The organism is Castellaniella sp. MT123 (assembly GCF_039614765.1).
Classification (GTDB): domain Bacteria; phylum Pseudomonadota; class Gammaproteobacteria; order Burkholderiales; family Burkholderiaceae_B; genus Castellaniella.
On the sequence record NZ_CP154879.1, the window covers coordinates 226,597 to 283,501 of the forward strand.

Below are 56,905 nucleotides of genomic sequence, written 5' to 3' on the forward strand. Positions count from 1 at the left end.
CAGGCCCCACAGGCGCAGGGCGATGTGCACGTCCAGGACCCGGGGATGGTGGCGCCAGTCCGGCAGTAGTGCGTCCACGGTCGCCAGTCTTTGATGCACGGTATTGGGATGGATGCCCAATGTTCGAGCGGTGGCCGCCGGACGGCGGGCTGAATCCAGCCAAGTCAGGGCTGTGCGCGCGAGGCGGCATTTCCGGCGGTCCCTTGGGCTGTAAAGGGTACCCAGCGTGGCGCGCAAATAGGTGTCCAGGTCCAGTTCCCGGTCCAGCAACAGGGCATACAGCGCAAGCTCCGCTTCCTGGAACAGCCGTTGTGGGTAGTTGAGTGCCTGAACAATGCGCAGGCACTGCAGCACCCTGTGGTATGCCGCATTGACCTGACTGAAAGCGGGCACTGGATCCGAGATCACGCCTGTCAGGGCCTGATGCCAGGTATTCCCCAGAAACCCCGGTAGCTGGCGCACGATGCCGGGTACGTGCCTGGAATTGGCGAGAATCACCAGAGAGCCTCGGACCACGCCGAAAATGGCATGTGCCAGCCCCGCCGTGGTTCTGGGTGTCCATTCCGTCGGTAGCCCTGCGCCGGCGTCGGTGCCTGCCAGCAGGATGAGCTGGATCGGCAGAGCCGGATCCAGCCCGTGGCGCATCGCCAGCCGCCCGGACTTGATCATGAGATCCTGCGGCAATCCGATCAGTTCATGCACCAGGGCCGATAGGGCCTGTCGCCCGGCCGATTCCCGCTGCTCGCGCGACAGCAGGACGACGCTGGCCAACACGGCAGTACGCTCGAACGTCCGGATATCCGCATCGCGCAACGGAGCGGCCGTCCGAATGGTCAGTCCGCCTAGCAGGCTCGAGCCGCTGGTGGCTGCCGCGACCCGGTATCGGATCCGGCCATCCGGCCGCACCTCGATCGATCGGCCCGCAATCCGGCTTTCGTGCAGCGCCCGATGCAACGCGCCTTCGTCCGGGTCGATTGCCTCGGTATCGGTGGTGGGATTTTGCGGTGGCTCTCCAGCGCAGGCGATTTCTCGTTCCCCGCCGTCATAGGCCGTCACCCGGCCGCCCAGCATGGAGGCCGCCATGTCGCAAATATCGGACAGATTGCCCCCGCGCGCGGCCAGTGCCGTCAGCCGTTCGTGTGCCTGGGCCGCGCGGTCGGCGTCCGCGGTGCGCCGGGCCAGTTCCAGGTTGGTGTCGCTGGCCTGGCGCAGCGCGGTTTGCGTCTGCTCGAATAAGCGGGCGTTGTTCAACGCGACGGATGCATGGGCTGCCAGGATCGACAGGATGTGCTTTTCCCAGGGGGTGTAACTGCGCACATAGCGGTCGCCGACGAACAGGACGCCGATGACGGATGCCCCGGCCAGCAGCGGTACGCCCAGGATGGAGACGATGTGTTCCTCGACGACAGCGGAGTCGATGCCGATGTCATGCGGGAAGCGGCCATCGACACCGTAATCGGATGAGGCATAGGGCATCCGGTGCCGGGCGACAAAGTTGCAGATGCCGACATCCCGTGGCACCCGGATGTGGATGAAATTCTCCGAGAAGGCCCCATCGGTGGCGCGGACGTAGAAATCGTTCCGCTCCGTGTCGTGAATCGACAGGTATCCGACGTCGCTGCCCAGCAGTTTGCGGGCGCGTTGGACGATGGCCTCCAGGATATGGTCAGGGTCGGTGATGGCGGTCAGATCCTGGGCGGTTTCCAGGACGGCAAGCAAGCCGCGCTCGCGCTCTTGATGCAGTTCGATCCGTTCCTTGACGGTCAGGGCAAGCTCGATACAGTGGATCAGGTCCTCGCGATCGGAAACCTTGGCGGGGAGCTTGCGGGCGTGTTCCAGCAGCCGCGCGAATTCCTCCTTGCCCGCATCCACATGGAGCAGGCCTACGATACGCCGCCAGAGCATCCGGGCGGCGCGGGCAGGCGGCCGGCCCGCGGTACTTCCGAGGTCGTCGACACCAAAAAAGTGATTTTTATCCATAAATCTAATCAAAATTTGTGGGGTCACTACATATCATCGCATCGTATGCCATTTCTATACTGAGGGCACTCCAACCATTTCGCGGGACGTGTTCGGCACGATCCCATACCGACATCACCATGACGATTGATTCCACACTGCCCGGTTTCCGCTCCTTCGCTCCGTCGGAACGGCTCGCCTGTCTGGCCCGGAAAGCCGGGCTGAGCGATGACGAGCAGGCCTTGCTGGGAGACGGCACAGCCTTGCCGCTGGCGGTTGCCGACGGCATGATCGAGAACGTTCTGGGCCGTTTTGAGTTGCCCTACGGCGTGGCCGGATACTTCAAGATCAACGGGCGCGACGTGCTGGTGCCCATGGCGGTCGAGGAACCCTCGGTGGTGGCGGCTGCTTCGTTCATGGCCAAGCTGGCTCGCCAGGCGGGCGGCTTTCAGACGTCCAGCACGGGGCCGATCATGCGGGCGCAGATCCAGATCCTGGGGGTCACGGATCCCTACGGCGCCCGGCTGGCCATCCTGCGGCAGCGCCAGGACATTATCGATTTGGCCAATAGCCGCGATCAGCTGCTGGTGCAGCTGGGGGGCGGCTGCCGGGATGTCGAGGTGCATGTGTTTCCGGATACCCGGCGTGGTGCCATGGTGGTCGTGCATTTGATCGTCGATGTCCGGGACGCCATGGGGGCCAATACAGTCAATACGATGGCGGAGTTCGTGGCTGGGCGTCTGGAACAGATCACGGGCGGCAAGGTGCGGCTGCGCATACTGTCCAATCTGGCGGACTTGCGCTTGGCCCGGGCCCGCGTCCAGATCCCCGCCGACGCGCTGGCAACCGGAGAGCATGCCGGGGCCGACGTGGTCTCGGGCATCGTCGATGCTTGCGAGTTTGCCGCCATCGACCCGTATCGGGCTGCAACTCACAACAAGGGCATCATGAACGGGATCGATCCGGTCATTGTGGCCACCGGCAACGACTGGCGGGCCATCGAGGCCGGCGCCCATGCGTATGCTTGTCGCGGCGGGCGCTATACGTCGTTGAGTACCTGGGAAACCTCGGTATCGGGGGATCTGGTCGGGACCCTGGAGATGCCGATGGCGGTGGGTCTGGTGGGCGGGGCGACCAAAACCCATCCGCTGGCGCGTTTGTCGTTGAAAATCCTGGGGGTGACAACCGCCCAGGAGCTGGCGGAAATCGCGGTGGCGGTCGGGCTCGCGCAAAACCTGGGGGCGCTGCGCGCCTTGGCGACCGAGGGTATTCAACGGGGCCATATGGCACTGCATGCGCGCAATATTGCCATCAATGCGGGGGCCACCGGAGCGGAGATCGACTGGCTTGCCCACGAACTCGCGGCCGCGCATGACGTGCGCATCGATTTTGCCAGGTCGCTGCTGCAGGAACGGCGGCGTTCGCAACAGGCCTGACGGCCCCGGGGGCTTCCAGGACACAACAACAGGACCGTTCAGGTCCCTTCATCCCAAGGAGACAATCCGTGAAATTTCGTATCTCGCGACTGGCGATTGCCGTGCTGGCGGCAACCGCATGCGTCGGGACCGCTTCCGCGGCCGACGATGTGATCCGTATCGGCTTCATTACCGACATGTCGGGGCCCTATGCGGATACGGATGGCCCGGGCGGGCTGGAAGCCATCCGGATGGCGGTGGCTGACGCCGGCGGTCAGGTGCTGGGCAAGAAAATCGAGGTGTTGTCGGCGGACCATCAGAACAAGGCCGATATCGCCGCCACGCAGGTCCGGTCGTGGATCGACCAGGACCATATCAAGTTGCTGATCGGGGGCGTGAATTCCGCCACGGCTCTGGCCATGAACAACATTGTGGCCGAGAAAAAGGTCCCCTATATCAATATCGCTGCGGCGACCGCCCGCCTGACCAACGAAAACTGCACGCCTTACACGGTCAGTTACGAGTACGACACGGTGGCGCTGGCGCGTGGCACCGGCTCGGCCGTGGTTGCGCAGGGCGGGAAATCCTGGTTCTTCCTGGTCGCCGATTATGCCTTCGGTCACTCGCTGTTCCAGGACACGTCGGCGGTGGTCAAGCAATACGGGGGCTCTGTTGTGGGGTCGGTCAAGCATCCGCCCAATTCGTCGGACATGTCGTCCTACATTCTGCAGGCCATGTCCTCGGGCGCGCAGATTCTCGGGCTTGCCAATGCGGGAGCGGACACCACCAATTCGATCAAAGCTGCCCACCAATTCGGCTTGACCGACAAGATGAAGCTCGTGGGGTTGCTCATGACCATCAACGATATTCATGGTCTTGGCTTGGGCACGGCGAAGAATCTGCTCATGACCGACAGCTGGTATTGGGATCTGACGGATGCTTCGCGCGCCTTTGCCAAGCGCTTCTACGTAAAGATGCATCAGATGCCCAGTACGCATCAGGCTGCGGACTATTCGGCTGCATCGACCTACCTGAAGGCCGTCAAGGCTGTCGGCACCACCGATGCCGACAAGGTCATGGCGCAGCTCAAGACCATGAAGATCGATGACTTCTACAACAGCGGCCGGATCCGTCAGGATGGCCGCTACGTGCATGACATGTATCTGTTCCAGGTCAAGACGCCGGCTGAATCCAAGGAACCCTGGGACTATCTGAAGAAGGTCGCCACGATTCCGGGCGACGTTGCCTTCAACAGTTTGGCCGAGTCCACCTGCCCGTTGGTGAAGAAATAATCCGACTGGGCGGTTGACGAACGGGATGCCGCGAACGGCGCGTGCGGCTATTCGGGCTTCAGTGTCGACAGGAACGCGGCGATGTTGGCGATGTCCGAGTCGGTGAGGCCTTGCGCCATGGGCTGCATGATGTCGTTTTTGCGGGTCCCGTCGCGGAAGGCCTTTATCTGGGCGGTTAGATACTGATCTTTCTGGCCCGCCACATTGGGATAAATCGGTGCGATGGAGATGCCCTTGGCACCGTGGCACGCCATGCAGGTCGCCTCGTATCGGATCTTGCCGGCGGCTGGGTCGGCCGCGCTGGCTGTGACGCTTGACAGGGTCGCAGCCAGCGCGACGTTCAGGATGAGCAGGGTCTTGATCATGATCTTGGTCTCCGGCAATGGGCTTTCACGGTGTTTTCAGCGTGGCGGAGCGTCAGGAGGAGGGTGCCGGTTTGTAGATCGCGGCCCACAGTGCGATGGTCGGCACCAGGACACCGATCCACAAGCCGCTCCAGAATGTGAGTTCCGGCAGCGTCGGCAAGGGCAGCAGCGACAGCACGCCCAGTGCGATGGCCAGCACGACGTTGACGTTGCTGAACCAGGGGTGGCTGTCGCTGCGCCGGGCCCAGAGCGCCATGAGCAGCATCAGGATGGCGAAGGCCGCCAGCGGAAAATAGGGCTGTTCCACCCAGGTCGGATGCAACACCGTCGCGTAGACCAGCGCCAGCCCCAGGATCGTGTTGATGAGATTCGGAATCATGGCTCCAGCTCCTCGTGGGTATGCAGGCGTTCCAGATAGCGCCAGGTGAGTGGGGGGATCACCGCGTAGGCAATCGCGCTGGCCAGGATCAGCAGCTTCCATTCGATGTCCAGCGGTGTCATCGTGCCCACCGCGACCGCGCACAGAAAAGCGGCCGCATAGCACAGCCGTCCGATCCGGACCCAGCCGGGTCGCGCGCGCAGGCGCCCGATGCTGTAGAGACCGGCATAGGCCCCGCCTGCCAGGACGAACAGCCCCAGCAGCAGCGCCGTTTCAATGAGCGAGGCCGCCGTCATGCCGTCTGGACCTGGGCGTCTGGCTGGACCAGGTGCCTGGGTGCCGTGAGCAGGTTGTAGACCAGGACGACATAGCCCAGCGCGAAGATGACGCCAAAGCCCAGTCTGGCGTACATGCCGGAGATGAACCAGGGATTTTCCGAGGCCACGGTGAAGGCCATGAGCGTGGACCCGCCTTCGGCGCGGCCGACCAATGCCTGCGTCATGCCGGACACCAGAAGCGCCATGACCATGCCCACCATGCCGAAGTTCAGCAGCCCGTAGCCCCATTTCCAGGCGGGACCGTCCATGAAGGCGATGCCGGAGACCTTCTGTTTGACGACGTAGAGCACGGCGATGATGCCGCAGACATAGGCGCCATAGAACGCGAAATGTCCGTGGGACACCGTCCATTGGGTGCCGTGCGAGTACAGGTTGATCTGTGGCAGCGTCATCATGAAGCCCCAGATGCCGGCGCCGATGAAATTCAGGAAGGCTTCGGTCGTGATCCAGTAGAAAGCCGGCCGGTTGGCTGTCTTCAGGCGGTGCATCCCGGCGTCATAGACGGCGTGCACGACCATGCCGAGCAGGGGCAGGGGTTCGAGCGCGGAGAAGAATCCCCCGATGCCGAGCCAGTACTTCGGGGTCCCGATCCAGAAGTAATGGTGTCCGAGCCCGAGGATGCCGGCCCCCAGCACCAGCATGACTTCGATGTACAGCCAGGTCTCGACGATGCGGCGCGAGGTGCCCATCACGTCCATCAGCACCAGCGCCATCACGCAGCCGATGAGCACTTCCCAGGTGCTTTCCACCCACATGTGCACGAGCCACCACCACCAGTACAGATCCCGGGACATGTTCGGGTCAGACGGGAAGGCGTCGAGATAGACCAGCAGCAAGGGAATCAGGTCGAGCACCAGCACCCACATGATGCCCGTCATGCGGTGGGCCTTCATGCAGGTGGCGATCACGTTGTAGGCGAACACGCCCATGACGGCCACCACGCCGATCGACGCCCACCGGGGAGCCTCGACGTATTTGCGCCCCTGGTTGATGAGCCAGAGGGTGGATTCCGTGGCGGGTCCGTACTGCACGAAGATGAAGACGAGGGCGACGATGGCGACGACCGCGCAGAACACCCAGAAGGTGAGTTCGGCCAGCCATATGCCTTCGACTTCGCGGCCGAGTTCCTTGGGCAGATACCAGTACACCGCGCCCAGGAAGCCCATGAGCAGCCAGATCACCAGCACGTCGATGTGCAGGATCTTCGAGTTGTTGAAGTTGAAGACGTTGTAGAGCAGCGATGGCTGGATGTAATAGGCCGCCGTCAGCAGTCCGAAGACGATCATCACGCCAAAGAGCGTGACAGCCGCGATCAGGTATCGGACGGCCAGTTTCTGCGAGCGGGACAGTGCGGAATAGTCCATGAGCGTGTCCTTTCGTCAGTTCTTGGTGATCTTCCCGAAATTCGCAGGGAACCCGTTGGTGTTGATGGACGCCAGCCACTTCAGGTAGGCGACTGTGGCTGTGGCCTCGTCCTGGGTGATCTGCAGATTGGGCATGCGGCGCGCCCAGGTCGGGTAGCGATCCGGGTGCATGAGGAACATGACCATCGCGTCCTCGCGGGTCTTGGCGCCGGTCATGGGAACCCAGATCTGATCCCAGGCCGGGTCGAGCCATGCCTTTGTCAGGTCGGGGCCGTAGTAGGCGCCGTTGCCGAAGATCGTGTGGCAGTCCATGCAGGCTCGGCTCTGGATGACGAGCTTGCCTTTGACGATCAGGGATTCCGCCTCGGCGGGGGTGACCTGTTTGCCAAAGAGAGGCTCGGGCCCACCGATGACGGGAACGTCCATGCCTTGCGACCAGTCGCGTTGGTAGCCGATGTGCTGGTTGATGACATCGTATGAGGGGACGTTTTTGCCGCCTGCGGTGATGACCTGCAGGCTGTCGGCCGACAGAAAGGCAAGCACGACGAGCATCACGAGCGTGGTGCTGATCGCCCCGGCTCGCCAGAAGATGGGGTCTTGTATGTCCAAACTGCCTTTTACCGACCTGACACCTGAGTTCCTGGTCTTCATCGTCCGTTCCTTTCCGGTTTGAAGGCGGCGGCTGCGTCTGGAGACCCTACGCTAATCCTGTGCGATTGTGGTTGTATTTGATTTGCATCAAGGATTTTGATATTTATCAATCCATCTGCCCGCAATCGGGGGATTTCCCCTACCCGATGTGCTCATGAACCTGCAGCAGCGGGGGCCGTGTGTGGCCTGATATGCCGGGCGATGACCAGCGCGAGCAGCAGCAGGCCGCCGCCCGCGCTGGCGAAGATCAGGGTGTCGGACAGGTGGTCCGCAGTCCATGCAGCCGCCATGATGCCGACTGACTGACCCAGAAACAGGCTGCAGGCGAATAGCGACATGGATGCCCCGCGCATTGCGGGCGCCATCTGGGTGGCGTTCGTCTGCAGGGTGTTGTGCAGGCAATAGAACCCGAAACCCGCCAGTGTGCAGGCTGCCGGGGTCCATATCAGCATCGGTGCGTACGCGAAGGACACCAGGCCCACGCACAGCGACAAGCCGCCCAAAAGGGCCAGGCCCGGTTCCCCGATCCGGGGCAGCAAGTGTGCGGCCATGCGCGTGTAGATGAACCCGCCGACCGCATAGAATGCGGCGATTCCCCCCGCTGTCGCCAGCGATACCTCGTGATGTGCCTGCAGAAGGCTGGGGATGAAGGCAAGAGGGCCCGCTGAGAGCGCGCCTTCGATGGCGGTTACGGTCAGGATCCAGCGGGCCCTGGGCAGGGTCAGGATATCCAGCAGCGCTCGTATGCCGCGGTGGGTTGCAGGGAGTTGCGGCGGCTGGCTTAGCGCGGTGCGCAGCAGCAAGGTCCCGGATACCAGGAAAGCGGCTGCCAGCAAGGCAAAGACTGGCCGCCAGCCGATCCATTGGGCAATCATCCCGCTGATCCATTGCCCGACCAGCATGCCGGTAACACCCGCGCTGACCAGTCTGGCCAGCGAGACCTGTCGGGCCGTGTAAGGCACGTTATCGCCGATCCAGGCCATCGCCAGCGGGAAGATCCCGGCAGCGGCGGCGCCCGACACGATCCGGGCCGTCACGAGCCAATCCAGGTCTGGCGCCATCATGGCGATGCTGTTCCCGATGACACAGGCCAGAGTGCACAGGGCAATGATCCGCAGTTTGCCGTAACGGTCGCCCAGCGGGCCGAAACACAGCTGGCAGACACCGTAGGCGATGGCAAAGACGAAAATCACCCGGGCGGCGTGACCGACCGTGACCGAGAACTCGTCGGACAGCAGCGGCAGGAGCGTGTCGCATGCCCGCATCGAGGCGAGGCTGGCAAAGCAGCACGCATTCAGCAGCCAGGCGACCTGGGCGCGGGACGGGGGGCTGGCGGTGGAAATGATATGACCTCCTGGAACAGTTCAATCGACTGAGCGAGGTGTCAAGGGTACCGCCTAGTCCGTTGGCACGTCAGCCGGCGTGCCGCTGGTTCAGCGCCACCCAGCGCTGCACCGACGGGCGGCCCCACTGGTGGCGGACGTAATCGGCCAGGCGGGGCGGCACGGCATCGCCGACCGCCACCAGGCGGTTCAGCATCAGGGCCAGTTCGAAGTCTGCGATGCTCCAGGCGCCGAACAGTTCCAGGGATTCCTGAGGCAATAGATGTTCGGCGGCAGCGACGAGTTTGCCCACCGCCTCGCGCGCTGTGGCGCTGAGCGCGGGCAGCGGCGCGGCGGGCTTGGCGAACAGATTGTCCGTGGAACGTTCCTGGCGGATCGTAGCCAGGTCCGTGCGCAGCCAGGCCTGGATCTGGCGGGCCCGCGCGCGCTGCCGCGCATCGCGGGGATAGAGCGCGGTCCCCGGGAACGTGTCCTCGATATATTCCGTGATGGCGGAAGACTCGGTCAGGGCGAATCCGTCGTGTACCAGCATGGGGACCTTGCCCGTCAGCGACTGGCTCAGGTAGTCGGGGCGGCGCTGTTCACCCTGCGCCAGATCGACCGGCACCAGTTCGAAGTCCGCGCCCTTTTCCGTCAGTGCCACATAGGCCGACATCGCATAGGGGCTGTGAAAGCCGCTGTCCGTATAGAGTATTGTTTTGCTCGACATGCTGGAATCTCCGGAATGAGCCATGAAGCGTCCTGTCAGGCCATGACCGCTCAGTGCAGGATCTTGGTCAGGAATTCCCGCGCCCGTGCGGATCTGGGCGCCTCGAAGAATTCGTCCTTGGACGTGTCCTCCACGATAGCGCCGGTATCCATGAAAATCACGCGGCCGGCGACTTTTTTCGCGAATCCCATTTCGGGCGTCACGCAGACCCGATCCGGGTTCGGATTCCTACAGGTGCGCGAAGCCCGCCTTCAGGTCGGTGATCGGACCGCCAGGGTGCGCAGGCCGCGCTGAGCCAGGTAGACGTCGTCCGGCCCGGCGTTCAGCCCGTGTGCGTAGACGTGACTGCGGATTTCCTGCCAGGCGTCCTTCGTTGTCGTGACCGAACCCAGCAGGGCGTCCGAGTGTCCTGTGACGTATTTCGTGCAGGCCTGGACCGAGACGTCCACGCCGTGTTCGAACGGCTTGAAGTACAGCGGCGAGGCCCAGGTGTTGTCCATCACCACGCGTGCGCCATGGCGGTGGGCGCATTCGGCGATGGCCGGAATGTCCTGCACCTCGAAGGTCTGCGAACCGGGTGACTCCACATAGATGGCGCGTGTGTTCGGCTGGATCAGGCGTTCGATGCCGGCGCCGATCTGGGGATCGTAGAACGTCGTGGCGATGCCATAGCGCGCCAGGATCACCTTCGCGTAATGGCGCGTGGGACCGTAGACGCTGTCGCTCATCAGGATGTGGTCGTCAGCCTTGACGAAGGCCGACAGGGCGGCGATGCAGGCCGCAAGGCCCGAAGACGCCAGCAGCGTGCGGTAGCCGCCTTCCAGAAACGGATCCTGGAAATCCTGCAAAAAGATGCTTCCATTGGGTTGGCGGAACTGGTGGACGTCAGCTCCGGGTTCGTGATGGAGGTCGTGCGCCACACGACGGCGCTGCCCCTGGACCACGTCGGCAAGTCCGGGAAATCCGGCGGCGCCTAGATGCGTCGCGCAGCGCGCGTGATTTCGGTTTCTTCGTGATGCCCGGCCTGGCGCGCACGCAGTCCTATAATGGTTCCCTTCGTGCCAGTTTCTCAGGCCTTCCTCGGATGCCCGGAACGCAAAGGCGCGCCAAACGATTCCGCCGCTTCCGTGTCCTCCTCCTCTTCTGACGATCATGATCGCCCCAGCCGGTTGCTGATGTTGACCCTGGCCTTGGTGGGGGTATTCGCGTTCATCCAGGTCTATTCGGTCCAGTCCATCCTGCCCCAGTTGCAACAGGATCTACAGGCTTCCGTGGTGCAGATCGGCAATTCCGTCGGTGTCACCGTGCTGGCGGTGGCCCTGATGTCCCCGTTTGTCGGCATGCTCTCGGACGCCATCGGGCGCAAATGGCTGATCGTGGCTTCGGTGTTTGCTCTGGCAATTCCCACAGCGCTGATGCCGACGGTGCAGTCGGTGCACGGCATGCTGGTCCTGCGTTTTCTGCAGGGGCTGGCGGTGCCGGGGGTCTCCGTGGTGGCGGTTGCCTATATCGGCGAGGAATTTCGCGGTACGACCATGGTCCGGATGGTGACCTGGTATGTGGCGGGTAGCGTGCTGGGCGGGTTTTCCGGGCGCTTCCTGCTGGGACATCTGACCGAGCTCATGTCCTGGCGCGCGTCTTTCGGGGTCATGGCGGTGCTGAATCTGGCGGGGGCATTCATCGTGTGGCGCGGCTTGCCCGACTCGCGTCATTTCGTGGCCAATGACCGGATCGCATCCAGCTTGTCGACGTTGGGTCAGCTGCTGCGCAACCCGTCGCTTCAGACTGCCTGCGCACTGGGTTTCACGGTGCTTTTTGCGTTGATCGGGCTGTTCACCTTCGTCAACCTGCATCTGGCCGCTGCGCCGTATTATTTCAGTTCCGGTGAACTTGCCAACATCTTCGCCGTCTATCTGTTGGGCGTGGTGGTCACGCCGCTGGGCGGGCGCCTGATTCCGCGTATCGGCATCCGGCGGACAATCCTGGCGGCGCTGGCGATCTCAGCATCTGGGGTCGTGCTGACCCTGGCGCAGCCGCCATGGGCCATTGTCGTGGCGCTGGCAGTGGCGGCCTGCGGCGTATTCATCACCCAATCGGCCGTGATGAGCTTTATCGCCTATCGCATCACCCACGGACGTTCGTTGGCCAGCGGCCTGTATTACGCGGCTTACTATTGTGGCGGATTCACAGGGGCCTGGGTCTGCGGCATCGCCTATACCTGGGGGGCCTGGCCCGGGACGGTGGCTGCCCTGCTGATTTCCCAGGCGCTGGGCTGGCTGATCGCCTGGCGTTTCATGCCAAGGCTGGTGGCTGCGTCGGCCAGCTGAGGGCTGGTCCTCTCAGCGGATGCGCATCTCGTAGCGGAAGTTCTGCGGTTGCCCGTGGGATATCCGGTATTCGATGGGGCGCCCCTCGATGTTGTAGGCGATCCGTTCGATCCTGACCAGCAGATCGCTGTCCTGTGTGCCCAGATCGGCATCGGCGCGGCCACTGGTGAAGGACAGGGTTTCATCCGCCGAGAACACGAATTGTCCGCAGACCTCGTCGTAGAAAGGGTAGAGCAGGTTGCCGAAGCGTTCGGGGGCCATCGTGGCCAGAGGGGCGAACAGGGTTCTGGGCAGCCAGATCGATTCGCTGAGCACGATGGTTTCGTCCACCAGACGGACCCGCGTCAGCCGGATCAGTTCGGCATCCGGTGCCAGATCCAGGCGGGCATTGATGTCCGCATCGGCGGGGACCACCACGACGGCCTTGACCACGCCGGTGGGTACCACCTGCTGTCCCGACGCGTTGCGATAGCGAAAGAATCGCAGCAGCGATCCCCCGAAATCGGGGCGTTTGATGAACGTGCCCTTGCCCTGAACCTTGGCGAGCAGGCCGTCCTTGACCAGGCGTTCGACCGCCTTGCGGATCGTGCCGATCGAGACCTCGTATTCTTGCGCCAGGGCCTGCTCTGTCGGGATCGGTTCGGACGGATCCCAGACGTGTCCGGCCAGCCGTGCCTGGATCCCCAGCCGCACACGCTCGTACAGTGGCACGTTCAAGCCGTCCAGGGATGTGGGTGCGAGGGTGGTGGGGCGGGTCATGGCGGTGGAGTGGGTCAGGGTGCGAAACCGAACAGCGTCCGTGCGTTAGCCCCCAAAATCTGTTCGCGCAAGCCTGCGTCGGGCAGCAGCGAGTCGAGGAACCCGGCGGAGTCGTCGTAGTGTACGCGATCCGTGTATTGCGTATGAGGCCAGTCGCTACCCCACACCAGGTGGTCCCGTAGTCCCCGATCCAACAGCAGGCGCAGGGCCTGATGCGCGTGCCGGCGCCCCCGGTCGCCGTCGCCCAGGCGGTAGTAGCCGGACACCTTCACCCAGTGGCGGGCGGGATCCAGCATGTCGAGGACGGCCCGATAATCGGGGTCATCGGTCCCTTTGTCGGGATCGACGCGACCGAAGTGGTCGATGACGACGGGGGCCGCATAGCCGCGCAGGGCCGGCAGCAGCGTGCGCAGGTACGCGGGCGGGCAATGCAGTTCCAGCTGCCAGCCCTGCTCATCCAGACGGCTCAGGAATTGCCGCCATTGCGGCAGCCGTAGATCGGGTGCCGTCTGTCCGAACAGGTTCAGCCGTGCGCCGACGATACCCTGCTTGCCCAAGGTACGCAGCGTCGCCGTGTCGATGTCCACTGGAACCACGGCCACGCCCTTGAGGCGATGCGGATGCGTGGCGATGGCTGCGAGCATCTGGCTGTTGTCGTAGCCCAGAAAGCTGGGCTGGATCAGCACGCCATGGTCCAGGCCGTGGCGGTTCAGGTGGGACAGATAGGTCTCGACGTCGGCGCCATCCGTTGGCTGGTAGCGGGCCCCCGCCACGACGGGGCCGCCGGCGGCGAAGATATGGGCGTGGGTATCGACGGTTTTCATCACAGCGCTCCCTGGACAGCCAGGGCCGCCAGCAGGGCGGCGCCAAAGCCCAGCGGCACGGCACGGAACAGCAGATCGTTGAAGAGCGAGGACTGGTCCATCTGATGAGGGGCCGAACCCAGAATCAGGCTGCCACCCGAGGAAAATGGCGAGATTGCCGAGGACTGCGCGCCGACCACGATGCAGACGAACAGCAGCATGGAGTCGTACCCCGTCGCCGCCGCGATGGCGGGCACCACCGGGAACAAGGCCGGCGTCACGACCCCCAGCGTGCTGGAAAACAGGGACATGAAGGCGCCGATGATGCACATGACCAGCGGAATGAGGGCCAGCGGAATGGTGGTCGAGACCCAGTCCGACAGGATGGCGATCACGCCCGCCTTGATGGCGACCTCGATCAGCATGCCGACGCCGCAGATCATGATGAGTGTTCCCCAGGGAACGTAAGCCACCACCTTTTTCTCATCCGCCAGTTTCAGGAACAGGCTGATGACCGAGAAGATGATGGCCATGAAGCCGATGTCGATTCTGGAGTTCAGGAAGGCGATCCCAGTGCTGTTCGGCAGCAGGATGGCGAGGATGGGGACGATCAGCAGGATGCTCATCAGGATGATGATCAGGATCAGGGATTGTTTCTGCTTGGGCTCGAAGGGGGCCGGGCGTTCGGCCTTGATCTCGATCTGCAGCTTGCCCCGGTTCAGGATCAGGTAGGCGCCGATGACGACGACGGGAATGATCAGGGTTGTGACGAAGGTTGCCGTCGCGTTGGTGAAGGCGGTCGAGGCATCCACCCCGGCGCCCTCCATCAGGCCGCGAAAGATCACCCCGCTTTGCGAGGTCATGAAATTGGCGCCCGCCAGCGCGCCGTAATTCACTGCCATCCCGCCGATGACCTTGCTCATGCCCGTCTTTTGGCACAGTAGCAGCGTCATTGGGGCCATGAAGGCCAGCACGGTGTAGAAGCCGGCACCCAGGGCGGCGATGAGGGTCGCCGATGCGAAGATCGCCAGCGGCAGCAGGGTCGGGGAATGCCGACAGGCGTACAGCAGGTGATTGGCCAGCTTTTCCAGGGCTCCGTTAGCCATGGCGAAGTTGTAGAACAGGGTGACCGCCAGGATGATGAAGAAGATCTTGATCGGCCAGAACTGGACGATCTGGGAGGATTTCAGGCCCAGGCCGAACGCGCCGATCAGGTAGGCGAAGATAATGGCAAAAAAGCCGATGTTGATCTTGGTCTTGTAGCCGATGGCAATCGACAGCAGGATTGCGGCAATGATGACGTACGTCATGAACACTCCTTGAACAGGCTTCAGAGTTTATCATCTAGTCATATATATGATTATATGAATTACTAGGTATTAACCCTGATTTTGCTTAGGCGTCCGCAGGATCCTCTGCGACGCGGGGACTATGGCTTCATGAGGTGTCGGGATGCCGGTATGGGATGATGGCACGAGGGCTGGGTGATGTGGCTGGGGTGTGCGGCTGAATGGGCTGGAAAGAGTCTGGCGGCACATTGCGGAAGCAATTTTCCTCTATAATCCCAGAATCGAGGGGAGTAGCTCATTTTCCGCCGCATCGTCATCACGGTGTCCGTCTGGTACGGATGCCCGGTGCCCGGGTAGCCTGTGAATGGTTGCGAGCAAGACCTTGCCACTTAGGGCAAGGCACGTCTCTTTCTTTTGAAATGGCCTGGCCCTGTTGTGGGGTTACAGGCCATTTTCACGAGGAACGGCGATGATCGAATTTTTTCAGACACTCAGCTGGGCGGCGGTATTTCAGATCATTCTGATCGATATCCTGCTGGGCGGCGACAACGCCGTGGTGATTGCCTTGGCGTGTCGCAACCTGCACGAAAAACGGCGGTTGCAGGGCATCCTGTGGGGGACTGCCGGGGCGATCGTCTTGCGGGTGTTGTTGATCGCCTTTGCGATGACCTTGCTGAACATCCCGTTCCTGAAGGTCGTGGGGGCTGTGCTGCTGCTCTGGATCGGTGTCAAGCTCTTGCTGCCCGAGTCCGATCATCACGACAAGGTGGCGGGTGGCGCCTCGGTGTTTGCGGCGGTCAAGACCATCATCGTCGCCGACCTGGTCATGAGCATCGACAACGTCATCGCCATTGCCGGGGCTGCGCAGGGGGCGCATGTGGATCATCAGCTCGGGCTTGTGATCTTCGGCCTGCTGGTCAGTGTTCCCATCATCGTCTGGGGCAGCACGCTGGTGCTGAAGCTCATCGACCGATTCCCGATCGTGGTCACTTTCGGCGCCGGCCTGCTGGGCTGGATTGCGGGCGGCATGCTGGTCACTGACGTGATCATCGTTGGCTGGATCGGGCAGCCGACCGCCATCGTGAAGCTCACGGCGGAAATCGTGGGCGCCCTGTTCGTCGTGGGGGTCGGTTTGCCGCTGGCCCGGCGCAAGATCGCTGCCCGGTCCGCCTCGAAGCCGTCGCAAGCGGCATGAGGCGTGTGCCGGATCGACCGTCCATCAGGTGACCTGGGGCCCTGTATTCGTCAGTCGGGCAAGCCGGTGCGGCCATATTCCACGGGAATCTTCACGTAAAACACGGTTTCGCCGGCGGATTCTATGTTCGACAGCAGGCGTGCGCAGGTGTCTTCGTCCACCGCGACCATGACGCCGATGGGTTGTTCGGCCAGTTCGAAGAAGCGGGCGGCATGCAGCCGGCCGTGATGGCCGAAGCTTTCATCCGCCTTGAACAGGGTGGCGCCCAGCGCCCCCTGGGCCTTGGCCAGATTCATCAGCCATTCGGCCAGGGGCGTGCCGCCATGATGGCGGCCTTCCTGCGTATAGAAAGTCAGCTGATAGCCTTGCATGGTGCGCTCCTTGGGTGGCGATCGAGGCGGCGCTACGCGGTCGTCGCCATGCGTACCACGGCTATGGTGCCGATGCCAAGCAGGGTCATGACCAGCGAACCGCCCACATGGATGACGATCGAGGCGGTCAACCAGCCCAGCCGCCCTTCCTGCAGCAGCGTCACCAGCTCGGCGGAAAAGGTCGAGAAAGTCGTCAGCCCGCCGCAAAAACCGGTGATGATGAATAGCCGCATCTGGGGAGACAGGCCCGGATGGGCGCCGAACCAGGCGATCGCGAGCCCGATGATGTAGCCGCCCAGCAGATTGGCCGCCAGGGTGCCGGGTGGCAGGACAGGGAAGAGGGCGTTGAACGTGCGCCCCAGCCACCAGCGCAGGATCGCACCGATCGAGGCGCCAGCGGCGATGGCAATCAAAGGGTTATAGAAGATGGGCATGATGTGTCTGCATGTTAACAGTGGCCAGGCCTGCCCCACAAGGCAGTGTTCAGGTCCCCGCGTTACACTGAACCGAGTTCTTTTCCGAACCCTTTCAGAAGGAGTTGTCCCATGCTTAAAGGAAAAAAAGCAGTCGTGACCGGCTCGACCAGCGGTATCGGCCTGGCGATTGCGCAGGAACTGGCCCGTCAGGGTGCCGACCTCGTCATCAATGGATTCGGGGATGCCGCAGCCATCGAACGTGAACGCGCGGGCATCGAGAAAGAATTCGGCGTCAAGGCCATCTACCTGAATGCCGATCTGATGAACGCCCAGGCGGCCCGTGATTTCATCGCGCAGTCCATCAAGGCGCTCGGCGGTATCGACATCCTGGTCAACAATGCCGGCATCCAGCACACGGATCTGATCGAGGACTTTCCGGTCGACAACTGGAACGCCATCATCGCGCTGAACCTGTCGGCCGTCTTCCACTGCACGGCGGCGGTCCTGCCGACCCTGAAGAAACAAAAATTCGGGCGGATCATCAACATCGCATCGGCCCATGGTCTGGTTGCCTCGGTCAACAAATCCGCCTACGTGGCGGCAAAACATGGCGTGGTCGGGCTGACCAAGGTCACCGCGTTGGAAAATGCCGGCACCGGGGTGACGTGCAATGCCATCTGTCCGGGCTGGGTGCGCACACCGCTGGTGGAAACGCAGATCCAGGCGCTGGCCAAACAGAAAGGGCTCAGCATCGAAGACGCCGCGCGCGATCTGCTGGCCGAAAAGCAACCGTCGCTGGAATTCGTCACGCCGCAGCAGCTGGGCCAGGCGGCCGTCTTCATCGCGTCGGATGCGGCCGCGCAGATGACCGGCACCACGCTGTCCATCGACGGCGGCTGGACGGCGCGCTAAAAAATCGCACTGCACTACCGCACGGCCCGGCCACACCCCGGTCCGTGCGGAGACCATTGCTTGAGGAGTCATCGATGTTGATGGTGTTGTCACCGGCGAAGAAGCTGGACTACGACTCGCCGGTGCGCACCACGCAGCAGTCGCTGCCGGTATTCCCCACCGAGACGCGTGAACTGGTCGGTGTCATGCAGGCCTTGAAACCGGCCGATCTGGCCGATTTGATGGATCTGTCAGACGCGCTGGCGCGCCTGAATGCGCAGCGGTATGCGGCCTGGGTCGATGCGCCCGATACGCGGCATGCCCGCCAGGCCGCTCTGGCCTTCAATGGGGATGTCTATGAAGGGTTGCGCGCGGCGGAACTGTCCGACGCGCAACTGGTCTGGTTGCAGGATCATCTGGCCATCCTCAGCGGTTTGTATGGCGTGCTGCGGCCGCTGGATCTGATCCAGCCCTATCGCCTGGAAATGGGTACGCGGCTGCGCACGGCGCACGGCCGGACACTGTATGAATTCTGGGGCGGCCGGATCGCGCAGGAACTGAACCGCCGCCTGGATGCGTTGGGCCACGAACGGATCGTGCTGAATCTGGCGTCCCAGGAATACTTCAAATCCGTGGATCTGAAGACCTTGCGCGCACGGGTGGTCGAATGCGTATTCCAGGACGAAAAGAACGGTATCTGGAAGGTCGTCAGTTTTCACGCCAAGCGGGCTCGCGGTCTCATGGCCCGTCATGTGGCCGATCACAAGATCGACCGGGTGGCCGATCTGCGGGGTTTTTCCGCAGGCGGCTACGCCTTTGCCCCAGAGGCCTCGACCGAGGACCGCCTGGTTTTCCGGCGGCCGGCCTGACAGCCCATCAGGGATAACCTGAGTTGTGCTGCTCGATCACGACTTTTACGCTACCCATAATTATGAATTATTAATTTCCAGATTCCGCACAGGAGACCCCGATGGCGGCCAGGATTATCCAGAAGATCCTCTATCAGGAAGTGGCCGACCGCTTGCGGGGCATGATCCAATCGGGGGAACTGCAGGCGGGGGAATGGGTCGACGAGGCCGCGCTGACGGCGGTGCTCGGCATTTCGCGCACACCGCTGCGGGAAGCGCTGAAGGTCCTGGTGGCCGAAGGGCTGCTACGGCTGGAACCGCGTCGCGGCTGTTTCGTCAACGAACTGTCCACGCGCGACCTGGAGAACATCTTTCCCTTGATGGCGCTGCTGGAAGGGCGTTGCGCCTACGAGGCCGCCAGCAAGGTGACGCAGGAGGACCTGAGACGCCTGGAAGTCCTGCACCGGGATCTGCGTCATTTCGCGGAATTGGGGTCGATCGATGACTACTACGCGGCCAATGCCAGGATCCATGTCGCCATCCAGGAACTGGCGGACAATCGCTGGCTGTCGGACCTGATCGACAACCTGCGTCAGGTGCTCAGCCTGTCGCGCCACCGCAGCCTCAGTTTCCCCGGACGGATCCGCGAGTCCTGCGCCGAACACCTCGCCATCTTCGCCGCGCTGAAGGCCCATGATTCGGAAGGCGCCGATGCCATCACGCGCAAGCATCTGATGCGCCAGCTCGATGCCCTGCGGGCGCTGGCCCGGCAGGACGAGCGTGCCGCGATTCCGGATCCGTGGGTGCCGGATTCCGCCATATCGGGAGAACGATCATGACAGGATCGATCCTTGGGACCCAGGTCGCCGCGCCTGCGGGGGACGGGCGGTCGGATCATGCCGCCCCCGGGGCTTCCGCCCCTATCCCCGATGTGGCCCAGCCTGCGCCGGAATCCACGCCCCGCGCCGCCGGATTGCTGGGTCGGCTCAGCCGTTGGCTGGATCGCGACCACCTCCCTGACCCGTCCGCGTTGCGTTCGCTCTACGAGGCTTCGCCGACCGATGGCGCGGCGAACCGTCTGGCCCGGCAATGGGCCGACCGCTACCTGGCGGCCGATGCGGACGATCGGCGTTCCCTGCTCGCGGGGCTGGTCCACGCGGGTGTGGGGCTCGAGCCCCACGCCAGAGGCGCCAACGGGCTGTTTCGCCGTCTGTATGCCGAGAGCGACCGGTTGGCCCTGATGGTCGAACTGCGGGCTGACATGTTGCGCTGGCGCAATCAGGTCGCCGGTCTGTCGGCCCTCGAACAGGAACTGGCGGCGCTGTTGTCGAACTGGTTCGACGTCGGCATGCTGGAACTGCGTCACATCAACTGGGATTCGCCGGCTTCCTTGCTGGAAAAACTCATCCAGTACGAAGCGGTGCACGAAATCCGCTCCTGGGACGACATGCGCCGCCGGGTGGCCGCCGACCGCCGCTGCTACGCTTTCTTCCACCCGCGGATGACCGATGTGCCGCTGATTTTCGTCGAGGTGGCGTTCGCCGAACAGATGGCGGCTGACGTACAGGCGCTGATCGACCCGGACCGCCCTGTTGCCGATCTGGGCAAGGCACGGTGGGCGATCTTCTACTCGATCTCCAATACTCAGCGTGGGCTGCGCGGGATCAGTTTTGGCAACTTCCTGCTCAAGCGCGTGATCGAGGAGTTGCTCGCCGAGCTGCCGAAACTGAAGTCGTTTGCCACCCTGTCCCCCATCCCGGGCTTTGCGGATTGGCTCGGCAAGCGCGATGGCGCGGAAATCCAGGAATACCTGGCGGACAAGGGCGAGCGCCAGACGGTGACGCAGGAACCGGGCGCAGGTGTGCGCTGGGTCGAACGCCTGCGCGCCGCGGCGATCGAACCCGGTCCCGAGTCTGTGCGGAAAACGGGACTGCGGTTGGCTGCGCACTATCTGCGGCAGTTGCGCGGCACCGACCCGCTGGATGCCGTGGCACGTTTCCACCTGGGCAATGGCGCGCGCATCGAGCGGCTGAACTGGGCAGCCGACCGCTCCGCCAAGGGGCTGGAGCAGTCCTGCGGCCTGATGGTGAATTATCTGTACGAACCGGATCAGCTGGACGAGAACCGCGCGCGCCTGGCGGCGGGCAAGCCTCGGGTTTCGCGGGGGGTGCAATGGTTGTAGAGACGGTGCCCCCCGGTTTTCAAAGGAGAATGAACGTGGAACGCAACGCCAACCTCTACACGGTCCTGCAGTCCGGTTTTCCAGCGGATCGTCAGGCTGTGGCCATCGAAACCCCGGCGTGCGCCTACAGCTGGCAGGATATCGATGCCATCAGCAGCCGGATCGCCAATCTGCTGCGTTCCCTGGCGGTGCCCGCCGGTTCCCGGGTGGCCGTCCAGGTGGATAAGTCTCCGGAAGCGTTGATGCTCTATCTGGCCACGCTGCGTGCGGGATTGGTCTATCTGCCGTTGAACACCGCCTATCACGAGGCCGAGGTGGCGTATTTTCTGGAGGATGCCGAACCGGCTGTGGTGATTTGCCCGGACAATGCCATCGGCTGGTGCGAACCGCTCGCGCGTAGCAAGGGAGCCGCCCACGTCCTGACCCTGAACGCCGATGGCCAGGGCAGCCTGATGCGGGCCGCCGCCGGACAGGATCCGGATTTCGTCACGGCGCATAATGCCCCCGACGATCTGGCCGCCATCCTGTATACATCCGGCACGACCGGGCGCAGCAAGGGCGCCATGCTCACCCACGCCAATCTGTCATCCAACGCCCTGACGCTGAAGTCGTACTGGGGCTGGCGATCCGACGATGTGTTGCTGCACATGCTGCCGATCTTTCATGTGCACGGGTTGTTCGTCGCATCCCACGGCGCGCTGCTGGCGGGGGCACGGATGATCTGGCTGCCGAAACTCGACGTGGACCAGGCGCTGCACTACCTGCCGCGATGCACCCTGATGATGGGGGTGCCGACCTATTACGTGCGGTTGCTGGCCGATGCCCGGTTCGACCGCGAGACCTGCCGTCACATGCGGCTCTTCATTTCAGGGTCCGCGCCGTTGCTGGTCGATACCTTCCGCGAATTTCAGGCGCGTAGCGGCATGACCATCCTGGAACGCTATGGCATGAGCGAAACCGGCATGATCACATCCAACCCTTATGACTCCGCGCGCGGCGAGCGCCTGCCCGGAACGGTCGGGCCGGCGCTGCCGGGAATCACGGTGCGCGTCGTCGACGATGTCGATCAGCCCCTGGCGGCGGGTGAGCCCGGCCATGTCCAGGTGCGTGGGCCCAACGTGTTCGCGGGCTATTGGCGCATGCCGGAAAAGACCCGCCAGGAATTCACGCTGGACGGGTGGTTTCGCACCGGTGACATCGGCGTGCTGGGCGGTGCGGATGTCCCCGGCGACTACCTGAGCATCGTCGGGCGCAGCAAGGACCTGATCATCACGGGCGGCTATAACGTCTACCCCAAGGAAATCGAGATGGTCATCGACGCGATGCCCGGCGTCCAGGAGTCCGCCGTCATCGGCGTACCTCACCCAGATTTCGGCGAGGCCGTCGTTGCGGTGCTGGTGCCACGCGCTGGCGAGACGGTGGACGCCGGCGCGGTGCTGGCTGGATTGAAAGTGGGTCTGGCGAACTTCAAGGTGCCCAAAAAAATTCATGTGATCGATGCGCTGCCGCGCAATGCCATGGGCAAGGTCCAGAAGAACGTGCTGCGGCAGCGGTACGCGAGCTTGCCATGAACAGAACGGAGGCATGACACAGAAAGGAACGCAGATTTCGTCCCGCCAAGGGGCAGGCCGGATCCGGGAAGGGGCGGCAGGATTCACAACGATGATAACTAGGAGACAACATGATGAAGCGACACATTCTTTGCGCCGCACTGGGGCTGGCTCTGGCGGCTGGCACCGGTTCCGCTCTGGCGGACACCACATTGCGGGCCTCGCACCAGTTCCCCGGCGGGCAGGGAGACCCGCGGGACGAAATGGTGCAGATCATCGCCCGCGAGGTCCAGGCTGCCAATGTCGGACTGAAGATCCAGGTTTTCCCGTCCTCCTCGCTGTACAAGCCCAACGAACAATGGGGGGCGCTGACTCGTGGTCAGCTGGACATGGCGGCCTTTCCGCTGGACTATGCCTCGGGGCGGGTTCCGCAATTTTCCGCAACCCTCATGCCCGGTCTGGTGCGCAACTACGACCATGCCCAGCGCCTGAATCAGTCCAACTTCATGAAGGACATCAAGGCGCTGGTGGAAAAGCAGGGCGCTGTCGTGATTGCCGATGCCTGGCTGGCGGGCGGTTTTGCGTCGAAGAAACACTGCGTCACCGGGCCCGAAACGATCAAGGGCCAAGTCATCCGGGCGGCGGGTCCGGCCTTCGAGCAGATGCTGGCGGCGGCGGGCGCGTCGATCTCGTCCATGCCGTCGTCCGAGGTCTATTCGGCCATGCAAACGGGCGTGCTCGATGCGGCCAACACGTCCAACGACAGCTTCGTGTCGTACCGGCTCTACGAACAGGCCAAGTGCCTGACCGCACCCGGGGAAAACGCCTTGTGGTTCATGTACGAACCCGTGCTGATGTCCAAGAAGGTCTTCGACCGGCTGGAGCCAAAGCAGCGTGAGGCGATCCTCGCGGCAGCGAAAAAGGCGGAAACCTACTTTACGGAAGAAGCCAGAAAGGGCGAGCAGAAGATGCGAGACATCTATACCAAGGCGGGGGTCGAGGTCGTCACGATGACCCCTGAGCAGTATCGGGCCTGGATGAGCATCGCCAAGCATTCGTCCTATCGGCAGTTCGCCGAGAAGGTCCCGGGTGGGGATGCGCTGCTGAAGAAGGCGCTGGCTGTTCAGTGAGGGTGGGCTGGTGCCGGGCATGATCCGGCGCCGGTCTTTCTGCCGAAGCGACACCGGGAGGTCGCATGAATCGAGTTTTCATCCGCGGGGTCGAGGCCCTGTCGCGGGCCTGCGGCGTCGCATCTGTGCTGCTGCTGGTCTTTGCCATGCTCGTGGTGTGTCAGATGATCCTGATGCGCTACGTGTTCCGGGCGGCCACCATCTGGCAGACCGAGGCGGTCGTGTTTGGCGCCACCGCTGCGATCTTCCTGGGCGCCCCCTACGTTCTGATGACCAAGGGTCACGTCGGCGTGGATTTCATCCAGATGCTGGTGCGTCCGCGCACGCGTCTCTGGATGGATCGGGTCGGTGCGTTGCTGGGGTTCATCTTCTGCTGCGTCATGACGGTTGCGACGGGTCTGCATCTGGCTGAAGCCCTGGAAGGCGGCTGGACGACCCCGAGCGTGGCCGCCGTGCCGCTGTGGATGCCCTTGTCGCCCGTCGTGTTCGGTTTCGGGCTGCTCAGCCTGCAGTACGGTGTCGAGATCATCAAGCTGATGGAGAAGCCGTCATGACGCCGACCCTTGCCGGAATCAGTATTGTCCTGGGCCTGTGTCTGATGCTGGCGACAGGCATGCCGATCGCTTTCGCCCTGGGCCTGGCGGCATTGGGTGGCCTGTTCCTGGACATGGGGCCCGACGTGATCTACGTGCTGGCCGAGACCATGTTCGCGGGCATCGCCAATCTGGGTTACGTGGCGATCCCCATGTTCGTCCTGATGGGGGCGATCGTGGCCGGCACGCCCGCAGGGGGTGACTTGTACAAGGCCCTGGACCGCTGGTTGTACAAAGTGCCGGGCGGTCTGATCCTGTCCAATATCGGTGCGTGCGCGATCTTTTCCGGCATGACCGGATCGAGCCCCGCCACCTGCGCCGCCATTGGCAAGATGGGCATTCCCGAGATGCTGGGACGAGGCTATCCGGCATCGGTCGCCACGGGTTCCATTGCGGCGGGGGGCACGCTCGGGATCCTGATCCCGCCCTCGGTCACCATGATCGTGTACGGCATCTCGACCCAGACCTCGATCGGCCGCCTGTTCCTGGCCGGGGTGGTGCCCGGTGTGCTGCTGACGGTCATGTTCATGGCCTGGGCATTATTCGATGCGCGGCGCAAGGGCTTCCGGTTTGGCCTGAGTACTTTGCAGTATTCCTGGCGCGACAAACTCGAGGCACTCCCGCGTGTCCTGCCGCTTTTGCTGATCATCCTGGGCATGCTGTTCGTGTTGTATGGCGGGGTGGCGACGCCCTCGGAGGCCGCCGGCGCGGGAGCACTCCTGACGCTGGTTGTGGTGGCCGTGGTGTATCGCCTGTTCCGGATCCGGACCTATACGGGCGTATTCGGTTCGGCCATGCGCGAAAGCGTCATGATCATGATGATCATGGCCTCGGCGGAACTGTTCGCCTTTGCGCTGTCGTCTCTGTTCATCACACAGTCGCTGGCGGCCGCGATCGCCGCGCTGGAGATCAACCGCTGGTTGCTGATGGGGCTGATCAACGTGTTCCTGCTGGTGGCCGGCATGTTCCTGCCGCCAGTGGCGATCATCGTCATGGCCGCGCCCCTGCTGCTGCCCATCATCACGCAGGCGGGCTTCGACCCCTATTGGTTCGCGGTGGTCCTGACCGTGAATATGGAGATCGGCCTGATCACACCGCCCGTGGGGCTCAACCTGTTCGTCCTGAACGCCATCGCGCCCGATGTCCCGACCAAGGACATTCTGATGGGGGCGTTGCCGTATGTGCTGGTGATGATGGTGGCGATCGTGCTGCTGTGCATCTTCCCGCAGGTCGTGACCTGGCTGCCCGACCTGATCATGGGTGCGCCCATCTGACGCAGGCCGTCGCATCCATCGTGGCAGGGGTTCAGCCATGCGACGGTTGGCTTGTCGCTGCTGGATCAGGCGGATGCCGCCTGAGGTTTGCGGTGATTCGCCGGGGTGGCGCCCGGTTCCAGCGCACGCATGTTCTCGTCGATGCGCTGGGCGGCCTTGATCATCTGGCGTAGCGGGTAGGCCATCGCGGCATGGTCGCCATCCGTTTCGATGACATTGGGCGGCGCACCCGTGCGCCCGGCCAGGAAATCGGTCGTGGCGGCCAGCGCCTGGCGGATACCGGCGGGTTCCTGGTCCAGGCGCGCCAGTTGCGGGATGACGGCGGCGATCTGCGAGGCCAGCGCGTGATGCTGGATCATCAGGCGGTTCAGTTCGGGGACATGGCGCTGTCGGCGCACAGGCTCATCCATCATTCGGTAGAAGGCCGAGGCGAAGTTGCTGAAGGCGATGTGCACGTTGTTGCGGCTCAGCTTCCACTGCGTTTCGGCTTCGTTCCGGTCGGAACTGTCGGGGTAGCCTGCCTGGCGCGCCTTCCGGGATGCCTGCACGTAGGCAAGGCCTTTTTGCAGGAATGCTTGGTTCGCGGTGCGCAAGGTGCGGGCCAGCGTGTCGATGGCGGTGCGTTCCCAGGATGGCAGGATGTAGCTGCAGCTCAGGGCCAGGACGCTGCCGATGACGGTATCGACCAGCCGTTCGCCCACCACGGTGTTCGATCCGGGCACCAGGAAGTGGAAGATCAGCAGCACGAACAGGGTGTTGAACACAGCGGACAGGATGAAGTTCACCTGGACCAGGCTGTAGCCCAGGATGCTGCTGGCCACCAGGATCAGCAGGTACAGCGTCGGGTTCAGGTCTAGGAAGAACAACACCACCGCCAGTCCGCAGCCGATCAGGGTGCCCATCAGTCGCCAGCCGTTGCGCTGGCGGGTCAGGGCGAAGCCGGGTTTCATGATGATGAGGACCGTCAGGATGATCCAGTAGCTGTGGCCGGCCATCCCCGGGTCCAGCGTGCGCACCATCGGGGTGTAGGCCATCAGGGTGCCCACCACCATCGACAGCAGGGCGGCGACCGCGACCCGCAGTCCGTAGCGGAAATGTGCCGATTGCATGTGCAGGTTGTCGGTCAGCAGACCCAGACGCCATTTCTGGCGTGTGAGGAACCGGTTCAGCGACCGGTTGGCCTTGGACAGGTCCGAGTCCTGGGGCAGGGGATTGACCGAATGGTCCGCCATGCGGTCCACCTGGCGGGTCATGTTGCGCAGGCGGCGCAGGACCTGGACCAGCAGGGCGTACAGTTCCGGGTCGGACTGGAGCATGCCCTGTTCGCGCAGCTGCTGCAGTTCGAATTCTATTGCCCTCAGCTCGGCCTTGACACTGTTGCGCACCCGCGCGTGGCGATTGCGCGCCACGTTCAGGGCCAGGCCCGAGACGTTGGCCGCCAGCTTGCGCATGGCATCGCGCACGAACAGCAGGATGTCGCTGTCGGGCAGCGCCTGGCGCAGGGTTGTGTAGTCGGTGTGCGTGGCGACCATGCTGTCGAGCAGGCTCACCATGTCGACAAACAGGTTCAGCAGGCCTTGGCGCAGGCGGTCTCCCCGCGATGTGGCGCCGCGCGGCAGTTCGCGCAGGACCATGTCGCGCGCGGCCTGATGCGCATCGGTCATGGCCGCCTGGCTGCGGATCAGTTGCCGATAGCTTTTTTCCAGATCCACATGGATGTCGTAGAACTGCGACCGTGTGGCGACGTAGTCCGCGGTGGCGAACAGGGCGACGGACAGGACCTGTTGTTCCTCGCGGTGCCACAGCAGGCGATGCGCGATGGCGCTGTAGATCAGGTAGAACGCGCCGCCCAGAAAGGACGTCAGCGTGTGCTGCAGCACGTCGGCCTGGGTCAGGGGCGTGCGCAGGGTCAGCGTCATGATCAGCAGGCACGCGAAGCCCAGCAGACCGCCGTGTTTGCCGTAGACCGTCAGCATCGAAAAGCCGAAGCACAGCGTCGGGACCACCAGCCAGATGGCCAGGGTGTTGCTGGCGGCCAATCCGGTCACGGCCGTGGTCAGCGAACCCAGACACAGGGCGGCGAACATGCCGTTGATGCCATAGCGCCGCGGGCCGCCAGGTTGGTCCAGGAGCGCCACGCAGGCGGCGCCCACAGCGGCGACGAATCCGGCGGCGACCCAGCCGAACAGGCCCGTGAGGACCAGCGCCGGCAGCAGCACCCCTGTGGCCTGCCGCAAGCCGCCGAAGAAGTAGTGGCTATAGAAGAATCTCTGCAGCTGGGGCGTAGGCGAGGTCATGCAGCCGGGATCCGGAAGGCCATGTTGGACAACAATGGGGGAAGTATAGGAAATCCCGGGGTGCACGTGTGGGCGAACCAGGGTTTTCCTGGCGAAGGGATCTAGCGGCCGATCCTCCTGGCCAGTCGTCGCGCGCTCATCGCTTGCAGCCCATGTTGCAACGCGGTAAATTAGCCGCTTGGTCATCCCGCATCGGGGTTGGCTGATGTGGCGAACACCCGGGTCACACGCCCGGGTTTTTTCGTCTTCCATTATTTATGCTCCAGGATGCGCCACAAGCGTGGTCCGGGGCGTCCGTTTCCACCACGTTGCGCCTGACGGCGCGAGTGTCCTGTACCAAGGGGTGCGGGCTGGTTCCACGAGGTGTCCGGGCACAGCGATTCCGTGAATCGCCTAGCGTCGGATCATGTCGCGGATCACCGGTGCCGGCCCGGGCCGGATGGCCGCTTGGCGCATGGCACAGGTTAGAAAGGAATCCATCATGGAACTCAATGGCGCCGACATCGTCGTGCGTTGTCTGATCGAGGAAGGCGTAGACCATGTGTTTGGCTACCCCGGCGGCGCGGTCCTCTACATCTACGACGCGATCTACAACCAAGACAAATTCCAGCACGTCCTCGTGCGACACGAGCAGGCTGCGGTTCACGCAGCCGATGCCTATTCCCGATCCTCCGATAAAGTCGGCGTCTGCCTGGTCACCAGCGGCCCGGGCGTGACCAATGCCGTGACCGGCATCGCGACGGCCTATATGGACTCGATCCCGATGGTCATCATCAGCGGTCAGGTGCCTACGAACGCCATCGGCCAGGATGCCTTCCAGGAATGCGACACCGTCGGCATCACGCGGCCCTGCGTCAAGCACAATTTCCTGGTGCGCGACGTCAAGGACCTGGCCGAAACCCTGCGCCGGGCCTTCTACATCGCGCGCTCCGGCCGTCCCGGGCCGGTGCTGGTCGACATCCCGAAGGACGTCTCCGTCGCGATCTGCAAATACACGCCCAAGCGCGGGCCGACCCAGCTGCGTTCCTACGCGCCGGTCACCAAGGGGCACCAGGGCCAGATCAAGAAGGCCGTGCAGATGCTGCTGGCCGCCGAACGGCCCATGATCTACGCCGGGGGCGGGGTCGTACTCTCGAATGCGTCAGATGAACTGCGCAAGCTGGTCCGCATGACCGGGGCGCCGTGCACCACGACGCTCATGGGCCTGGGGGCGTTCCCCGGCACCGACCTGCAATTCGTGGGCATGCCCGGTATGCATGGCACCTACGAAGCCAATATGGCCATGCAGAATTGCGACGTTCTGCTGGCCGTCGGCGCGCGTTTCGACGATCGCGTCATCGGCAATCCGAAGCATTTTGCCCAGGTGCCGCGCAAGATCATCCATGTGGACATCGATCCGTCCTCGATCTCCAAGCGGGTGCGGGTGGATGTGCCCATCGTGGGCGATGTCCGCGAAGTACTCCAGGATCTGATCGGTCTGTATGCGCAGTCGCTGGCCGAACAGGGCAGCGCCGAACATCAGCTGGATGCCTGGTGGAAGCAGATCGACACCTGGCGGGGCCGCAAATGCCTGGACTATGAACACTCGGACACGGTGATCAAGCCGCAGTTCGTGGTGCAGAAACTCTGGGAAGTCACCCGCGGCCAGGCGTTCGTGACGTCCGACGTGGGGCAGCACCAGATGTGGGCCGCCCAGTATTACCCCTTCCCGGAGCCTCGCCGCTGGATCAATTCCGGGGGGCTGGGCACCATGGGTGTCGGCCTGCCGTTCGCCATGGGGGTGCAGATGGCCAATCCGGATCGGGACGTCGCCGTGATTACCGGCGAAGGTTCCATCCAGATGAACATCCAGGAACTGTCCACCTGCAGCCAGTATCGCCTGACACCCAAGATCCTGTGCCTGAACAACCGGTACCTGGGCATGGTGCGCCAGTGGCAGCAGATCGAATACGGTTCGCGGTATTCCGAATCCTACGTGGATGCCCTGCCGGACTTCGTGAAACTCGTCGAGAGCTACGGCCATGTCGGCATGCGCATCGAAAAACCGGCCGACGTCGAGCCCGCGCTGCGCGAGGCGTTCACGAAATACAAGGACCGTCTCGTGTTCATGGACTTCATCACGGATCAGACCGAGAACGTCTGGCCCATGGTCAAAGCCGGTCGCGGCCTGACCGAAATGCTGCTGGGTTCCGAGGATCTGTGAGGGGATAACCATGAAACACGTCATTTCCGTTTTGCTGGAAAACGAACCGGGTGCCCTGTCGCGGGTCGTGGGGCTGTTTTCCGCTCGCGGCTACAACATCGAAACTCTGACCGTGGCGCCCACCGAAGACGTCACGCTGTCGCGCATGACCATCGTCACGGTGGGGTCCGATGAAATCATCGAACAGATCACCAAGCACCTGAACCGGCTGGTGGATGTCGTCAAGGTTGTGGACCTGTCCGAAGGCCCGCACGTCGAACGCGAGCTCATGCTCATCAAGGTGCGCGCGGTGGGCAAGGAACGCGATGAAATGAAGCGCATGGCGGAGATCTTCCGGGGGCGGATCATCGATGTCACCGACAAGACCTACACCATCGAACTCACCGGCGTGCAGGATAAAATCGCCGCCTTCATCGGCGCGCTGGACCGCAGCGCCATCCTGGAGACCGTCCGCACGGGGGTCTCCGGCGTGGGCCGCGGCGAACGCGTTCTCAAACTATAGAAGTGCCCAGAATCAAATAATCTCACGGAGTATCCGACATGAAAGTTTTCTACGACAAAGACTGTGACCTGTCCCTGATCAAGGGCAAGCAAGTGGCCATCATCGGTTATGGCTCGCAGGGGCATGCCCATGCCCAGAACCTGCATGATTCCGGTGTCAAGGTCACCGTGGGTCTGCGCAAGGGCGGCGCCTCCTGGAAAAAGGCGGAAGGTGCCGGTCTGTCCGTCAAGGAAGTGGCCGAGGCCGTCAAGGGTGCCGACGTGGTCATGATGCTGCTGCCCGACGAGCACATCGCCGAGGTCTACCGGACCCAGATCGCCGCCAACCTGAAGTCCGGCGCCGCTCTGGCGTTCGCTCACGGCTTCAATGTGCATTACGGCCAGGTCGTGCCGCGCGCCGACATCGACGTCATCATGATCGCCCCGAAGGCTCCTGGCCACACCGTGCGCAGTACCTATAAGCAGGGCGGCGGCGTGCCGCATCTGGTCGCCGTGCACCAGGACGTCTCCGGCAAGGCCCGTGATCTGGCCCTGTCGTACGCCATGGGCAATGGCGGCGGGCGCGCCGGCATCATCGAAACGAATTTCCGTGAGGAAACCGAAACCGACCTGTTCGGTGAGCAGGCCGTGCTGTGCGGTGGCACCGTCGAACTCATCAAGGCGGGCTTCCAGACGCTGGTCGAGGCCGGCTACGCCCCCGAAATGGCGTATTTCGAGTGCCTGCACGAACTGAAGCTGATCGTGGATCTGATCTACGAAGGCGGCATCGCCAACATGAACTACTCGATCTCCAACAATGCGGAATACGGCGAATACGTCACCGGCCCGCGCATCGTCACCGACGAGACGCGTGCGGCGATGCGTCAGTGCCTGACCGACATCCAGACGGGTGTCTACGCGAAGAACTTCATTCTGGAAAACGCCGCTGGCGCACCGGAACTGACCTCGCGCCGCCGTCTGAACGCCGAATCGCAGATCGAGCAGGTGGGTGGCAAACTGCGCGCCATGATGCCCTGGATCGCAGCCAACAAGCTGGTGGATCAGTCGAAGAACTAAGCGTCGCCCACCACGCATGGGGGCCGGGCTTCCGGAAGGAAGGCCGGCCCTTCATTCTTTGGGCGCCGGTTGGTTCGATTCCACACCCTGAATTGGGTTATTCTTGCGCCTACCATGAAAATCCCTCCTTACCCACATCCCGTCATCGCCCGCGAGGGCTGGCTCATTCTGATCGGTGCCGTCATTGTGGTCGTGCTGGTCAGTGCCTGGTCGGCCTGGGCATCCATTCCGTTCTGGATCTTCGCGCTGTTTGCGCTGCAGTTCTTCCGCGATCCCGCCCGCGAGGCGCCGGAAGGGCAGGGGCTGGTGTTGTGTCCGGCCGATGGGCGCATCGTTTGCGTCGAAGACGCAGCGGATCCCTATGCCGGTGGTCGTCAGGCCTTGAAGATCAGCGTTTTCATGAATGTGTTCAACGTGCACTCGAATCGGGTGCCGGTCGATGGTGCCGTCCAGTCGATCGAATATTTTCCGGGCAAGTTCTTCAACGCTGCGCTGGACAAGGCCTCGCTGGAAAACGAGCGCAACGCCATGGTTCTGGAAACCACTGACGGACAGACGGTGACCGCCGTGCAGGTCGCGGGTCTGGTCGCCAAGCGCATCCTGTGCCACGCCCGGATCGGGCAGTCTCTGTATGCCGGGCAGCGCTACGGTTTCATCCGGTTCGGCTCGCGGGTGGACGTATACTTGCCCCCAGGAAGCCGGCCCCGGGTCGCCATCGGCGACAAGGTCAAGGCCACCAGCACCGTGCTGGCCGAGCTCCCTGTTCGCTCCCGTGACAACGATTCCACACCCTGAGCCCATGCCTGACGAAAGACAGCGCCGCCGCAGCATTTATCTGCTGCCGAACGCGTTCACCACCGCCAACCTGTTCGCGGGCTTCTATGCCGTCGTACAGGCCATGAACCAGCACTTCGAAGTCGCCGCCATCGCGGTGTTCCTGGCCATGGTCTTCGACAGCATGGACGGGCGGGTGGCGCGGCTGACGAACACCCAGTCCGCTTTTGGCGAACAGTACGATTCGCTGGCGGACATGATTTCCTTCGGTATGGCGCCCGCACTGGTCATGTATGAATGGTCGCTTCAGGGGCTGGGCCGCTGGGGCTGGCTGGCCGCTTTCGTTTATGTGGTCGGGGCGGCGCTGCGCCTGGCGCGGTTCAACGCCAACATCGGCAAGGTCGACAAGCAGTACTTTCAGGGGCTGCCCAGCCCGGCCGCCGCCGCATTGGTCGCCGGTTTTGTCTGGCTGTCGGTGGACAACAAACTGTCGCTGTCCGATGGCGTGATCCCCTGGGCCGCCTTTGCCGTGACTGTCTATGCCGGGATTGCGATGGTGTCCAACGCGCCGTTCTTCAGCGGCAAGTCTTTTGCGCTGGGCCGCAGCGTGCCGTTCTGGGTCATGCTGCTCGTCGTCGCTGTGTTCGTCTTCGTGTCCAGCGACCCACCCGTGGTGCTGTTCCTGCTGTTCGTGCTCTACAGCCTGTCAGGCTGGCTTGTCTGGCTGTGGCGGGTACGCCGGGCCCGTCGGTTGGGGGCCCGGATGCGCGGTACGGACGACCTTTGATCAGAACGGCCTCAGGTCGCGACATCCTTCCCGGGGTTTCAGCCCCGCATACGGGGCAGAGTCGAATCCGCTATAATCCCGGATGCGCCACGGATTGCGTGGCGTTTTTTTTCATTTCACGGCAGCGCGCCTCGGTGCTGCCGCCTGTCCCTGAGGTTTAAAAGCATGTCTGTTGCTGATATCGTCAAATCCGACATCGTGTCGCAATTCCAGCGCGCCGCTGGCGACACCGGGTCCCCCGAAGTCCAGGTCGCCTTGCTGACCGCCCGCATCAATGAGCTGACCGGCCACTTCAAAGCCCACACGAAAGACCACCATTCGCGTCGTGGCCTGCTGCGCATGGTCAGCCGTCGCCGCAAGCTGCTCGACTACCTGAAGGGCCGCAACCCGGATTCCTACCGTGCACTGATCGAAAAACTCGGTCTGCGCAAGTAATGCCCCGGGGCCTGGCTCCCCGTGTACGAACCGTGTACGCCGCGATCCGATGCGCGGAGTGCACGGTTTTTTGTTAGAAGGATAATGTGATGTTCAATAAAGTGAGCAAGTCGTTCCAGTACGGTGAGCACACCGTGGTTCTGGAAACCGGCGAGATCGCCCGCCAGGCGTCCGGTGCCGTACTGGTTTCCGTCGATGACACGGTTGTTCTGGCCACTGTCGTCGCGGCCCGTACTGCCAAGCCCGGCCAGGATTTTTTCCCGCTGACCGTCGATTACGTTGAAAAGACCTATGCCGCTGGCAAGATCCCGGGCGGCTTCTTCAAACGCGAGGGCAAGCCCTCGGAAAAAGAAACCCTGACGTCGCGTCTGATCGACCGTCCGCTGCGGCCTTTGTTCCCAGAGGGCTTCTACAACGACGTCCAGGTCATCATCCATACCCTGTCGGTCAATCCCGAGATCGACCCCGACATCCCCGCGATGATCGGCGCATCGGCGGCGCTGGCCATCTCCGGCATTCCCTTCAATGGGCCGGTGGGTGCGGTGCGTGTCGGTTACATCGACGGTCAGTATGTCCTGAACCCCAGCACCACGCAGGTGCGCGAGCAATCCCAACTGGACCTGGTGGTCGCCGGCACCGAAGCGGCCGTGCTGATGGTCGAATCCGAGGCCAAGCAGCTGCCGGAAGACGTCATGCTGGGTGCCGTGGTGTTTGGGCATGAACAGATGCAGGCCTGCATCAACGCCATTCATGAACTGGTGGCCGAAGCCGGCAAGCCCGAATGGGACTGGCAGCCCGCCCCGCGCAACGAAGCGCTGGCCACGGCCGTGCGTGCCGCTGCCTTCGAACCGCTGCAGGCTGTCTATCAGCTGCGTAACAAGCAGGAACGCACTACCCGGCTGCGTCAGGTGTATGCCGATGTCAAGGCCAAGCTCGCCGAACACGCTGCGGCGCGTGGCGATGCGGCGCCGGACAATGTCGAAGTCGAGAACATGCTGTTCGCACTGGAATCCGAGATCGTGCGTGGTCAGGTCCTGAACGGCGAACCGCGTATCGACGGGCGCGACACGCGTACGGTGCGTCCGATCAGCATCCGCCTGGGCGTGCTGCCGCGCGCCCACGGTTCGGCCCTGTTCACCCGGGGTGAAACCCAGGCGCTGGTGGTCACCACGCTGGGCACCAAGCAGGACGAACAGATCATCGATTCGATCATGGGCGAATACCGTGACCGTTTCATGCTGCACTACAACATGCCGCCGTTCGCCACGGGCGAAACGGGTCGTTTCGGGGTGCCCAAGCGCCGCGAGATCGGTCATGGCCGCCTGGCCAAGCGCGCCCTGCTGCCGCTGTTGCCCGCCGCCGATGAATTCCAGTACACCCTGCGTCTGGTGTCCGAAATCACGGAATCGAATGGTTCCTCCTCCATGGCGTCCGTCTGCGGCGGCAGCCTGTCGATGATGGACGCGGGCGTGCCGATCAAGGACCACGTGGCCGGTGTGGCCATGGGCCTGATCAAGGAAGGCGGCAAGTTCGCCGTGCTGACCGACATCCTGGGCGACGAGGATCACCTGGGCGACATGGACTTCAAGGTCACCGGCACGGTTACCGGCGTGACCGCCCTGCAGATGGACATCAAGATTCAGGGCATCACCAAGGAAATCATGCAGGTGGCGCTGGCCCAGGCTCGTGAAGGCCGCCTGCACATTCTGGGCAAGATGCGTGAAGCCATCGACGGCTCCCGCACCGAATTGTCCGACTTCGCGCCGCGTATGCTGCGGCTCAAGATCAACCCGGAAAAGATCCGCGACGTGATCGGCAAGGGTGGCGCCACCATCCGTGCCCTGACCGAGGAAACCGGCTGCCAGATCGACATCAGCGACGATGGCAGCATCACCATCGCCAGTGCCGACCTGGATCGTGCGCATGAAGCCGAGCGCCGCATCAAGGAACTGACCGCTGATGTGGAAGTCGGTCAGGAATACCAGGGCACCGTGCAGCGTCTGCTGGACTTCGGCGCCATCGTTCAGGTGCTGCCGGGCCGCGACGGCCTGCTGCACATTTCCGAGATCGCCAACTACCGCATCAACGACATCAATGATGTCTTGAAGGTCGGCCAGTCGGTCCGCGTCAAGGTCATCGAGGCCGATGATCGCGGCCGCCTGCGCCTGTCGGTGAAGGCCATCGGCGGCATCGAAGCCCAGGGCGGCCCCGCCGCCCCGACGCCCGCCGAATAAGCGGTTCCGTCGCACTGGGCGGTCTGGCCCGCCCAGTTGGCAAAAAGGCGCTCTTCGGGGCGCCTTTTTGCTTGAAGCCGGACCCCCGATCGGGATGCCGCCAGCCCGGCCCTGGTCGCATCCCGCTTTGTCATACCGCCAAGATGGCAATATCGCTCATCGGGTCAGCAGAACGATTTTCCCGATTTGCTCGCCGGCATCCATCATCGAGTGGGCAAGGGCCGCATCGGCCAGTGGAAAAGTGGCGTGGATCCGTGGCCGGATGACGCCGGCTTCCAGCAGCGGCCAGACGCGTTCACGCAGTGCCCGTGCGATGGATGCCTTGACGGCGACAGGGCGGGCGCGCAGCGTCGAGCCCGTCACCGTCAGCCGGCGGCGCATGACTTCCCGACAGTCCAGGGTGCCACGCCTGCCCCCTAGCTGCGCGATGATCACCAGCCGCCCATCGTCCGCCAGAGTTTCGATGTTGCGCGGCAAATAGTCGCCCGCCACCATGTCCAGGATCACGTCCACGCCGCGTCCGTCCGTCAGCGTCCGGATCTCCTCGACGAAATCCTGGGTGCGGTAATTGATGCCGTGCGTGCAGCCCAGCGCTTCGATGGCCTGGACCCGTTCGTCGCTGCCCGCCGTGGCGTAGACCGCGTGGCCGAACGCCCGCGCCAGGGTGATGGCTGTCGTGCCGATGCCGCTGGCTCCGCCATGGACCAGCAGCGTTTCGCCGGATGCCAGCGCTGCGCGATCGAAAACGTTGCTCCAGACGGTGAAATAGGTTTCGGGCAGCGCCGCCGCCTCGGTCATCGAAAGGCCGGACGGGACGGGCAGGCACTGGCCGGCCGGTGCCACGCAGTACTGCGCATAGCCACCGCCCGCGATCAGGGCACAGACATCGTCGCCGATCTTCAGACCAGCCGATTCCGGGTCGCCGCTGACGATGCGGCCGGCCACTTCCAGCCCCGGCAGGTCGGACGCTCCATCGGGAGGCGGGTAGCTGCCCTGGCGCTGAAAAACATCGGGCCGGTTGACCCCGGCGGCTTCGACCTCGATCAGGACTTCTCCGGTGCCTGGAACAGGGGTCGGGCGATCCACCAGACGCAGGACGTCCGGGCCGCCGGGCTTGGTGATTTCAATGGCTTTCATGGGGGTTCCTGTCGGTATCCAGCCTGGATTATGCGCTACACTTGCGGTCTTCATCCGGGAAGCGTGGCAGAGTGGTCGATTGCACTGGTCTTGAAAACCAGCAACGGGAAACCGTTCGTGAGTTCGAATCTCACCGCTTCCGCCAAGGCTCGGACAGTTTTTGCACACTTCGTCTGACGCGGCACCGGAGCGGTCAGGGGACGATGACAGCGGCCCCATCGAGCCTGCCGGCGCGCAGGTCCGCAAGTGCCCGATTTGCGTCTTCGAGTCCGTAGATCGTGGTCCGCGTCCGTATGCCGGCGGCGCTGGCCGTCGGGAAAAATTCATGCGCATCCTGGCGAGTCAGGTTTGCCACCGATGCCAGTTTCCGTTCTTCCCACAAGACTGCGTACGGCATGGCGGGAATGTCGCTCATGTGGATGCCGCCGCACACCACCCGTCCGCCTTTGCGCACGGCTCTCAGTGCGCAGGGCACCAGAGCGCCAACCGGCGCGAAAATGATGGCCGCGTCGAGCGGCTCCGGCGGCATCTCGTCCGATGCTCCGGCCCAGACAGCACCCAGGTCCATGGCGAATCGCTGTGCCTGGGCGTCGCCGCGGCGCGTGAAAGCAAAGACCCGCCTGCCTTGCCAGGCGCATATCTGCGCGAGGATATGCGCGGCGGCGCCAAAGCCGTAGAGACCGATGCGTTCCCCATCGCCCGCCTTCTTCAGCGATCGCCAGCCTATGAGCCCGGCGCAAAGCAGGGGCGCCAGCGATGCGGGCGCGGCGTCCTCGTCCAGGGGGAAGGCGAAATCCGCATCGGCCACCGTGTGGGTGGCGAAGCCACCATCGCGGGTATAACCGGTGAAGATCGGCGTGTCGCAGAGATTTTCCGCACCGGTGCTGCAATAGCGGCAGGTGCCGCACGTGTGCCCAAGCCATGGCACGCCGACGCGGTGGCCCAGCCGGGCGCGATCGACCCCCGGCCCGACGGCATCGACGATGCCGACTACCTCGTGACCGAGTATGAGGGGCAGCTTCGGATGAGGAAGATCTCCGTCCACGATGTGCAGATCGGTGCGGCAGACCGCACAAGCCTCCACCCGCAGCCTGATTTCGCCAGGGCCCGGCAGCGGATCCGGCCGCTCGACCGGCGAGAGTGGCATTCCTGATTTCTCGAAGATCATTGCCTTCATGATGGGCCTTTGGTGGTGCGTGTCCGCTGGCACAAAATTCGTCGGATTCCGCTGCGATCGATAGGATCGGAAGTCCGCTGAAGGATAATATATCCGCTGCCGCAGGCTGGCTCCATAGGATTGAGGGGTCGGTCTTCGATCCCGCATCGTGCGACTTGCAGGCGGGCTGACGGCCGCTCGAAGGCAGAGCGATGTGACTTTCGGGAGACGCGCATGGCATGGGCAGATCTGGATGCGGTCGGCAACGGCACGGATGCCTATTGGTCTAAGCCGGCGAAGGATCTGTTCGAAGCGCTCGCTTCCCGGCCGGCGGGGCTTTCATCCGCCGAGGCGGCCGACAGGCTTCTGCGCGCCGGTCCGAATGGCCTCGGGAAGAAGGGGGGCGTCAATGCGCTGGGCACCTTCGCCCGCCAGTTCCGCAGCCCGCTCGTGCTGATCCTGGTCTTTGCCGCCATCGCGTCCGCCTTCGTCGGCGAGGGCAGCGAGGCGGCGATCATCGCGCTGATCGTGATGGCAAGCTGCTTGCTGAGTTTCACGCAGGAGTATGGGGCTTCCAAGGCGATGCAGGCCTTGACCGCGCGTATCTCGCGCAAGGCGCTGGTGGTGCGTGACGGTGTCGAACAACTGGTCCCCGCCGAGTCGATCGTTCCGGGCGATGTGATCAGGCTCTCGGCCGGCAATCTGATCCCGGCGGATGGCGTATTGGTCGAAGCGTGTGACCTCTGCGTCAGCGAGGCGGCCCTGACGGGCGAGACCTATCCGGTGGAGAAACTCCCCGGGCAGTCGCCGGCGCAGGCGCAGATCGGGCAGCGCGGCAATGCCGTGTTCATGGGCACCTCGGTGCGCAGCGGCACGGCGACCGTTCTGGTGGTGCATACCGGCGCACGCACCGAATACGCGGCAATCGCGGCCACCATTGCGCACAATGCGCCCGAAACCGAGTTTGCCAGGGGCATTCGCCACTTCGGCTACCTGATGACAGAAATCATGCTGGTCATCGTTCTTGTGGTGTTTGCGGCCAACCTGCTGCTGCATCGTCCGCTGATCGACTCGTTGCTTTTTTCCCTGGCGCTGGCGGTGGGGCTGACGCCCGAGCTGCTGCCGGCCATCATCTCGGTGACGCTGGCGCGGGGCGCGCGCACCCTGGCTGCGGGGGGCGTCATCGTGCGCAGGCTCGACGCCATTGAAAATCTGGGCAGCATGGATCTGCTGTGCACGGACAAGACCGGAACCTTGACCGAGGGTGTCGTTCGGCTTGACGCCTGCAGCGATGTGGCCGGTTCCGATTCGGCGGACGTTCGCCTGTGGGCCGTTCTCAATGCCACGCTGCAGTCCGGCATGGTCAACCCGCTCGATGAGGCTATCGCCTCCGCCGGCCACGGCGCGGACCTTGCGGCCGGTTGGGAAAAGGTGGATGAGATTCCCTACGATTTCGTGCGCAAGCGCCTGACCGTCGTCGTGCGCCGGAAAGACGCAGCCGATGATCTGATGATCTGCAAGGGCGCCGTGAGCAACATCCTGGAAGTGTGCTCTTCGGTACTCGACGGGGCTGAGGTCAGGCCTCTGGAATCCAGCCATTCCACGGCGATCGAGGCGAAGATCCGGGACTGGAGCAATCAAGGTTACCGGGTGCTCGGTTTGGCGATCCGGCATTTCCAGGGCGCCGGGCCGTATGGTCGGCGGGATGAAGCGGATCTGTGCTTCGCGGGTTTCCTGCTTTTCCTGGATCCACCCAAGGCCGGCGTGGCCGATACGCTGAAGGCGATGCACGACAGCGGAATCGCTGTCAAAGTCATCACGGGGGACAACCGCTATGTGGCGGCGCACCTCGCGCAAACCGTCGGCCTCGGCCACCGCAGCATCCTCACTGGCGAGGAACTGGCCGGCATGACCAAGGAGGCGCTGTTCGGGCGCGCGCTGCGCACGGACTTGTTCGTGGAGATCGATCCAAACCAGAAGGAGCGCATCATACAGGCCCTGCGGCGACATGGCCGCGTCGTCGGGTATCTGGGCGATGGCATCAACGATGCCCCCGCATTGCACGAAGCCGACATCGGCATTTCCGTCGACAGTGCGGTCGACGTGGCGCGCGAGGCTGCGGACATGATCCTGCTCAAACGCGACCTCGGCGTGCTGTTGCAGGGTGTCGACGATGGCCGGCGGACCTTCGCGAATACGATGAAATATATCTCTATCACTACCAGCGCCAATTTCGGCAACATGTTCTCGATGGCGTTCGCTTCGCTTGCCTTGCCCTTCCTGCCGCTCCTTGCTCCGCAGATCCTGCTCAACAATCTGCTGTCGTCGCTGCCTTCGCTGGCCATTGCGCGCGACCGGGTGGATGCGGAGCAGATCCGGGTGCCGCGCCGCTGGGATATCGGCTCGATCCGTCGCTTCATGATCTATTTCGGTCTGATCAGTTCCTTGTTCGATTTCCTGACGTTCGGCTTTCTGCTGGTGGCGATGCATGCGGTTGCCGATGTCTTCCGCACGGGGTGGTTCGTGGAATCGCTGCTGACACAGCTGGCGGTCGTGCTTGTGGTGCGCACCCACAAATCTTTCTGGCACAGCCGGCCAGGTACGCTGCTGGCCTGGCTGACGCTGGCCGTGGCTGTGCTGGCATTGCTGATTCCTGACCTGCCGGGCGCCGACTGGTTCGGCTTCACTCCGCTGCCCGCCGCCGTGATGGCAGGCCTGTTGACGATCACGCTGCTTTATCTGGCAGTCTCCGAGACGTCAAAACGCCTGTTTTTCAGGCGTGAGGACCGCAGGCCGGCACGCAGTCGCAGGGTTCCGCACCTAGCTACCTCGCATAGCGCACGTCGGGACGCGGCATGATGCCGCAGTACTGTGCGACGGGCCGGCCGCTCCATGCTGGCAGTCCTCCCAAAGGCGGATATGATTCCGTCTAAAAATGCATGATTCTTGAGGTCATAACGACTATCGGGCCTGGAAGGCTGGTAGCGTCATGGAATGACCATCCATCTGGAGGGAACGAATCATGAAGGCAATGCGCAGGCTGGCGGTCTTGGGTGTTCTGGCGTGGTGTTTCGGAACCGCCCAGGCCCAGGATGACGACTTGTTGGTGCGTGGCGATTATCTGATGAACGGGGTGGTGGCCTGCGTCAACTGCCATGCGGCTCGCGACGAAAAGGGCAAGGTTCTAAAGAATCTGGGGCTGTCCGGGGGCATGGTCTTCGAGGCGCCCGTGTTCACTGCCTATGCGGCGAACATTACCCCGGACCGCAAGACCGGAATCGGAGGCTGGACCGACGCCCAGCTGGCCAATGCCATCCGCAATGGCGTCCGGCCTGATGGATCCCTGATTGGCCCGCCAATGCCCACGCCCTTTTACCGCAACCTCTCGGATCGGGATCTGGCCGCCATCATCGCCTACCTGAGGGCTCAGCCGGCGGTCGAACACGCGGTTCCAAAATCCACCTACCGGATGCCTTTGCCGCCGAATTACGGTCCGCCGGTGACCCACGTCACGGCCCCCAAACCCACCGATACGGTCGGCTATGGCCGCTACTTGGCGGAAATCGGCCATTGCATGGAATGTCATACGCCTCGCGATGCGCATGGCCAACTGGTCATGTCGCAACTGGGGGCCGGTGGTCAACTGATCCAGGGGCCGGCCGGCATGGAGGCGGTGTCCGCCAACCTGACTCCGGATCGGGACGGGCTGCGGAACTGGACCGACGCGCAGGTTGCGCGCGCTATCCGTACCGGCATCGACGACGAGGGCAAGCCGCTCGTGCGGATCATGGCCTTCGACTGGTATCGGAATATTGACGATGCCGACATGAAGTCCCTGATTGCCTATTTGCGATCGTTGCCCGCGCAGCCATCGCCGAAGCAGCCTTGACCGGGGGCGCGGCAAGCGCCGGCATTCAGACCGGAGGGTGGCACCTGTGTGATGGGAACGTGCGGTCATGAGGCCCACAGTACAATCCCCCGTTATAGCCTCGTTCGCCACAGCATGACTTCAGCCACCAGGACGCCGGTACGCAAGAATACCGTCTTTGCCATCATCGCCATGGCGTTGCTCATGATGTCGATCGACTCGACGATCGTGGCTACCGCGCTGCATGCGATCCAGCAGGGCCTGCGAACATCCATCAATCTGGCCAGCTGGACGATCACGGCGTATTCCTTCGGTTTCGTGCTGATGCTGCCGGTCAGCGGCAAGCTTTCCGAGCGTTTTGGCCGGCGCCGGGTCTTCATCGCCTCGACCGGGGTCTTCACCCTGGCATCGCTGGGTTGCGGCATGGCGGACAACATCTATCTGCTGATCGTTCTGCGCGCGCTGCAGGCGGCCGGCGGCGCCGGTTTCACGCCGACGGCGACCGGCATCATCGTCGATCACTTCGGAGACGCCCGCGACCGCTATGTCAGCCTGTTTGGCAGCATCTTTCCGATCGGGGCCATGATCGGGCCGATCTTCGGCGGCTATTTCGTGGCTTATTCGTCCTGGCGTGATGTGTTTTACGTCAACGTGCCGATCGGCCTGGCGATCTTCCTGCTGGCTTGGCGTTTCATCCCCCATGACCGCCCGAAGGGTGACGCTTCCGGCAAGAAGATGGATGCCGCCGGGATCGCCATGCTGGGTGGCAGTCTGCTGTCGGCGATGCTGGCGGCGACCGTGCTGGGCGAGACGACAGGGGCCCGGAACTGGGGTGAATTCCTGATTCTGCTCGGTCTGGCGCTTGGCTTGCTGGTCCTTTTTTTCCGTCATATCCGGCGCACTGACACTCCTTTCATCCAGCCCCGGCTGATCTATGGCCCGAATTTCGGCGCGGTCAACCTGGTGAATATGACGTTCAGCGGTTTCGTGATCGGGGCGATGGCCCTGGTGCCGTTGTATGCCATCAATCGATATGACATCGATGCGGTGGGGTCCGGTACGTTGCTGACGGCTCAAGGTGCCGCCGCGATGATCTGCTCGCTGACGGCGGTCGTGATGCTGCGGCGCACCGGTTATCGCATTCCCCTGTACGTCGGCAGTGCGATCGCCATTGTCGGACTCGCGCTGCTCGCGCTGCCACCGGTGGCGGATATCTCGCCCTACGCCTGGCTGGCGTTTGCCGCGTTCCTGGTGGGGGCGGGGAACGGGGCCATCAATCCGGCTATGCGCAATGCCGGCCTGCAGCTGGCGCCGGAATCCTCTTCCATGCTGGCCGCCTTGCGCACGCTGTCGCTGCAGATCGGTGCGATCGCCACAGTCTCGATCGTGGCGGCCGTTTTGGCCCATCAGAGCGACATGGGGCTGATCCTGGCCTGGGTCTATGCCGTTCTCGCCGCGATTCGGTTGCTGGCCTTGCCGCTGGTCCGGTTCGTGCCCGAACAGCGCGGTTCCTGGTAGTGCAGCGGTGCTGGCTAAGATAAAATAGCAGTCTGCGTAGTCGTGATCAGGAGGCTTCCCTATGATGACCGGATCTCAATGTCGCGCAGCCCGTGCGCTGATCAATCTGAAGCGTGCCCACCTCGCCGAGGCGTCGGATGTCCCGGAACGGGACATCGAACAGTTCGAGCACCAGTTGGTGGCACTGCCGGATTCCGCCGTGCAGGCGATGCAACAGGCACTCGAGCATTGCGGCGCGGTCTTCATCAATGAAGGCAGTGCCGGGGTGGGTGTACAGCTGAAGTTCACCTGCTCCGATGCCCAGCAGGTCGAGCAGATGGAAGACGAAGGCGGCCCGGCCGCGGACGACAAGGTGCTGTGATTCCTGTCTGACGGCGTTCGCAGGATCAGCCGTCCGTGTTTCCGTGCTGGTCCATGTCGGCGGACGGAGGGTCTATTTGTGTGCACCATCAGTCGCCATGATTCTTGCGGGTACAATGGGCGTCCTTCACGGTGCCGTCATGCTGGAATAGGTTCCTGCGCATCGTGCAATGCCCGAGTGGTGAAATTGGTAGACACAAGGGACTTGAACAATTTGAGCCTTCGGGGGGAAACGTCCGAAGTGAAGCCCGTCAAAGTCGGCGAAAGCCCTGGATGCTCCGGCAACCGAGCCAACACCGAGCCAAGCCCAGGCCATTTCCTGGGAAGGTGTAGAGAGCAGACGGCGGGCACCTACGGTCGCAAGGCTATGGTGAAGGCGTGCTCCAGACCACGAACACCCTGCGTTGAGCAGGGCGGCGGCGAAAGCCGAAGTGGTAAGAAAATCCCTCGCCGAAAGGCGTGCCGGTTCAATTCCGGCCTCGGGCACCATTCCAAAGCCGTCCCAGCTGATGCCGGGGCGGCTTTTCCATTGTTGGCCTCATGATGCTAAGATAGTGATCAGTTACTAACTTACCGAAGGGCAAGCCATGAGCGGGCACTCCAAGCATCTACCGGCCGACGAGCGGCGCGCGGCCACAGTCGAGACCGTGGTCAATCTGGCTGCCGAGCAGAACCCCAGTGATATCACGACCGCAGCCATCGCGGAACGGATGGGGGTGACCCAGGGGGCGCTGTTTCGTCACTTTCCGACTAAAGACGCCATCCTGCAGGCGGTGATGTCCTGGGTCGCCGAGCGCTTGTTGGCCCGGGTGGACAAGGCTGCCGAAGGCACTGCGTCTCCTGTTACAGCGCTGGAGGCGGTTTTCATGACACATGTCGACTTTGTGTCCAAGCACCCGGGGGTGCCGAGGATGCTCTTTGGCGAATTGCAGCGGCCGGGAGACACCCCGCCCAAGCAAATCGCCCAGACCTTGATTCGTCATTACGGCGAGCGACTGTGCCGTCTGCTTGACGCCGGCAAGGCGCAGGGTGAGCTGGATGCCGGACTGGATGTGGACGCCGCTGCCGTCTTGTTCATCGGCACCATCCAGGGGTTGGTGATGCAGTCGCTGCTGGCCGGCGACGTGGCGCGCATCCGCCGTGACGCGCCGGGGGTGTTCGCCATCTACCGACGTGGTGTTCGCTCCCTGGAGGCCGGGCAATGAAGATCAACAGCCTTTCCCACAAAGCCAAACGGATCTTCATCGTTGTCGCCATCGTTGCGATTGCAAGTGGTTCCGGCTTGTTTTTCCGGATGCAGCGCGCGGGGAGTGACGACAGTCAGCTACGCTTGTATGGCAACGTCGACATCCGCGAGGTGCAGCTGGCCTTCCGCCAGCCTGGGCGCGTGACTCAAATGGCCTTCGATGAGGGCGACGCCGTACGCGCCGGCGAACGCATGGCCGCGCTTGATGCGCAGCCCTATCGGGAAGCCCTGGCGGTGGCGCAGGCCCAGGTGCAGGTCGCCCAGGCGGAACTGACGAAGCTACGCCACGGCTTGCGGCCACAGGAAATTACGCAGGCGCGAGAATCGCTCAAGCAGGCGCAAGCGCTCGCCACTGAGACCGAGCGCAACTTTCAACGCCAGAGCCGCCTGCTGGAATCGGGTGCCAGCAGTCAGCGTACGGTTGATGCCGCCCGCGCGGCACGAGACCGGGCAACCGCTGGCGTCGAAGCAGCCAAGGCCGCCATGTCGCAAGCATCCGAAGGCTTTCGCAAGGAAGACATCGCCGCGGCCGAGGCCCGTTTGACGGCCGCGCAGGCTGCCGCGGCGCAAGCCGCTACAGCCCTGGCGGACACCGAATTGATGGCGCCCAGTAACGGGACTGTCATCGCACGGGTGCGTGAGCCCGGCAGCATGGTTGCAAGCCAGAGCACGATCTACAGCCTGAGCCTGGACAAGCCGGTGTATGTGCGCGCCTACGTGGGTGAGTCGGACTTGGGGCGCATTGCACCTGGCACTGCGGTGCGCGTCAAGAGCGATTCATCCGAGAAGGTCTATCGCGGTCAGATCGGCTTCATCTCGCCACGCGCGGAATTCACCCCCAAGACAGTGGAGACGACGGATTTGCGTACCGATCTGGTGTACCGACTGCGCATCGTCATCGACGAAGCCGACAGCGACGCTGCGTTACGCCAGGGTATGCCGGTAACCGTCGACGTCGATGCGAAAGCCCACGCCAGCACCCCGGCGGCGGAGCGTTGACATGCAGGCGAGCCCCGCCATCGCCACCGTGTCACCGGGTGCGGGCACGGACGCCGCCGTCGTCATCGAAGGCGTGGCCAAACATTTCGGCAACGTGCAGGCCCTGAAGGGCTTGAGCGCACGCATCCACTATGGCCGGCTGACGGGCCTGGTCGGCCCCGACGGCGCCGGCAAGACGACGCTGATGCGCATCCTGACCGGTCTGCTGACACCCAACGCCGGACGCGTCACCCTGGCCGGCTTTGACGTGGTCAAGGACAACGACGCCATCCACGTCGCCAGCGGCTACATGCCGCAGCGCTTCGGCCTGTACGAAGACTTGTCGGTGATGGAAAACATGCGGCTGTACGCGCAGTTGCGCGGCATGGATGCGGGCCGGAACGCCGATCTGTTTGCCGAACTGCTCGACTTCACGCGGCTTGGGCCCTTCACCGGGCGTCTCGCCGGCAAGCTCTCGGGCGGCATGAAGCAGAAGCTGGGGCTTGCCTGTGCGCTCATGGCGCGGCCCAAGGTGCTGCTGCTGGACGAGCCCGGGGTGGGCGTCGATCCGGTCAGCCGCCAGGACTTGTGGCGCATGGTGCAGGCGCTGACCGATGAGGGCATGGCCGTGGTCTGGTCCACCGCGTATCTCGACGAGGCCGAGCGCTGCGAAAGCGTGTTGTTGCTGAACCAGGGACAGCTCCTGTTCGATGGCCCACCGCAAGAATTGACCGCGCAGCTCGAAGGCCGCAGTTTCCGCCTGGAAGATGTGGGCGCCGAGCGTCGGGCGGTCCTGACCGAAGCGCTCGATCTGCCCAGCGTGAGCGATGGCGTGATCCAGGGCGCCGGCGTGCGCGTAGTGCTGCGCGCGGGCGCGGACGCAGCGCAGGTGCAGGCCTTGGCCGAACGGGTGCAGGTGCGGCTGGCGCAGGTGCCGGCGCGCTTCGAGGACGCTTTCATCGATCTGCTCGGCGGTGGTCCCGGCGGCACCTCAACGCTGGCCGAGCGTCTGCCGCCAGTCGAACTGGGCTCCGATATTGCCGTGTCCTGCCGCAATCTCACCAAGCGCTTCGGCGAATTCACCGCCACCGACAACGTCAGCTTCGAAGTAACCAAGGGTGAGATCTTCGGCCTGCTCGGCCCCAACGGCGCTGGCAAATCCACGACCTTCAAGATGCTCTGTGGCCTGCTGAAACCCACTGCGGGCGAGGCGCATGTGGTGGGGCACGACCTGCGCCGCGCCACGGGCGCGGCCAAGAGCCGGCTCGGCTACATGGCGCAAAAATTTTCGCTCTACGGCCTGCTGTCTGTGCAGCAGAACCTGGAGTTCTCGGCCGGGGTCTATGGGCTGGAAGGCAGCGCCCGGCGCGAGCGTATCGCCGAGATGATCGAAACCTTCGACCTGGGCGACTGGCTTTCGGCCACGCCCGATTCCCTGCCGCTGGGGCATAAGCAGCGCCTGGCGCTGGCCTGTTCGCTGATGCACCGCCCGCCGGTGCTGTTCCTGGACGAGCCGACTTCAGGGGTGGATCCCATCACCCGGCGCGAGTTCTGGACACACATCAACGGGCTGGCGCGCAAGGGCGTGACCATCATGGTCACCACCCACTTCATGGACGAGGCCGAATACTGCGACCGCGTGGCCATGCTGTCGCGTGCGCGGCTGATCGCGCTGGACACGCCCGACGCGCTCAAGCGCGTGACAGTGAGCCCGGAAAAACCCGATCCGACCATGGAGGACGCGTTCATCCATCTGGTCGAGTCGGCCGAGCGCGAGATGGAGGCCGCCACATGAACGAACCTATAAAGGACAAGGATAGGGGCGGTCCGGTGCCGGTCGACCTGCGTCGCTTCGACCTGCGGCGCCTGATAGCCCTGGTCACGAAGGAAAGCCACCAGGCGTTGCGCGACCCTTCGACGCTGCTGATCGCCTTCGTGCTGCCGGTGGTGTTGCTGCTGCTGTTTGCCTATGCAGTGTCGCTGGATGCCAAGAACGTCCGCGTCGGTGTGGTGCTCGAATCCCCCGGCGCATCGGCGCAGTCGCTGGCCGCCGCGTTTTCGGGCACCCGCTTCCTGCAGGTGCAGTTCGCCCACGACCGGCGCGAAGTGGCCGAGAAGCTGGTGTCCGGCGACCTGCGCGGCTACGTGGTGATTCCGCAGGACTTCGAGCAGCGCCTGGCGCAGCGCGGCACCGAGCCGCTGGTGCAGATCGTCACCGATGGCTCCTACCCCAACACCGCCAACTACGTCGAGAACTACTCCCGTGGCGTGGTGCAGACGTGGCGCGCCGGTCTGGACGTCGCGGCGCCGCCCCAGTCCGTCGTACTGGAGCCGCGCTACTGGTTCAACCCCGAGCTGGAAAGCCGCCGCGCGCTGATCCCCGGCGCGATCGCCATCGTCATGACCATCATCGGCACCATGCTCACCGCGCTGGTGGTGGCACGCGAATGGGAACGCGGCACCATGGAGGCGGTGCTGTCCACGCCCGCGTCGGTGGCCGAGATCCTGATCGGCAAGCTGCTGCCGTACTTCGTGCTCGGCATGCTGTCCACGCTGGTCGCGGCGGCATTGGCCGTGTTCGTTTTCGGCGTGCCGATGCGTGGCTCGCTGGCGGCGCTGCTGCTACTGTCGGCAGTGTTCATGGTGCCGGCCCTGGGCCAGGGGCTGCTGATTTCCTCACTGGCACGCAACCAGTTCCTGGCGGCGCAGATCGCCCTGTTCACAGGTTTCCTGCCGGCCTTCATGTTGTCGGGCTTTCTGTACGAAATCGACGCCATGCCCGCACCGATCCGCGCCATCACCCGGGTGGTTCCGGCGCGCTATTTCGTCGATTCGCTCAAAACCGTGTTCCTGGCCGGCGATGTCTGGGCGGTGTTCCTGCCCAATCTGGCGGCGATGGCGGCGATCGGGGCATTGTTCTTCGCGATCGCCAAGCGCGCCACGCGCAAGAACCTGGAGTGATTCCATGTTGACCTCCACATTCTCGTTTACCCGCCTGCGCGCCCAGTTCATCAAGGAAGTGCTCAGCATTCTGCGCGATCCACGCAGCCGCATGGTGGTGTTCGTGCCGCCCATCCTGCAACTGCTGGTGTTTGCCTTTGCCGCCACGCTGGAAGTGCGCAATGTCGATATCGCCGTCTACAACCAGGACGCGGGCCGCTGGTCGCATGAACTGGTGCAGCGGCTGGAAAGCGCCCAGTTCATCACCCACGTGCGACGCATCGACAACCGGCGGCAGTTGCATGAACTGATCGATCGCGGCGAAGTGATCGCGGCGCTGACCATTCCTGTGGATTTCTCGCGCACGATCGCCGCCGGCGAGAGCGGTCGCGCGCAGCTGCTGGTCGATGGCCGGCGCAGCAATTCTGGACAGATCACGGTGTCCTATCTGTCGACCATCGCTGCCGATGTCGGCGCCGAGGTGGTGCCCGATACACAGGCACCTTCGCCCGTGCTGGTGCGCCACTGGTTCAACCCGAACCTCGTCTACCGCTGGTACATCGTGCCTGGCCTGACCGGCATCCTGGCGCTGTTCAGTTCGCTGCTGATTACGTCGTTGTCGATTGCGCGCGAACGTGAACTCGGCACCTTCGACCAGTTGCTGGTCTCGCCCACCTCGACGCCGGAAATCATCGTTTCCAAATCACTGCCGGCACTCGCCATTGGCACGCTGCTGGGGCTGTTCATGATCAGCGCGGGTGTCTTCCTGTTTGGCATTCCGTTCACCGGCTCGGTCGCTCTGCTGCTCGTCGGCCTGGTGCTGTTCATCCTGTCGGTGGTCGGTATCGGCCTGATGATTTCCGCGGTCAGCATGACGCAGCAGCAGGCCATCCTCGGCGCCTTCGCCATCGGCGTGCCGGCGGTGCTGATGTCCGGGTTCGCCACGCCGGTGGAGAACATGCCTACTATTTTTCAATGGTTGGCGCAGGCCATTCCGCTGACCCACTTCCTGATCATCGTCGAGGGCAGCTTTTTGAAGGCCATGCCGCCCGGCGAGATCCTGGCCAGCCTGTGGCCGTTGGCGGCCATCGCCCTTGCCACGCTGACGATGGCCACCGTAATCGTCCGAGGACGCCTGCAATGAAAACCAAGACCTCCACTTCCGTCCTTCATGCAGCTGTCGCCGGGCTGGCCCCCGGGCGCATGCGCCCGCTCGCGCTGGCCCTGTCCTGTGCGCTGCTGACAGCCTGTGCGGCCGTAGGCCCCGACTACCGTGAACCGCCGCCGGTCGATGTCGGCAGCGGCTGGACCGTGCCGTTGGCCAGTGAGTCCCAGTCCAAAGACCTGAGCCATTGGTGGTCCGCACTGGGCGACCCGGTCCTCGATCGCCTGATGGCCACGGCGCTGGCACAGAATCTGGATCTGCGTCAGGCCGCGACACGCATCGATGAGGCACGCGCCTTGCGCGATCGTGTGGCCGGCGAGGCTTTGCCCACCGTTGGTGCCAGCGCGAGCGTCAACCGACGCCGCCAAAGCGAGAACGGCCCCTTGCCCGTCGGCAGGATCCCCGGCCTGGAAGCTACGCAGACCATCTATGACGCAGGCTTCGACGCGGCCTGGGAGATCGATTTGTTCGGCGCCAAGCGGCGCGCTCTGGAAGGCGCCAGCGCCCGCCTGCAGGCAACCGAAATCGAGGCACAGGGCGTGCGCATGCGCATCGTGGCCGAGGTGGCGCGCACCTGGTTCACCGCCGTTGGCGCCCGCTACGAGTTGCAGGCTCAAGAGGCCACACTGGACACGCTGCGACAGACCTTGGATCTGGTGCGCCTGCGGCACGCGCAGGGTGACGCATCCGCCGCCGACGTGGAGGCGGCGTACGCCCAATGGGCGGCAGTCAATGCGCTCATCCCGGATATCCAGACGCGTCAGCGTGGCGCGGTGCTCAGTTTGGGCGTGCTGCTGGGGGCACCGCCAGAGCGGGAGCTGGCGCTGCTTGACGGCCCCTTGGCGCCGAGCACGCTGCGGGCGCCGCCCGTGGGCGAGCGCGCCGATATGTTGCGCCGGCGCCCTGACGTGCTGGCTGCGGAACGGCGCCTGGCCGCGAGTTCCGCCGATATTGGCGTGGCTACGGCAGAGCTGTTTCCCAAGCTGTCCATCGGTGTTGGCGGCGGATTCCAGGCGCTCAGCACGGGCAATTGGTTTGATGCCTCCAGCTCGCGCTTTTCCGTCTTGCCGCTGATTTCCTGGCGCTTGTTCGAGGGTGGGCGCGTCCGCGCCGAGATTCGTGCCCGCGAAGCCGCCGAGCGGCAGGCCGCGCTGGCCTACGAGCAGGCCGTGCTGGCGGCGCTGGGCGATGCCGAACGCGCGCTGGGCGACTACCAGGGTGGGCTGGACACACTGGAGCGCCGCGGCATGGCACTGAATGCTTCGCGCACCAGCTACGGCCACGCCAAGGCACGCTACGCCGCAGGCGATATTGCGCTGGTTGAACTGCTGGCCGCCCAGCGCAGTCTGCACGAGGCCGAAACCGCAGCCGCGCGAGCGCATACCAACGCCGCCGTGCAATTGGTGTCGCTATACAAGGCCCTTGGTGGTGGCTGGGACGCACCCACCGCGACATCGGCCCAGCCCGCCAGATCCGGGGTTCGTCCCGGACCGGCTTGACCCGGTATTCCAGGCGCCTGGCCATGAAAAAACCCGCACATCCGTTAGATTTGCGGGTTTTTTTGGCTATTCGGTGGTGCCGTCGACGAGACTCGAACTCGTACAGCTTTCGCCACTACCCCCTCAAGATAGCGTGTCTACCAATTCCACCACGACGGCTTTTCGTCTTTCGACAAAGACGGCAATTCTAGCATGAAGGTGGGCTACTTGGTGCTCGTGGGGGCCGGCACGGACGGCACCGATGCGGCACCCTGCGCGGCTGGTGCCGTGGCGCCCCCTGCGGCAGCCGGCTGTCCGGACGCGGCGGGTGCGGCCGGCGCCTTGGGCACGGCGGGACCGACGTTCGGCACCGCAGTGCCCGTGGCGGGCGCAGGCGTGGGCGCCTTCGCCGGTGCGGTGAAGCCCTGCATGATCCCGGTCTCGATCGGCGAACCGGCCGGATGGTGTGCGATCCAGGCCAGGCCAATGGTGGTCGCGAAAAACACGACAGCCGCCCATTTCGTTGCCCGTGACAGGAAGTTTGCCGCCCCGGCGGAACCGAACACGCTGCCCGCCGAACCGCTGCCAAAAGCAGCCCCCATGTCCGCACCCTTGCCCTGCTGCAGCAGCACCAGCACGATGATCAGAAGCGAGGAGATGACCTGCAGGGTCAGCAGGATCGAGGAAAACCATTGCATGATGAGAGAACTCCGGGCCTTAGGGGGCTTATTGAGCGACCGCGGCCGCAATATTCAGAAATTCGTCGGCGACAAGCGATGCGCCCCCGACCAGGGCGCCATCGATGTCGGGTTGTGAAAACAGGGCGGACGCATTGGCGGCCTTGACGCTGCCACCGTACAGAATACGAGTCTGGCCAGCCCCATGCCGGACCAGCGCGGCACGGATGAAGGCGTGGATGGCTTGCGCCTGATCTGGCGTGGCGGTGCGACCGGTGCCGATCGCCCAGACGGGCTCGTAGGCGATCACCAGGCGCGACAGCGTATCCGCCCCCAGCGCCAGGACGGGTTCCAGTTGATCGCCGATCACGCATTCGGCATCCCCCGCATCCCGATCGGACAGGGTTTCGCCGACACACACGACCGGAGCCAGACCGGATGCCAGCGCGGTGGCGGCCTTTGCCGCGACCAGCGCGCTGGATTCGCCATGCAGCGCCCGTCGTTCGGAATGGCCGCACAGGACCCAGGTGCAGCCAAAATCGGCCAGCATGGCGGCGGAGACTTCGCCCGTATAAGCGCCCCGGTCATGGACGCTGACGTCCTGCGCGCCCCAGGAAATCGGCGTTGCCGCCAGCACCTGGCGCGCCTGGGCCAGGTACGGGAACGGTGCGCACACGGCCAGCTGGGTATCCCCTGCGCGGGCTGCGCCCGACACCAGGCTGCCCAGCAATGCCGCGTTGTCCACAAGGCTGCCGTGCATTTTCCAGTTGCCCATGACTAGGCGCGTGCGGGTTTGGCTCATTCGTGTAATGGATCAGATCAAATCAGGTAACTCTTGATTGTAGCGTGTTTGATGCATGGCTAGTGCGGGATGAGCCACGCTGTCCAGAATCCAGTTGTCGGCATCAAGTTGTTTCAACTTTTACAGGAGATACTAATAATGATTTCGCCGCCGTGCCGTAAATTCGTCAACTACTAGGCAAACCTGCCGGAGCCCACGATGACATTGTCGGTCGCACCCTTCTCCTCCATGGATACTTCCACTTTTTCCTCGATGGGGGTTGGCTCGGGCCTGCCGCTTGGCAGCCTGATGACCCAGATGCAGACCAACGAAAATCTGGCATTGGAGCCTATCCAGTCGCAGGAAGACTCGCTCAACGCAAAAATTTCGGCCTACGGCAAACTCAAGAGCGCGGTCAGCGCCCTGCAAACCGCGGCCCAAACCCTGAGCAGCACAGGGACCTTCACGGCCCTGAAAACCAGCGTGACAGGTTCAGCCTTTACCGCCAGCGCAGGCAGCGGTGCCGTAGCCGGTCAATACAGCGTGACCGTCGATCAGCTCGCCACGGCCCAGACCCTGTACACGGCCGGCCAAACCAGCAACACGACGGCCAACGGAACGGGCGGAACCCTGACCCTGACGCTGAAGAATGGCACCACGCAGTCCCTGGATCTGACCGGAAAGGACACCTCGCTCAACGGCCTGGTCAGTGCGATCAACGGCGATCCCAGCCTGGGTGTCTCTGCCACGATCATCAACGACGGCTCCGCAACTCCCTATCACCTGATGCTGATCGCGAACAAAACCGGCGATCAGTCAGCCGTGACCAGCATCAGCAGCAGCAATAGCGCCTTGCAGTCAATGCTGGGCTTTACCCAAGGCACCGCCTCCAGCGTCGCCGAAACTGCGGCCAGCAATGCCTCGGTGCATATCAATGGCATCGCCGTCACCAGCCAGAGCAATACGTTGCAAAACGCCATCCAGGGTGTCACGCTGAATCTGTCGGCTGTCGATGCGTCGCCCTCGACGCTATCCATCACGCACGACGATTCGCAGATTACGCAGGCCGTCCAGGGTTTTGTGACGGCTTACAACGGGCTACAATCCACCATCCAGTCGCTGACCGCCTATAACACAGCCAGCCAATCGGGTAGCATCCTGACCGGCGATCCTGTGGCTCTGCAAGTGCAGGAACAAATGTTTGGTGCCTTGAACACGGTGGTCTCAGGCACGACCACGTACCAGTCCGCTTTCCAACTGGGGCTGAGCACCGATCCGACGAGCGGCAGCCTCACGCTGGACACCAATGCGCTGTCGGCGGCACTGTCCAGCAACCCTGGAGACGTGCAAGCGGTGCTGGGTGGGACCAGCGGTCTGGGTAGCGCCTTCCAGACCCTCTCCACGAACATGCTGCAGACCGGTGGGCTGTTCTCGAACGCCAGCGACAGCATGAATCAGATGATGACCGACCTGCAATCCCAATACACCCAGACCTCGGATCGGATCTCGGCGGACATGGAAAACTACCGCCAGCAATTCACAGCACTGGACTCGACGGTGGGGCAGATGAATTCGCTCAGTTCCTATCTGACCCAGCAGCTGGCGCATCTTTGACATCAGGACTGATCAGTTGGGCATCCGTTATCTCATTCACGTCTGGAAAACGCGAGCATGAGTGTTTTCGAATTCTGACATCATGACGTCTGCTTGACGGAAGCCAGAGGCGGAACAGATGTCTCTGGGATCTAGGTGGCTGAGGAAGGGATGCGCATGCGACCCATCGTTGAAAAAGCAGATCCTGGATCATCCGACTCGAGCGCTAAAGTCCGGGGCAGGGGCCTGACGCAAGAGACCTTTTACTTGCGGGCAACGCGGCTTGCCCGGTTGTCCCGGGGCGGCGACAGGCACCTGACGCTGGTGCTGGAATGGGAAGAGGGCGGGCACCCATTTACGATCCGGGACAATTTCAACCAAAGCCTGCGTGCTTCGCAAAGGCTGTTGCTGGAGGCAGGCGGCCGGGCACATCTTCTGTCCGCCTCCGGCCGTGTCTTGAGCCAGCCTGCCACGCCCGAGGCTCGATTCGTGTCGGCATTCGCCGAGGGGCCGGTCAAGGCGGCATTGGCCGATCTGCCGCCATTGCGGGCGCTGTTGACCGTGACGTCGGGTGCGGCGCGGTGCGGCCGGCTTGCCCTGGTAGACGGCGGGGGCAAGACCCGCGTCAGTGCGAATCTGCGCGAATTGTGCCCCATTGACGGCGATTCCATCGTCCTGGTTACGGTGGGGGAGCTGCGGGGCTATGGCGGGGCGCTGCGGGATCTGCTGTCGCGCCTGCACGCTTGCGACGCAATGCCGCTGGCCGCCGGTAATCTCTACCGGGTGATGCATCCAGCCAGCATGAGCTACACCGCAAGGCCGAGCGTCGAGGTCAGGCGCGAAGACACCGCTTTCGATGCGGCCAATGCTTTGATTGGCGCCCACCTGCCTATCGTCCGGGCCAATGAGCCAGGCATCGTCGCCGATATCGACACCGAGTTCCTGCATGACTATCGCATTGCGCTGCGCAAGATCCGGTCGGTCCTGAGCTTGTTCAAGGGTGTCTATGCACCGGAACAGACGGTTGCGTTGAAAGCGCGATTCGCGGCGCTCATGGCGCCGACAGGCCCTTTGCGCGACGATGATGTGTATCTGCTGGAGCGGCGCAGCTTCTACGCCATGGTTCCCGACACAATGCACGGTGGGCTTGACCGGATGTTCGAACGGGTCGGCCAACGGCGGTTGGCTGCGTGGGCCGGACTGGCCGATCGTCTACGCGGCAAAGGGTATATCAGGGAAATCGAGGCGTTGATGGACCTGTTTTCCCGGCGAAAGACTCTATTGCCCGGTCCGAATGCCGACCGCATGTCCCAGGATCTAGCTTCCGAGTTGATCCGGAAACGCTATCGCCGGATTCGCCGAATCGCGGCGGGCCTGACGGCAGGGATGCCGGACGACGAGGTCCACGCGCTGCGCGTCGAATGCAAGAAGCTGCGCTATCTCATTGAGTTCTTTGGTCCCATGTTCCAGCAGGACGTTCTTCATGATATTCTCAAGTCACTGAAAAAGCTCCAGGATTCCCTCGGCTCGTTCAACGATTGCGTGGTGCAGCAGGCAGGGCTCCTGGCCTTTTTGGACGACTTGGGCGATGAGCCTCGCAGACTGGAAATTGCCCAGAGCATCGGTGCGCTGGTGACTGTGCTGCACCAGAGGCAGATCGTGGAACATGAAAAGATCGTCCAGGCGTTTGCCCATTTCAGCGGCGACGGGATGCGGCAGGCTTTTCGCAGACTCTTCCACGACGGAAAGGACATCTGATGCAGATCATCGCCTGCTACTCCAACAAAGGCGGCGTTGGCAAGACCGCGACTGCCGTGAACCTCGCCTATGCCTTTGCCGCTTCGGGCCGTCGCACGCTGCTGTGCGATCTCGACCCGCAGGGCGCTTCCGGGTTCTATTTCCGGGTGAAGCCTTCGGGTAAGTTGACCGAGGCCCGATTCTTCGGGGATACGGATCGCGTCGCCAAGTCAATTCGCGGAAGCGATTACGACAACCTCGACATTCTGCCCGCGAACATGGCGTTTCGCGATTTCGATATTTTCCTGTCGCGGATGAAGGATGGACGGTCGCAATTGAAAAAGGTGCTGAAATCCGTCAAGTCCGATTATGACGTGGCGCTGCTCGATTGCCCGCCGAATATCTCGATGTTGTCGGAAAACGTGTTTCGAGCCGCCGACGCGGTGGTCGTGCCGCTCATTCCGACGACCTTGTCGCAACGCACCTTCGAACAGCTGCAGACTTTTTTCCGGGAAAACAATCTGCAGGAAAAGAAGATCCA

The 56,905-nt window shown here is 63.4% G+C and carries 51 protein-coding genes, 2 tRNA genes and 1 pseudogene (2 of these 54 running past the window's edge); 33 read left to right on the forward strand and 21 right to left on the reverse strand.

The window, feature by feature from the left end; all coding sequences use genetic code 11:
- Window positions 1–1,980, reverse strand: the 5' portion of a protein-coding gene (locus ABCV34_RS01070) for a GAF domain-containing protein (protein ID WP_345797406.1). It extends 87 nt beyond the left edge of the window; 1,980 of the gene's 2,067 nt are visible here — the first part of the coding sequence; its start codon is at window positions 1,978–1,980; its stop codon lies off the left edge, out of view.
- Between the two features lie 119 nt (window positions 1,981–2,099).
- On the opposite strand from ABCV34_RS01070, the gene ABCV34_RS01075 reads away from it, so the two are divergent.
- Window positions 2,100–3,395, forward strand: coding sequence for a hydroxymethylglutaryl-CoA reductase, degradative (locus tag ABCV34_RS01075; protein WP_345797407.1), 1,296 nt, complete (start codon window positions 2,100–2,102; stop codon window positions 3,393–3,395).
- 95 nt (window positions 3,396–3,490) lie between these two features.
- Complete coding sequence (locus ABCV34_RS01080) at window positions 3,491–4,666, forward strand: ABC transporter substrate-binding protein (protein ID WP_345798662.1); 1,176 nt, start codon at window positions 3,491–3,493, stop codon at window positions 4,664–4,666.
- 47 nt (window positions 4,667–4,713) lie between these two features.
- Here the strand turns inward: ABCV34_RS01080 and ABCV34_RS01085 are convergent, their stop codons facing one another.
- From ABCV34_RS01085 to ABCV34_RS01125, 9 genes and pseudogenes are all read right to left on the reverse strand, one after another.
- A complete protein-coding gene (locus ABCV34_RS01085; RefSeq protein ID WP_345797408.1) occupies window positions 4,714–5,031 on the reverse strand; it encodes a cytochrome c in 318 nt (105 codons plus the stop codon).
- A 52-nt stretch (window positions 5,032–5,083) separates the two neighbouring features.
- Window positions 5,084–5,410, reverse strand: coding sequence for a hypothetical protein (locus tag ABCV34_RS01090; protein WP_345797409.1), 327 nt, complete (start codon window positions 5,408–5,410; stop codon window positions 5,084–5,086).
- Window positions 5,407–5,706, reverse strand: a complete 300-nt coding sequence (locus ABCV34_RS01095) for a hypothetical protein (RefSeq protein WP_345797410.1) — start codon at window positions 5,704–5,706, stop codon at window positions 5,407–5,409. The genes ABCV34_RS01090 and ABCV34_RS01095 overlap by 4 nt, the downstream gene beginning before the upstream one ends.
- Window positions 5,703–7,112: a cbb3-type cytochrome c oxidase subunit I gene (locus ABCV34_RS01100; protein WP_345797411.1), complete on the reverse strand. Its 1,410-nt coding sequence runs from the start codon at window positions 7,110–7,112 to the stop codon at window positions 5,703–5,705. The genes ABCV34_RS01095 and ABCV34_RS01100 overlap by 4 nt, the downstream gene beginning before the upstream one ends.
- Before the next feature lie 15 nt (window positions 7,113–7,127).
- Window positions 7,128–7,721: a c-type cytochrome gene (locus tag ABCV34_RS01105; RefSeq protein WP_345797412.1), complete on the reverse strand. Its 594-nt coding sequence runs from the start codon at window positions 7,719–7,721 to the stop codon at window positions 7,128–7,130.
- Window positions 7,722–7,915: 194 nt separating this feature from the next.
- On the reverse strand, window positions 7,916–9,028 hold the full coding sequence (locus ABCV34_RS01110) for an MFS transporter (RefSeq protein WP_345797413.1): 1,113 nt from the start codon (window positions 9,026–9,028) through the stop codon (window positions 7,916–7,918).
- 148 nt (window positions 9,029–9,176) lie between these two features.
- Window positions 9,177–9,815 (reverse strand): glutathione transferase, encoded by a 639-nt coding sequence (gene yfcF, locus ABCV34_RS01115; protein ID WP_345797414.1) that lies wholly within the window; start codon window positions 9,813–9,815, stop codon window positions 9,177–9,179.
- A 50-nt stretch (window positions 9,816–9,865) separates the two neighbouring features.
- Window positions 9,866–10,024: pseudogene (locus ABCV34_RS01120) on the reverse strand (amino acid ABC transporter ATP-binding protein); the annotation flags it as partial.
- A 42-nt stretch (window positions 10,025–10,066) separates the two neighbouring features.
- Window positions 10,067–10,663 (reverse strand): PLP-dependent transferase, encoded by a 597-nt coding sequence (locus ABCV34_RS01125; RefSeq protein ID WP_345797415.1) that lies wholly within the window; start codon window positions 10,661–10,663, stop codon window positions 10,067–10,069.
- Between the two features lie 279 nt (window positions 10,664–10,942).
- Here ABCV34_RS01125 and ABCV34_RS01130 point away from each other — a divergent pair, with 279 nt between their 5' ends.
- Window positions 10,943–12,142 carry an MFS transporter gene (locus tag ABCV34_RS01130; RefSeq protein ID WP_345797416.1) on the forward strand — a complete coding sequence of 400 codons (1,200 nt, stop codon included), beginning with the start codon at window positions 10,943–10,945 and terminating at the stop codon, window positions 12,140–12,142.
- A 12-nt stretch (window positions 12,143–12,154) separates the two neighbouring features.
- Here ABCV34_RS01130 and ABCV34_RS01135 read toward each other — a convergent pair whose 3' ends face one another.
- The 3 genes from ABCV34_RS01135 to ABCV34_RS01145 are packed head-to-tail and all read right to left on the reverse strand — an operon-like array spanning window position 12,155 to window position 15,014.
- Window positions 12,155–12,901 carry a GntR family transcriptional regulator gene (locus ABCV34_RS01135; RefSeq protein ID WP_345797417.1) on the reverse strand — a complete coding sequence of 249 codons (747 nt, stop codon included), beginning with the start codon at window positions 12,899–12,901 and terminating at the stop codon, window positions 12,155–12,157.
- Between the two features lie 14 nt (window positions 12,902–12,915).
- Window positions 12,916–13,725, reverse strand: coding sequence for an amidohydrolase family protein (locus ABCV34_RS01140; protein WP_345797418.1), 810 nt, complete (start codon window positions 13,723–13,725; stop codon window positions 12,916–12,918).
- The gene (locus tag ABCV34_RS01145) at window positions 13,725–15,014 is read right to left on the reverse strand and encodes an SLC13 family permease (RefSeq protein ID WP_345797419.1); all 1,290 of its coding nucleotides are present in this window, start codon (window positions 15,012–15,014) and stop codon (window positions 13,725–13,727) included. The genes ABCV34_RS01140 and ABCV34_RS01145 overlap by 1 nt, the downstream gene beginning before the upstream one ends.
- A gap of 448 nt (window positions 15,015–15,462) precedes the next feature.
- Between ABCV34_RS01145 and ABCV34_RS01150 the strand changes: the two genes are divergently transcribed.
- Complete coding sequence (locus ABCV34_RS01150) at window positions 15,463–16,188, forward strand: TerC family protein (protein WP_345797420.1); 726 nt, start codon at window positions 15,463–15,465, stop codon at window positions 16,186–16,188.
- 50 nt (window positions 16,189–16,238) lie between these two features.
- On the opposite strand, the gene ABCV34_RS01155 is transcribed toward ABCV34_RS01150, so the two are convergent.
- Window positions 16,239–16,559: a DUF190 domain-containing protein gene (locus tag ABCV34_RS01155; RefSeq protein ID WP_345797421.1), complete on the reverse strand. Its 321-nt coding sequence runs from the start codon at window positions 16,557–16,559 to the stop codon at window positions 16,239–16,241.
- Window positions 16,560–16,591: 32 nt separating this feature from the next.
- Window positions 16,592–16,993 (reverse strand): fluoride efflux transporter CrcB, encoded by a 402-nt coding sequence (gene crcB / locus ABCV34_RS01160; RefSeq protein ID WP_345797423.1) that lies wholly within the window; start codon window positions 16,991–16,993, stop codon window positions 16,592–16,594.
- A gap of 111 nt (window positions 16,994–17,104) precedes the next feature.
- On the opposite strand from crcB, the gene ABCV34_RS01165 reads away from it, so the two are divergent.
- From ABCV34_RS01165 to ABCV34_RS01200, 8 genes are all read left to right on the forward strand, one after another.
- Window positions 17,105–17,887, forward strand: a complete 783-nt coding sequence (locus ABCV34_RS01165; protein ID WP_345797425.1) for a 3-hydroxybutyrate dehydrogenase — start codon at window positions 17,105–17,107, stop codon at window positions 17,885–17,887.
- Between the two features lie 74 nt (window positions 17,888–17,961).
- A complete protein-coding gene (gene yaaA, locus ABCV34_RS01170; RefSeq protein ID WP_345797426.1) occupies window positions 17,962–18,735 on the forward strand; it encodes a peroxide stress protein YaaA in 774 nt (257 codons plus the stop codon).
- A gap of 101 nt (window positions 18,736–18,836) precedes the next feature.
- Entirely contained in the window at window positions 18,837–19,553 is a 717-nt protein-coding gene (locus ABCV34_RS01175; protein WP_345797427.1) for a GntR family transcriptional regulator, read from the forward strand.
- Window positions 19,550–20,896 (forward strand): malonyl-CoA decarboxylase family protein, encoded by a 1,347-nt coding sequence (locus tag ABCV34_RS01180; protein WP_345797428.1) that lies wholly within the window; start codon window positions 19,550–19,552, stop codon window positions 20,894–20,896. Before ABCV34_RS01175 ends, ABCV34_RS01180 begins: the two co-directional genes overlap by 4 nt.
- A 35-nt stretch (window positions 20,897–20,931) precedes the next feature.
- Window positions 20,932–22,467, forward strand: a complete 1,536-nt coding sequence (locus tag ABCV34_RS01185; protein ID WP_345797430.1) for a malonyl-CoA synthase — start codon at window positions 20,932–20,934, stop codon at window positions 22,465–22,467.
- 110 nt (window positions 22,468–22,577) lie between these two features.
- Window positions 22,578–23,576 carry a TRAP transporter substrate-binding protein DctP gene (gene dctP / locus ABCV34_RS01190; protein ID WP_345797431.1) on the forward strand — a complete coding sequence of 333 codons (999 nt, stop codon included), beginning with the start codon at window positions 22,578–22,580 and terminating at the stop codon, window positions 23,574–23,576.
- A 65-nt stretch (window positions 23,577–23,641) separates the two neighbouring features.
- Entirely contained in the window at window positions 23,642–24,130 is a 489-nt protein-coding gene (locus tag ABCV34_RS01195) for a TRAP transporter small permease (protein WP_345797433.1), read from the forward strand.
- Entirely contained in the window at window positions 24,127–25,443 is a 1,317-nt protein-coding gene (locus ABCV34_RS01200; RefSeq protein WP_345797434.1) for a TRAP transporter large permease, read from the forward strand. Before ABCV34_RS01195 ends, ABCV34_RS01200 begins: the two co-directional genes overlap by 4 nt.
- 65 nt (window positions 25,444–25,508) lie before the next feature.
- Here the strand turns inward: ABCV34_RS01200 and ABCV34_RS01205 are convergent, their stop codons facing one another.
- Window positions 25,509–27,740, reverse strand: a complete 2,232-nt coding sequence (locus ABCV34_RS01205) for an FUSC family membrane protein (protein WP_345797435.1) — start codon at window positions 27,738–27,740, stop codon at window positions 25,509–25,511.
- Window positions 27,741–28,194: 454 nt separating this feature from the next.
- Here ABCV34_RS01205 and ABCV34_RS01210 point away from each other — a divergent pair, with 454 nt between their 5' ends.
- From ABCV34_RS01210 to pnp, 7 genes are all read left to right on the forward strand, one after another.
- Window positions 28,195–29,943 (forward strand): acetolactate synthase 3 catalytic subunit, encoded by a 1,749-nt coding sequence (locus ABCV34_RS01210; protein WP_345797436.1) that lies wholly within the window; start codon window positions 28,195–28,197, stop codon window positions 29,941–29,943.
- A 10-nt stretch (window positions 29,944–29,953) separates the two neighbouring features.
- On the forward strand, window positions 29,954–30,445 hold the full coding sequence (ilvN, locus tag ABCV34_RS01215) for an acetolactate synthase small subunit (RefSeq protein ID WP_345797437.1): 492 nt from the start codon (window positions 29,954–29,956) through the stop codon (window positions 30,443–30,445).
- Window positions 30,446–30,483: 38 nt separating this feature from the next.
- Window positions 30,484–31,500 carry a ketol-acid reductoisomerase gene (gene ilvC / locus ABCV34_RS01220; protein ID WP_345797438.1) on the forward strand — a complete coding sequence of 339 codons (1,017 nt, stop codon included), beginning with the start codon at window positions 30,484–30,486 and terminating at the stop codon, window positions 31,498–31,500.
- Between the two features lie 114 nt (window positions 31,501–31,614).
- Window positions 31,615–32,295, forward strand: coding sequence for a phosphatidylserine decarboxylase (locus ABCV34_RS01225; protein ID WP_345797439.1), 681 nt, complete (start codon window positions 31,615–31,617; stop codon window positions 32,293–32,295).
- Window positions 32,296–32,299: 4 nt separating this feature from the next.
- Window positions 32,300–33,061, forward strand: a complete 762-nt coding sequence (pssA, locus tag ABCV34_RS01230) for a CDP-diacylglycerol--serine O-phosphatidyltransferase (protein WP_345797440.1) — start codon at window positions 32,300–32,302, stop codon at window positions 33,059–33,061.
- A gap of 165 nt (window positions 33,062–33,226) precedes the next feature.
- Window positions 33,227–33,496, forward strand: a complete 270-nt coding sequence (gene rpsO / locus ABCV34_RS01235) for a 30S ribosomal protein S15 (RefSeq protein WP_345797441.1) — start codon at window positions 33,227–33,229, stop codon at window positions 33,494–33,496.
- Between the two features lie 89 nt (window positions 33,497–33,585).
- Window positions 33,586–35,730, forward strand: coding sequence for a polyribonucleotide nucleotidyltransferase (pnp, locus tag ABCV34_RS01240; protein WP_345797442.1), 2,145 nt, complete (start codon window positions 33,586–33,588; stop codon window positions 35,728–35,730).
- 156 nt (window positions 35,731–35,886) lie between these two features.
- Here pnp and ABCV34_RS01245 read toward each other — a convergent pair whose 3' ends face one another.
- Window positions 35,887–36,867 carry an NAD(P)H-quinone oxidoreductase gene (locus ABCV34_RS01245; RefSeq protein WP_345797443.1) on the reverse strand — a complete coding sequence of 327 codons (981 nt, stop codon included), beginning with the start codon at window positions 36,865–36,867 and terminating at the stop codon, window positions 35,887–35,889.
- Window positions 36,868–36,924: 57 nt separating this feature from the next.
- On the opposite strand from ABCV34_RS01245, the gene ABCV34_RS01250 reads away from it, so the two are divergent.
- Window positions 36,925–37,012: transfer RNA gene (locus tag ABCV34_RS01250), tRNA-Ser, on the forward strand.
- Between the two features lie 48 nt (window positions 37,013–37,060).
- On the opposite strand, the gene ABCV34_RS01255 is transcribed toward ABCV34_RS01250, so the two are convergent.
- A complete protein-coding gene (locus tag ABCV34_RS01255; RefSeq protein ID WP_345797444.1) occupies window positions 37,061–38,044 on the reverse strand; it encodes a zinc-dependent alcohol dehydrogenase family protein in 984 nt (327 codons plus the stop codon).
- Window positions 38,045–38,164: 120 nt separating this feature from the next.
- Here ABCV34_RS01255 and mgtA point away from each other — a divergent pair, with 120 nt between their 5' ends.
- The 10 genes from mgtA to ABCV34_RS01305 all read left to right on the forward strand — a co-directional run bounded on the left by mgtA (window position 38,165) and on the right by ABCV34_RS01305 (window position 51,597).
- The gene (mgtA, locus tag ABCV34_RS01260; RefSeq protein ID WP_345797445.1) at window positions 38,165–40,882 is read left to right on the forward strand and encodes a magnesium-translocating P-type ATPase; all 2,718 of its coding nucleotides are present in this window, start codon (window positions 38,165–38,167) and stop codon (window positions 40,880–40,882) included.
- Window positions 40,883–41,045: 163 nt separating this feature from the next.
- Window positions 41,046–41,912: a c-type cytochrome gene (locus ABCV34_RS01265; RefSeq protein WP_345797446.1), complete on the forward strand. Its 867-nt coding sequence runs from the start codon at window positions 41,046–41,048 to the stop codon at window positions 41,910–41,912.
- Between the two features lie 114 nt (window positions 41,913–42,026).
- Window positions 42,027–43,409, forward strand: coding sequence for an MFS transporter (locus ABCV34_RS01270; RefSeq protein ID WP_345797447.1), 1,383 nt, complete (start codon window positions 42,027–42,029; stop codon window positions 43,407–43,409).
- Window positions 43,410–43,470: 61 nt separating this feature from the next.
- A complete protein-coding gene (locus tag ABCV34_RS01275; protein WP_345797448.1) occupies window positions 43,471–43,770 on the forward strand; it encodes an XRE family transcriptional regulator in 300 nt (99 codons plus the stop codon).
- Window positions 43,771–44,356: 586 nt separating this feature from the next.
- The gene (locus ABCV34_RS01280) at window positions 44,357–44,974 is read left to right on the forward strand and encodes a TetR/AcrR family transcriptional regulator (RefSeq protein ID WP_345797449.1); all 618 of its coding nucleotides are present in this window, start codon (window positions 44,357–44,359) and stop codon (window positions 44,972–44,974) included.
- Window positions 44,971–46,014 carry a secretion protein HlyD gene (hlyD, locus tag ABCV34_RS01285; protein WP_345797450.1) on the forward strand — a complete coding sequence of 348 codons (1,044 nt, stop codon included), beginning with the start codon at window positions 44,971–44,973 and terminating at the stop codon, window positions 46,012–46,014. The genes ABCV34_RS01280 and hlyD overlap by 4 nt, the downstream gene beginning before the upstream one ends.
- Before the next feature lies 1 nt (window position 46,015).
- Window positions 46,016–47,788 carry an ATP-binding cassette domain-containing protein gene (locus tag ABCV34_RS01290; protein WP_345797451.1) on the forward strand — a complete coding sequence of 591 codons (1,773 nt, stop codon included), beginning with the start codon at window positions 46,016–46,018 and terminating at the stop codon, window positions 47,786–47,788.
- A complete protein-coding gene (locus ABCV34_RS01295; RefSeq protein WP_345797452.1) occupies window positions 47,785–48,954 on the forward strand; it encodes an ABC transporter permease in 1,170 nt (389 codons plus the stop codon). Before ABCV34_RS01290 ends, ABCV34_RS01295 begins: the two co-directional genes overlap by 4 nt.
- A 4-nt stretch (window positions 48,955–48,958) precedes the next feature.
- Window positions 48,959–50,077: an ABC transporter permease gene (locus tag ABCV34_RS01300; protein ID WP_345797453.1), complete on the forward strand. Its 1,119-nt coding sequence runs from the start codon at window positions 48,959–48,961 to the stop codon at window positions 50,075–50,077.
- Window positions 50,074–51,597: an efflux transporter outer membrane subunit gene (locus ABCV34_RS01305; protein WP_345797454.1), complete on the forward strand. Its 1,524-nt coding sequence runs from the start codon at window positions 50,074–50,076 to the stop codon at window positions 51,595–51,597. The genes ABCV34_RS01300 and ABCV34_RS01305 overlap by 4 nt, the downstream gene beginning before the upstream one ends.
- Window positions 51,598–51,671: 74 nt before the next feature.
- Here ABCV34_RS01305 and ABCV34_RS01310 read toward each other — a convergent pair.
- The 3 genes from ABCV34_RS01310 to tpiA all read right to left on the reverse strand — a co-directional run bounded on the left by ABCV34_RS01310 (window position 51,672) and on the right by tpiA (window position 53,055).
- A tRNA-Leu gene (locus ABCV34_RS01310) sits at window positions 51,672–51,756 on the reverse strand.
- 44 nt (window positions 51,757–51,800) lie between these two features.
- Window positions 51,801–52,274, reverse strand: a complete 474-nt coding sequence (gene secG / locus ABCV34_RS01315) for a preprotein translocase subunit SecG (protein WP_345797455.1) — start codon at window positions 52,272–52,274, stop codon at window positions 51,801–51,803.
- Window positions 52,275–52,302: 28 nt separating this feature from the next.
- Window positions 52,303–53,055 (reverse strand): triose-phosphate isomerase, encoded by a 753-nt coding sequence (gene tpiA, locus ABCV34_RS01320; protein WP_345797456.1) that lies wholly within the window; start codon window positions 53,053–53,055, stop codon window positions 52,303–52,305.
- Between the two features lie 198 nt (window positions 53,056–53,253).
- Between tpiA and fliD the strand changes: the two genes are divergently transcribed.
- The 3 genes from fliD to ABCV34_RS01335 all read left to right on the forward strand — a co-directional run.
- Window positions 53,254–54,648, forward strand: coding sequence for a flagellar filament capping protein FliD (fliD, locus tag ABCV34_RS01325; protein WP_345797457.1), 1,395 nt, complete (start codon window positions 53,254–53,256; stop codon window positions 54,646–54,648).
- 156 nt (window positions 54,649–54,804) lie between these two features.
- Window positions 54,805–56,385 carry a CHAD domain-containing protein gene (locus tag ABCV34_RS01330; RefSeq protein ID WP_345797458.1) on the forward strand — a complete coding sequence of 527 codons (1,581 nt, stop codon included), beginning with the start codon at window positions 54,805–54,807 and terminating at the stop codon, window positions 56,383–56,385.
- A protein-coding gene (locus tag ABCV34_RS01335) for an AAA family ATPase (protein WP_345797459.1) crosses the window boundary here: on the forward strand, window positions 56,385–56,905 show its 5' portion. 229 nt of this gene lie beyond the right edge of the window; only the first 521 of its 750 coding nucleotides appear in the window; its start codon is at window positions 56,385–56,387; its stop codon lies off the right edge, out of view. Before ABCV34_RS01330 ends, ABCV34_RS01335 begins: the two co-directional genes overlap by 1 nt.

Excerpts from the sequence above, each read along its gene's own strand:
- ABCV34_RS01075 (WP_345797407.1), top strand. The coding sequence starts at position 2,100 with ATGACGATTGATTCCACACTGCCCGGTTTCCGCTCCTTCGCTCCGTCG.
- ABCV34_RS01085 (WP_345797408.1), bottom strand. The coding sequence starts at position 5,031 with ATGATCAAGACCCTGCTCATCCTGAACGTCGCGCTGGCTGCGACCCTG.
- ABCV34_RS01090 (WP_345797409.1), bottom strand. The coding sequence starts at position 5,410 with ATGATTCCGAATCTCATCAACACGATCCTGGGGCTGGCGCTGGTCTAC.
- ABCV34_RS01095 (WP_345797410.1), bottom strand. The coding sequence starts at position 5,706 with ATGACGGCGGCCTCGCTCATTGAAACGGCGCTGCTGCTGGGGCTGTTC.
- ABCV34_RS01100 (WP_345797411.1), bottom strand. The coding sequence starts at position 7,112 with ATGGACTATTCCGCACTGTCCCGCTCGCAGAAACTGGCCGTCCGATAC.
- ABCV34_RS01110 (WP_345797413.1), bottom strand. The coding sequence starts at position 9,028 with ATGCGGGCATGCGACACGCTCCTGCCGCTGCTGTCCGACGAGTTCTCG.
- yfcF (WP_345797414.1), bottom strand. The coding sequence starts at position 9,815 with ATGTCGAGCAAAACAATACTCTATACGGACAGCGGCTTTCACAGCCCC.
- ABCV34_RS01135 (WP_345797417.1), bottom strand. The coding sequence starts at position 12,901 with ATGACCCGCCCCACCACCCTCGCACCCACATCCCTGGACGGCTTGAAC.
- ABCV34_RS01140 (WP_345797418.1), bottom strand. The coding sequence starts at position 13,725 with ATGAAAACCGTCGATACCCACGCCCATATCTTCGCCGCCGGCGGCCCC.
- ABCV34_RS01145 (WP_345797419.1), bottom strand. The coding sequence starts at position 15,014 with ATGACGTACGTCATCATTGCCGCAATCCTGCTGTCGATTGCCATCGGC.
- ABCV34_RS01150 (WP_345797420.1), top strand. The coding sequence starts at position 15,463 with ATGATCGAATTTTTTCAGACACTCAGCTGGGCGGCGGTATTTCAGATC.
- ABCV34_RS01155 (WP_345797421.1), bottom strand. The coding sequence starts at position 16,559 with ATGCAAGGCTATCAGCTGACTTTCTATACGCAGGAAGGCCGCCATCAT.
- crcB (WP_345797423.1), bottom strand. The coding sequence starts at position 16,993 with ATGCCCATCTTCTATAACCCTTTGATTGCCATCGCCGCTGGCGCCTCG.
- ABCV34_RS01165 (WP_345797425.1), top strand. The coding sequence starts at position 17,105 with ATGCTTAAAGGAAAAAAAGCAGTCGTGACCGGCTCGACCAGCGGTATC.
- yaaA (WP_345797426.1), top strand. The coding sequence starts at position 17,962 with ATGTTGATGGTGTTGTCACCGGCGAAGAAGCTGGACTACGACTCGCCG.
- ABCV34_RS01175 (WP_345797427.1), top strand. The coding sequence starts at position 18,837 with ATGGCGGCCAGGATTATCCAGAAGATCCTCTATCAGGAAGTGGCCGAC.
- ABCV34_RS01180 (WP_345797428.1), top strand. The coding sequence starts at position 19,550 with ATGACAGGATCGATCCTTGGGACCCAGGTCGCCGCGCCTGCGGGGGAC.
- dctP (WP_345797431.1), top strand. The coding sequence starts at position 22,578 with ATGATGAAGCGACACATTCTTTGCGCCGCACTGGGGCTGGCTCTGGCG.
- ABCV34_RS01195 (WP_345797433.1), top strand. The coding sequence starts at position 23,642 with ATGAATCGAGTTTTCATCCGCGGGGTCGAGGCCCTGTCGCGGGCCTGC.
- ABCV34_RS01200 (WP_345797434.1), top strand. The coding sequence starts at position 24,127 with ATGACGCCGACCCTTGCCGGAATCAGTATTGTCCTGGGCCTGTGTCTG.
- ABCV34_RS01205 (WP_345797435.1), bottom strand. The coding sequence starts at position 27,740 with ATGACCTCGCCTACGCCCCAGCTGCAGAGATTCTTCTATAGCCACTAC.
- ABCV34_RS01210 (WP_345797436.1), top strand. The coding sequence starts at position 28,195 with ATGGCACAGGTTAGAAAGGAATCCATCATGGAACTCAATGGCGCCGAC.
- ilvN (WP_345797437.1), top strand. The coding sequence starts at position 29,954 with ATGAAACACGTCATTTCCGTTTTGCTGGAAAACGAACCGGGTGCCCTG.
- ilvC (WP_345797438.1), top strand. The coding sequence starts at position 30,484 with ATGAAAGTTTTCTACGACAAAGACTGTGACCTGTCCCTGATCAAGGGC.
- ABCV34_RS01225 (WP_345797439.1), top strand. The coding sequence starts at position 31,615 with ATGAAAATCCCTCCTTACCCACATCCCGTCATCGCCCGCGAGGGCTGG.
- pssA (WP_345797440.1), top strand. The coding sequence starts at position 32,300 with ATGCCTGACGAAAGACAGCGCCGCCGCAGCATTTATCTGCTGCCGAAC.
- rpsO (WP_345797441.1), top strand. The coding sequence starts at position 33,227 with ATGTCTGTTGCTGATATCGTCAAATCCGACATCGTGTCGCAATTCCAG.
- pnp (WP_345797442.1), top strand. The coding sequence starts at position 33,586 with ATGTTCAATAAAGTGAGCAAGTCGTTCCAGTACGGTGAGCACACCGTG.
- ABCV34_RS01245 (WP_345797443.1), bottom strand. The coding sequence starts at position 36,867 with ATGAAAGCCATTGAAATCACCAAGCCCGGCGGCCCGGACGTCCTGCGT.
- ABCV34_RS01255 (WP_345797444.1), bottom strand. The coding sequence starts at position 38,044 with ATGAAGGCAATGATCTTCGAGAAATCAGGAATGCCACTCTCGCCGGTC.
- ABCV34_RS01265 (WP_345797446.1), top strand. The coding sequence starts at position 41,046 with ATGAAGGCAATGCGCAGGCTGGCGGTCTTGGGTGTTCTGGCGTGGTGT.
- ABCV34_RS01270 (WP_345797447.1), top strand. The coding sequence starts at position 42,027 with ATGACTTCAGCCACCAGGACGCCGGTACGCAAGAATACCGTCTTTGCC.
- ABCV34_RS01275 (WP_345797448.1), top strand. The coding sequence starts at position 43,471 with ATGATGACCGGATCTCAATGTCGCGCAGCCCGTGCGCTGATCAATCTG.
- ABCV34_RS01280 (WP_345797449.1), top strand. The coding sequence starts at position 44,357 with ATGAGCGGGCACTCCAAGCATCTACCGGCCGACGAGCGGCGCGCGGCC.
- hlyD (WP_345797450.1), top strand. The coding sequence starts at position 44,971 with ATGAAGATCAACAGCCTTTCCCACAAAGCCAAACGGATCTTCATCGTT.
- ABCV34_RS01290 (WP_345797451.1), top strand. The coding sequence starts at position 46,016 with ATGCAGGCGAGCCCCGCCATCGCCACCGTGTCACCGGGTGCGGGCACG.
- ABCV34_RS01295 (WP_345797452.1), top strand. The coding sequence starts at position 47,785 with ATGAACGAACCTATAAAGGACAAGGATAGGGGCGGTCCGGTGCCGGTC.
- ABCV34_RS01300 (WP_345797453.1), top strand. The coding sequence starts at position 48,959 with ATGTTGACCTCCACATTCTCGTTTACCCGCCTGCGCGCCCAGTTCATC.
- ABCV34_RS01305 (WP_345797454.1), top strand. The coding sequence starts at position 50,074 with ATGAAAACCAAGACCTCCACTTCCGTCCTTCATGCAGCTGTCGCCGGG.
- secG (WP_345797455.1), bottom strand. The coding sequence starts at position 52,274 with ATGCAATGGTTTTCCTCGATCCTGCTGACCCTGCAGGTCATCTCCTCG.
- tpiA (WP_345797456.1), bottom strand. The coding sequence starts at position 53,055 with ATGAGCCAAACCCGCACGCGCCTAGTCATGGGCAACTGGAAAATGCAC.
- fliD (WP_345797457.1), top strand. The coding sequence starts at position 53,254 with ATGACATTGTCGGTCGCACCCTTCTCCTCCATGGATACTTCCACTTTT.
- ABCV34_RS01330 (WP_345797458.1), top strand. The coding sequence starts at position 54,805 with ATGCGACCCATCGTTGAAAAAGCAGATCCTGGATCATCCGACTCGAGC.